Origin of the sequence: Piscibacillus salipiscarius JCM 13188 (assembly GCF_001311865.1) — a bacterium.
Taxonomy (GTDB): Bacteria; Bacillota; Bacilli; order Bacillales; family Alkalibacillaceae; genus Piscibacillus; species Piscibacillus salipiscarius.
In genome coordinates this window covers 55,040-96,657 of the sequence record NZ_BBCD01000011.1, presented here as the reverse complement: position 1 = coordinate 96,657, position 41,618 = coordinate 55,040, and the positions used below count along the sequence as shown (strand labels likewise).

The following is a 41,618-nucleotide window of genomic DNA, read 5'->3' as shown; positions in this document are numbered from 1 at the left end:
ATTTTCTATTTTATATTCAATTTATTCAGAATAGCGAAAAGGCGAAGACTCCTAGGGGAATAAGCACGAGACGAAAATCACGCGAAACGAGCTGAGCAAGTTTCGGGAAGTTGAGTCCGTGCCCCCAGGAAAGCGTCGCCTGTTAGCGTATCATACGATCTACTATTGAGAAACAGGTAATAATACAGTTAATAACACCAAACATGCCTTTTTCGTTTAAATCTGACAAAATTTCTTATATAATGGTATAGGTATGAATCGTGTGGTTATTCTTATTATAAAAGTTGAATATAAATTATAAATGTTATAAACTGATAATGAGAATAAATTGAGAATGACCATCAATTTTTAATATAGAAAATGGAGGTATTATTAATGGCAGCATCAACTTTAGAAATTAAAGATCTTCATGTCGAAATTGAAGGGCAAGAAATCTTAAAAGGAGTTAACTTAACCATTAAAGGTGGAGAATTCCACGCAGTGATGGGACCAAATGGTACTGGTAAATCAACATTAGCTAGTGCAATTATGGGTCATCCAAAATACGAGGTGACGAAAGGTCAAGTCCTTTTAGACGGAGAAGACGTATTAGAAATGGAAGTTGACGAGCGTGCACAAGCAGGTTTATTCCTAGCTATGCAGTACCCAAGTGAAATTAGCGGTGTAACAAACTCTGACTTCTTACGTTCTTCTATTAACGCACAGCGTGAAGAAGGCGATGAAATTCCATTAATGCAATTCATTAAGAAAATGGATGACACAATGGATTATTTAGAGATTGATAAAAACATGGCACAACGTTACTTAAATGAAGGTTTCTCAGGCGGTGAGAAAAAACGTAACGAAATCTTACAATTAATGATGCTAGAACCAGCGATTGCAATTTTAGATGAAATTGACTCTGGTCTAGATATCGATGCATTAAAAGTTGTATCAAAAGGTATTAATAAAATGCGTAACGAAGAGTTTGGTTGCTTAATCATTACTCACTATCAGCGTCTATTAGACTACATTACTCCAGATCAAGTACACGTAATGATGCAAGGTCGCGTTGTGAAATCTGGTGGTCCAGAACTAGCTCAACGCTTAGAAGCTGAAGGTTACGACTGGATTAAAGAAGAACTAGGAATTGAAGATGAAACTGTAGGTCAAAACGCGTAACTAGAGATAGGAGGTAAAAGGATGACAGTGGAAACACAGCTACCTTATGATAAAGAATATATCACGCAGTATTCCGAGCGTCGTAATGAACCTCAGTGGTTCCGCGATCTACGTCTTAAAGCAGCGGAATTAGCTGAAGACTTACCGATGCCAAAACTAGAAAAAACACGTATTCGTGATTGGAACTTCACAAGTTTCAAGCATGACGTTGAAGGAGCTAAAGTTGAGAATTATGAAGAGCTACCTGAAAAAGTTCGTGTTTTACTCGGCGAAAAGTCAACAAACGATAACTTAATTATCGTTCGTAATAATGATGTGGCATATGCCTCATTATCTAAAGAATTAGAAGATCAAGGTGTTATTTTCAAAGATATTTTCACTGCCATGAGTGAGAATGAAGATCTTGTTAAGAAATATTTCATGCAAGAAGGCGTATCTGTTGATGAAAATAAGTTAACAGCGCGTCATGCAGCTTTATTAAACAGTGGAGTTTTCCTATACGTTCCTAAAAACGTAAAAATAGAAAAACCAGTTCAAGTTGTATTCTGGCAAGAAGACCCAGAAGCAGCACTGTTTAACCATGTATTATTAGTTGCAGATCAAAATAGTGAAGTGACGTATGTTGAGAACTACGTATCTCAAAATAAAACTGAACAATCAGTTGCGAATATTGTAAGTGAAGTTTTTGCTTTAGATAACGCTAAAGTATCTTACGGTGCAGTTGATAACTTCGAAAAAGGTACGACAACTTATGTAAACCGTCGTGGTACTGTTGGTCGTGATGCAACATTAGAATGGGCATTAGGTCAAATGAATGATGGTAACACAATTTCAGAAAACCTAACTCACTTATTAGGTGATAACGGTGTATGTAATGCTAAGTCAGTATCAGTTGGTCGTGGCGATCAAAAACAAGACTTTACAGCTAAAATTGTTAACCATGGTAAGGAAACAGACGGTTATATCTTACAGCATGGTGTTATGAAAGATAATGCATCATCTATTTTAATGGAATTGGTAAAATTGAACACGGCGGTACTAAGGCTAACGCTGAGCAAGAATCACGCGTGTTAATGCTAAGCCCTGGAGCTCGCGGAGATGCGAACCCAATTCTATTAATTGATGAGGATGATGTAACAGCTGGTCACGCAGCATCAGTCGGACGCGTTGATCCAGTTCAGTTGTACTATCTAATGAGCCGTGGTATCTCTCAACAAGAAGCCGAGCGCTTAGTCATTCACGGTTTCTTAAGCCCTGTTGTAAATGAGATTCCAATTGAAACGGTTCAAAATCAGCTACGTGAGGTCATCGAAGGGAAAGTTTATTAATGTTAAATGAAACAGTTCGCAAACAGTTTCCGATTTTAGATCAGAAGGTTAACGAACATTCATTAGTTTATTTAGATAGTGCTGCGACGTCTCAAAAACCTCAAACTGTCATCGACACGGTGAAAAATTATTATGAGCTTTATAACTCAAATGTTCACCGTGGGGTACACACCCTTGGTTCGAGAGCAACTGAAGGTTATGAAGGCGCACGTGAAAAAGTAAGAGAATTTATTAATGCTAAAAGCATAAAGGAAGTCATCTTCGCTAGAGGTACGACAACGGCGATTAATACAGTCGCCCACAGTTATGGACGTGAGAACCTATCTGAAGGTGATGAAATTGTTTTAACCAAAATGGAGCACCATAGTAATATCATCCCTTGGCAGCAAGTGGCGAAAGTAACTGGTGCAACATTAAAATATTTACCACTTCAAAAAGATGGTACGATCTCGTTAGATGATGTACGTGAAATGGTGACAGATCGAACTAAAATAGTTGCGATGTCTCATGTTTCCAATGTACTAGGAACAATTAATCCGATTAAAGAAGTCGCGAAAATTGCTCACGACAATGGTGCTGTCATTGTTGTTGATGGCGCACAAAGCGTTCCGCACATGAGTGTCGATGTTCAAGACTTAGATGCTGATTTCTATGCATTTTCAGCTCATAAATGTGTGGTCCAACAGGTGTAGGTGTTCTATATGGTAAGCAGCACTTACTTGAAAACATGGAGCCAGTTGAATTTGGCGGGGAAATGATTGATTTCGTTAACCTATATGATTCAACTTGGAAAGAGCTTCCGTGGAAGTTTGAAGGTGGAACACCTATTATTGCTGGAGCCATTGGACTTGGAGCAGCTATAGACTTCTTAAATGAAGTGGGCATGGAAGCCATTGAAGAACACGAACAAGAATTAGCAAAATACGCACTAGAGCAAATGGAACAAATAGATGGCATCACAATCTACGGTCCTAGAGAACGAGCTGGCTTAGTAACATTTAATTTAGATGATGTTCACCCACATGATTCGGCAACGGCACTTGATTCATTAGGTATCGCGGTTCGCGCAGGTCATCACTGCGCACAGCCACTAATGAAAGAATTACAAGTTGCTGCGACTGCAAGAGCTAGCTTTTATCTGTATAATAGTAAGCAGGATGTAGATTTACTAGTTGAAGGATTACGCAAAACAAAGGAGTATTTCGGTGATGTCTTTTAATAACTTAGATACACTTTACAGACAGGTGATTATGGATCACTACAAGAATCCACGTAATCGCGGGAAACTTGAAGGTGATCACATCACAGTTGAACTGAATAACCCGACTTGCGGTGATCGAATTGATTTACAACTTAAAGTCAATGACGGTATCGTAGAAGATGCAAAATTCGAAGGTGAAGGTTGTTCAATTTCAATGTCGTCAGCTTCAATGATGACTCAAGTCATTATCGGGAAAAACGTTGAAGATGCAGTTAAAATTTCAAAAATGTTCTCTGATATGATGCTTGGTGAAGAAGTTGATACAGCAGATTATAAATTAGAGGATTTGGGAGACATTCAAGCTTTACAAGGGGTCTCTAAATTCCCAGCAAGAATAAAATGTGCAACATTAGCTTGGAAAGCTATGGAACAAGGTGTTGAAAAAGAAGACGAATAAGGTCGTTCTTCTCACCACCTAATTATTTAAAGGAGGGGTACTACATGGCTAAAAAGGCACCAGAAGTAGGCGATTACAAGTATGGTTTCCATGACCGTGACGTGTCTGTTTTCCGTACTGAGCGTGGTCTTACTGAAAAAGTGGTTCGTGAGATTTCAGCGAGAAAAGATGAACCTGAGTGGATGTTAGAGTATCGTTTAAAAGCTTTAGAAAAATTCTATAGCAAGCCAATGCCACAGTGGGGCGGAGACTTAAACGAATTAGACTTTGACGAAATTACGTACTATGTTAAACCTTCTGAACGTACTCAACGTTCATGGGATGAGGTACCTGATGAGATTAAGCAGACGTTTGATCGTTTAGGGATTCCAGAAGCAGAGCAAAAATACCTTGCAGGTGTATCTGCACAGTATGAATCAGAAGTTGTATACCACAACATGGAGAAAGAATTAGAAGAAATGGGTGTTGTATTCAAGGATACAGATACAGCACTTAAGGAAAACGAAGAACTTTTCAAAGAGTACTTCGGTAAACTAATTCCAGCTTCTGATAACAAATTCTCAGCACTAAATACAGCTGTTTGGTCAGGTGGTTCATTCATCTACGTACCGAAGAACACGAAGGTTGAAACGCCTCTACAAGCGTACTTCCGTATTAACTCAGAAAACATGGGTCAGTTCGAACGTACGTTAATCATTGTAGATGAAGGTTCTTCTGTACACTATGTTGAAGGTTGTACAGCACCTGTTTATTCAACTAACTCACTACACAGTGCGGTCGTTGAAATTTTCGTTAAGAAAGACGCATACTGCCGTTATACAACCATCCAAAACTGGGCAAACAACGTTTATAACTTAGTTACAAAACGTGCTTCAGCAGATGCGAACGCAACAATGGAATGGGTAGACGGTAACTTAGGTTCTAAATTAACAATGAAATACCCAGCTGTTCTTCTTAAAGGAGAAGGCGCTCGTGGTATGACATTATCAATCGCGTTAGCCGGTAAAGGTCAGCACCAAGATGCAGGTGCAAAAATGCACCACTTGGCACCAAATACCTCATCGACAATCGTTTCTAAATCCATCTCGAAGCAAGGTGGTAAAGTAACGTATCGTGGTATCGTACACTTTGGTAAAAACGCTGACGGCGCACGCTCTAACATTGAGTGTGACACGTTAATCTTAGATAATGAATCAACATCAGATACAATCCCTTACAACGAAGTTCTAAATGAAAACATCTCATTAGAACACGAAGCGAAAGTATCGAAAGTATCTGAAGAACAGTTATTCTATCTCATGAGCCGCGGTATTTCTGAAGAAGAAGCGACAGAAATGATCGTCATGGGCTTCATCGAGCCATTTACAAAAGAACTTCCAATGGAATATGCGGTAGAAATGAACCGTTTAATTAAGTTTGAAATGGAAGGGTCAATCGGTTAAGATTTAATAACTCTTGATATAACTCAGCTTATATCAAGGGTTATTTTTTATTTTTCGCTTAGTTTAAAGGAAACCACTAATTAATCATAGAAAATAGTTTATAGGTTATTTCTTTTACAAGTCATGCATTATAGTTTTGGGTTAGTAAGTTTTAAAATTAAGGAGGAAAGTACGTGAATTACTATGATACGTTCATTTTAATTTCTGATGATTGTTCCGTTTCTGAAAGCAAGGTTCCAGAATCCAAACGAAAGAAGCAAACAATAGCTGAAATCGAGTATCAACTTCTTAATGAGGGACCAGGTATCTATACTCAGGATGAATTGCAATTTGAAGTGCATATGAAACACAAAAGAATTCCTGAAGATCGGCGTAAAGAAGAAAAGGCACGTTTCTTAGCTAAAAGCCGTGCATGTATGAGGACTTCTGCATTGCCAAAACGTTGGCTGGGGGATTTATTTTGACTCTAATGGGAAAGCAGAATTAATCCCGGTAGAGTCTAAGAGGTATCAAACACTTAAAGATAGAGAAGATATCAAAAAATTAAAAGCTATGAAATCTAAAAGGTGAATAATAAAGAGGAGGATTCATAATGGATGTTAAATTTCCAATAGGGGAATTACAAGTTCCTAATAACGTTACATTAGAACATGTTCAAGAATGGCTAAAAGAAATCGAAACTTACACAGAACGATTAAGAGAAACGGTTGATTCATTAAGTGAAGAAGAATTAAGCAAAACTTATCGTGACGGTAGTTATACAGTTCGTGAGCTCGTTCATCACATTGCAGATTCTCAGTTAAACATGTTTCAGCGTTTGAAGCTGGCTTTAACAGATAATAATCCTACCGTACCAGCTTTTGATCAGGATAAATGGGCCATTCAACCAGATACAAAGCTTCCTGTTGAAAGCTCGATTAAGATGTTAGAAGGCATTAATGAACGCATTGTATCTTTAGGATCCAGTTTAACTGAAGAGCAATTAGATCGAGCATTTACTCATGAGGTAAATGGTGAAATAACAGTCGCAACTAAAGTAGCAAAGTTAGCCTGGCACGAAGAGCATCATTTAGCTCATATCAAATTGCGCTATCAAAGTGATATTATCTATTTATAGATTAAACAAAACAACAGGGAGAGAATTTTGCACATTAAGAAGGTTATATTAAGAACTAGGAACATTGAAAGTATGAAACAGTTTTACACAAAGACTCTTGGAATGACTTTGAACGAAGAATCCGAAAACAGGTTTCAAGTTTTAGCAGGTGCTAGTCTATTGGAATTTACATCCCATAATGTTAAAGGCAATCCCTATTACCATTTTGCATTAGATATCCCATCTAATAAGTTTAGTGAAGCTAAAGCATGGGCAAAATCTAAAGTAAAACTAAATTTAGAAGATGGAGAGGATGAAGCAGATTTCTCTCATTTATCTGCGCATTCCATTTACTTTTATGATCCTGCGGGAAACATTGTTGAGTTTATTTGCAGGCATTCTTATGCTGAAAAAAGTGAAGTTCCGTTTTCTGCAAATAGTATTTTAAATATTAGTGAGATGAGCTTAACGGTTGGGAATGCCGTTACAACTGGCCATCAACTAATGGAACTAGGACTTAACGAACGTGATGGTGACCCAATAAGTGGTTCGTCATTGAATTTTATGGGTGAGAATTCTAATGGTCCATTTTTATTATTAATACAACCAGGTAGAAGATGGATTTTCTCTGATAAACAATCCGAAATCCACCCTATTGAAATGACGTTAGATACGAATGAACGTTTGATTGTTAATGATCATCATGAATTTTTAATCGCAAAAAGTCGATAAAATTAGTTTAAGGGTCGATATATCATTTCTTTTCCCCGTTCGGAAAAATTCAGGGTCGATATTTTCCAAAATGGGGTCGATAAAAACGAAACACCTATCCATGTCATGTTACATTCTTGCGATGGGTGTTTTATTTTTATTCTCATTAATCTATGCTAATCTTATATTAGAAAGAGGGATTGCATATGATGTTTATAGTCATGCTTGTTATTGGGCTTGCAAGTGCGTTTATGGGGGAGTTTAGTTGGTTTAGGCGGCGGATTAATTTTTGTACCATCCTTACTGTTCCTATCTAAGTTCTCTGAGTCATTCAGTTGGGTAACACCGCAAAATGTGGTGGCGATGTCTTTATTAATTATGATCTTTACCGGGTTATCATCCACTCTTACATATTTAAAAAGTAAACGGGTAGACATTTATAGTGGACTTGTTTTTCTAACCGGAAGTATCCCCGGGGCTTTAGTTGGCGTTTGGTTAAATAGTTATGTTAATATTGATTCCTTCGAGCTTTATTTTGGAATTCTAATGCTAATTCTAGCAAGTTTATTTTTTGTAAAAGATTATTTACTTCAATTTGCAAAGGCCCGTGATGTTAAGGGGAAAAAGTTTTATGTTCACCGCGAGTTTAATTTGGCTGGTAAAAAGTTGAGTATTCTTATTCAATCATTTTTGGCATCATCATCTCATTTTTCGTCGGTATGATTTCTGGTTTGTTTGGCATAGGTGGCGGGTCGCTGATGGTGACGGCCATGATTTTATTCTTTAGTTTTCCAGCGCATATTGCGGCACCGACGTCTATGTTTATGATTTTGTTTCAAGCATTGTTTCCTCTAGTGCACACGTAGTCGCTGGTAATGTGATTTGGGAGTACGCAGTATTAGCTGTGCCTGGAGCATGGGTAGGCGGAGTACTAGGAGCAAAGGCAAATCAACGGTTAAACAGTCAGGTGCTTGAATGGATATTACGTTTGTTAATGATTATAATTGGTATACGGCTCATTATGTAATTGCCAATGAAGGAGATGGAGTATGAAGGAAACGCTACATTTATATTTTACTAGCGATCTACATAGCCATTTTGAAAACTGGCCTAAAATTATGCATGACATAAAAGAGAGAACTTATAAGCATCAGTTTGATCAAGAGTTTTATATGCTATTCGATAATGGCGATCATTTGGATCGATCGCACCCCATTACGGAAGCATCTTTAGGCAGTGATAATGTAACACTATTAAACGAAGCTAAGTTCAATGTTGCAACACTTGGAAACAATGAAGGTATTACTTTACCTAGTGACAAACTTTATCACCTTTATGACGAAGCACAGTTTGATGTCGTTTGCGCCAATGTAGAACCTAAATATGAGGCAAACCCTAAATGGCTTAAGCCATATAAAATCTATGAAACACCATCTGGTATTAAAATTGGTGTTTTGGGGCTAACTGCACCATTTCAAGCCTTTTACGAAAAGTTGGGATGGCAAACGCATGATCCATTTGATATGTTAAAAGAATATTATAACGAAATTCGTAAGCAAACAGATGTGTTCGTGCTTTTGTCTCATTTAGGGATTAATTCAGACGAATCTATCGCAGAACAGTTTGATATTGACGTGATTATGGGTGGACATACGCATCATTTATTAAGACAAGGTCAACATCATTTTGGAACGTTAATTACCGCCGTCGGAAAACATGGGTATTACTACGGAGCTATTTCGTTAACATTTGATCATCAAGCGCAGAAAGTCATCAATTCTGATGGCCATGCTGTAAAAATCGAAAATGAGGCGGATGACCAAGCATCACTTCATTTACTACAAGAACTTAATGATAGCGCAAAGTCTAAACTTAATCGAGAAATTGCGAATCTAAGCAGGCCTTATCCAATCAATTGGTTACAAGAAACACCACTTATGAAAGCATTTGTGAACACCTTAAGAAAATGGACAAAATCTGATTGTGCTATGCTAAATTCGGGTGTTTTATTAAATGGTTTTGAAAAGGGAACAGTCACCAGAGGCGATGTGCATCAAAGCTGTCCACATCCTATGAACCCTTGTACGATGGTCTTAACTGGCCGCGAATTAATTGAAACGGTTAGAATGTTTGAACAAGACCGCTTTATTGAGTTTGAACTAAAAGGGTTAGGTTTTAGAGGCAAACAAATTGGTAAAATGGTCTATTCAAATATTGAACTCGATTACCATCATGACACGAATTATGTGGAGACAGTCTATGTAAATGGTGAGAAAGTAGATCCCCACGAGACGTTCACTGTCGCAACTGCGGATACTTTTTCTTTTCCTTGGTTAGTTCCTCCAATCTCATCGGTAAAAGATAAACATTATTTTTTGCCAGAGTTTTTTACGCGATATTTTAGAAGAGTGCCTATCTACCTTAAATTAGAGGTCTGACAGGCACTTCTTTTTTTTTTGTCTTCATACGGTATATGAGAAGGAGGAGGAGGATAATAAATGGTACATGTAGAACCGATTTGGATAGATGACGTTCCTTTCACATTTGTTCATGTTGAATTACCGAAAACAGATTTATTAGTGATCTCAAATGATATTGGTTACATTATGTGCGGGGCTTTAGATGTTGACCTATTAAATGCAAAGTTAGCCGATCGAAAAATAGTAGCAGGTAGAGCAGTCGGTGTCAGATCGAGGGATGAACTACTGTACGCCCCTTTACAAAAAGTGACAAACTACGCAAAAGAAACTTTTGGCTGGGAAGAAGGTATGATTGGGAAGCAGGCACTCCTTCGGTTAAAATAAGTCATTGAAAAAATTGTCATAAAAGCTTATGATAGTTAAAAAGATGTCTATTTAAGGGGAAAACTATGAAAGCTGTAACAATTGATGCACTCAGGCCAGGAGATCAGCTTGCAAAACCAATTATTGACGCTTATGGTCGCATATTATTACAAAAAGAAGTTATTTTTACCCAAAAACTAATAAAGCGGTTAAAAGAGTTTAATTTCCGCTATGTTTATATAGAGGATGCCTTATCAGAGGATATTATGCCTCAAAATATTATAGATGAACAGCTTCGTGTGGAAGCGATTTCTAAAATAAGACAGACGTTTAAAATTTTTGATCAGTACAACGAGAAAGAACATAAACAATATGTATTAGAGCGCTCTGTTAAAGAAGTTCAAGAGACGGTTAATGAAATTATTAACGTTGTTAATGAACATGATGAAATACTTTCCATTATGTCAGATATTTTATGTTTGATGATTACTTATATAACCATTCTGTCAATGTAACCGTGTATACCCTTGTATTAGCGAGGGAACTTAACTTTTCAGAGCGACAGATTGAAGAAATTGGAATTGGTGCGATGCTGCATGATATCGGTAAAATGCACGTTCCAAAGTCAATTATTGATAAGCCAGGAAAATTAACGGACATGGAATTTGAAGTCGTAAAAGAACATACAACATACGGGTATGAGATTCTTAAACAGTTTAAACAGATTCCTCAGGCAGTGGCTAATTGCGCTTATCAGCATCATGAACGGTTGGATGGTAGTGGTTATCCACTAGGTCTTAAAGAATCTAATATACATGAGTATGCTAAAATCATGGCCGTATCAGATGTTTTCGATGCGGTCACATCCAATCGTGTTTACCGAAATGCGTTTTTTGCCTCATGAAGGTCTTGAGATTTTGTACTCTGGAAGCGGAACTCAGTATTCGCAGGAGTATATCGAATTATTTAAGCGGCATATTTCAATTTATCCTAATGGTTCCTACGTAGCCTTAAGTGATGGACGCAAAGGAATTATTGCACACCAAACGAAAGTACCTGATCGACCTGTTATAAGGATTTTGGAAGAACAAGAGCATGAAATACATACAAGTCAGGTGTATGATTTGAATTTAGCTTTTAATCCATCAGTCGTCATTACGGAGTGCAATACAACACCATCTTAATTTGTACATATCAGAACCCTCTCGGACATAAAATGTTTCGAGGGGGTTTTCTTCATGCGCATCACACACCGATCTAAACCTTTTAAAAAACGAAAACCTAAAACATTTGGACAGATTATCATGTTTACATTCGTCACTTTAGTCATCTCTCTCGTTTTTTCTATATATATAATTAATCGTGGGATTGAACCGACGTTAATTGATATAGCCGAGACTCGAACAGGCCAGTATGCTCGTGAAGCCATCAATGAAGCTGTTAGTCAGAGGATTGCTAAGGATTTAAGTGCTGAAGACTTAGTTCAATTTGAGACGAATAATGATGGAAACATTGTGTCCATGAGCTGGAATTCAGTTGTCGTCAACACCGTTTTAAGAAACGCGACTTTTAGAGTGCAAAATTATTTAAAACGATTAGAGCGTGGGGAAAATCCGATTGGGAACTCACTTGATTTTGACATTGAGGAAGAAGAGGATGAAGTGATTGAGCCAGATGAAACGAAAAAGGACCCAGCTTTAGTTGAGATCCCTATTGGTCAGGCGACTGGTAATACACTTTTGGCCAATCTAGGACCCAAAGTTCCAGTTAACTTTAGTGTCATTGGTGATGTGCAGCCAGATTTTATCACAACACTCGAAGAATATGGTATTAATAATGCTTTAGTTAGATTAGAAATTGAAATTAAAGTCAATGTTCAAATTGTTATTCCATTTTCTACTAAAACGACTGAAGTAGTGACGACGATTCCTGTTTATGTTGGCGTGATTCAGGGCTTAGTTCCTGATTTTTATAGTAAAGGTGGTAGTAATAGTAACCCACCGAGTATTTCAATTCCATATAGTGAATTTAAAGAAGGAGAACAATTTGGTGGTTTACAAAATTAATAATTCTGTGCTATATTAACAAAGTAAAATTTTAAAACAACTAGATAAACCTTATCAATCGATGAGGTAGAGGCGCAACTAACAAGAGTAATGTGCATGAGGATGACAACGATGACTGTACATGAAAGGGTTATTTGCCGAAGCATTTCATTTTCGTCAAGAAATGGGTGTTGGTGTATATCTGAAAAAGGTATATACTCTCGCACTTAGCGGGGAGCTACTGATCGAGAAATAACCAGTCTGTGTGAAGTAATGGTAGATTTCTCTATCATTACTTTTTTATTTGGAATAAACTTGTACTAATCATATTTTTAGGAGGAATGTAAAGATGGACTTTGTCGGCACTTGGTATTCACTGATTCCGCCGATTGTGATGATTTTACTTGTTCTGTTAACGAGAAAAGTATTATTATCACTTGGAGCTGGAATTGTTGTCGGTGCTTTAATGATTGAAAGCTTCAACATTAAAGACACAATCGTCACCATTTGGGCATCATTTAGAGATTTATTTTACTTAGGTGGCATGAATTTATCTCCAAATGGCTCTTTCTCATTAGGGGAATGGGATATGTGGAGTGTTCAGCTCGTCTTGTTCTTACTATTGTTAGGAATTTTAATCGCCTTCTTAACCGCAACTGGTGGTGCAAGAGCATTTGGTAATTGGGCTATCCAGAAAATTAAGACAAGAGAAGGTTCACAGTACACAGCTGGTTTATTAGGTCTCGGAATTTTTATAGATGACTATTTTAATAGTTTAACCATTGGACAGGTTTCCCGCCCAATAACGGACAGACAAAAGGTTTCGCGTGCAAAGTTAGCTTACTTAATTGATTCAACGTCTGCACCTGTTACAGTGCTATCGCCTATATCTAGTTGGGGTGCTTACATTATTGGGATTATCGGCACGATTATCGCTGATCAATCCCTAAATAACTACACCGCGTTCAATTCATTTATTGGAACGATTGGTTATAACTTTTACGCCATTGCAGCTATTATCCTAGTATTCTTAGTTATTAAAATGAAGCTAGATTTTGGTCTGATGAGAGAACACGAGGTGCGTGCGCAGCAGTCTGGTGAACTAATTGATCCATTGCGTTCGGATGTACCAGGTGACCTTCAGGATGATGTTAAAGAAAATGATCATGGAAAAATATATCATTTAGTACTACCAATTTTAGTGTTAGTAGCTGTGACTGTCTCGTTAATGATTTACACAGGGATTCAAGCAACTGAAGGTGAAGTATCGGTGGTTTCAACATTTGCCAATACAAACGTTAACTATTCACTTGTGATGGGTGGTTTATCAGCAGTTGTCGTTGGAATCTTATTCTTCTTAATTCAATCTGGAGAAAAGTCGAATTTCATCAGAGTCGTTTGGGAAGGTATTAAGGCGATGTTGCCTGCAATTTATATTCTAGTGCTAGCATGGATGATTGTTGGTGTAATTGATGGCATTGGAACAGGTGAGTTTATAGCTGAAAAAGTTAAAGAAGCGGAGTTTAATGTTGCTTTCTTACCGCTCATTATCTTTATAGTAGCAGGACTAATGGCATTCGCAACTGGTACATCATGGGGAACATTTGGTGTCATGCTTCCAATTGCTGGTCAAATCGCGGCAACGACTGACCCAAGCTTCTTTGTTCCTGCATTAGGTGCTGTCTTAGCAGGATCAGTATTCGGGGATCACTGCTCACCAATTTCAGATACGTCTGTACTATCATCGACAGGTGCAGGATCGAACCATATTGATCACGTGTTAACTCAAATTCCTTATGCGATTCTAGCAGCTTTAGCTTCAATCTTTGGCTATCTAATGTTTGCTTTTACAAGCTCTATGATTCTAGGTCTACTTGTAACGGTTGGTACTTTAGTCTTAATGGCGTACCTGGTTTACAGGAGAATATCAACTAACTAATATAATGAAGGAAGCGCAATGACAACCGTCATTGTGCTTTTTTATTGTATAAATATGTTAATTGAAATTTCTGAAAAAAACTTTGACATGCTCTAGGCCATTGGTTACAATACTTTATATACACTTATGGTCTTAATAGTCTGAATATATATAAAATTCATTAAAATTAAGGCCTGGGCATAAACTTTTATAAACAAACTGAAAGGGGAGTAAGAGATGGAAAATCGTGCTCAATGGGGTACAAGGCTAGGGTTTATCCTAGCAGCAGTTGGTTCAGCTGTTGGACTAGGTAACATCTGGCGTTTCCCAGCAACAGCGTATGACAGTGGTGGAGGTGCCTTCTTCATTCCCTACCTTATCGCTCTATTAACGGCGGGGATCCCACTATTAATTATGGAATTTTCATTAGGTCATAGATTTCGCGGATCTGCACCGTTAACATTTTCTCGTATGAATAAGAAAACAGAATGGCTAGGTTGGTGGGCCGTATTTGTGTCGTTTGTAATCTCAACTTATTACGGTGCAATTATTGCTTGGTCAATCATGTATGCTTATTTCTCATTTGGACAAAAGTGGGGAGATTCACCTGGGGCGTTCTTGTATGAATATTTAGGACTAACTGATAGTAGTGGTGAATTTCTAGTAAGTGCTGGTCAGACAGGTTCGTTTGTACCAGGTGTCTTAATACCTTTACTCTTTGTTTGGGCTATTGTACTATTCGTTTTATTTAAAGGTGTACGTAGAGGTATTGAAGTTGCAAACCGAATCTTTATTCCAACACTTGTCTTAGTATTCTTAGTTATCGTTATTCGTGCCATCACACTTGATGGGGCAGCGCAAGGTTTAAATGCATTCTTCACACCTGATTTTTCAAAAATTTGGAGTGCTGAAGTTTGGGTAGCTGCTTACGGCCAGATCTTCTTTAGTTTATCAATCGCCTTTGCGATTATGATTACTTATGCAAGTTACCTTAAGAAGGATTCTGATATTACGGGTAACGCATTTATCGTAGGTTTTGGTAACTCAAGTTTTGAGCTACTTGCAGGTATTGGTGTATTTGCAACATTAGGTTATTTAGCTAATGTATCAGGTGTAGCTGTTAGTGAAGTTGTAGATGGTGGTGTAGGTTTAGCATTCGCTGTCTTCCCGACGATTATTAATGAACTGCCAGGGATGAATGGATTCTTCGGTTTCCTATTCTTTGCGTCATTAGTACTCGCAGGATTGTCATCACTCATTTCGATTGTAGAAACTTATGTAGCAGGTTTCTCTGAGAAGTTTAATGTCTCTAGAAATAAAGCTGTTTTAATCGGTGGTGGTCTTGCGACATTAGTGTCACTACTATTTGCAACTCAAGGCGGCCTGTTCTTCTTAGACGCAGCTGACTATTTCATTAACCAGTTTGGTGTCGCGTTTTATCGGCTTAGTTGAAGTTGTAATGGTTGTGTGGGTTTTACGCAAACTTGGAAAAATCCAAGAACACGCAAACAGCGTATCTTCTATAAAACTAGGATTATGGTGGAAGGTCTCGCTAGGCTTCATTACACCAATCATCTTAGGTTACCAAATGTATAAACTGTTCGAGTTAAACTTATTAAAACAGTTTGATACGGAAATGGTAACTATGAAGGTTATGCGGATGCCTTTATTTTATACGGTGGCTGGTTCGTAGCAGCTGGCGCGCTAATATTAGGTTTACTATTAACACTTAAAAAGTGGAACCCGGAGCTCTTAGGTGAGTCTGCATATTCATCAAAGGAGGATAAAGCCGTATGACATTAGAAGCAATTGTAGTCATGGTTATTGGTATGGTGATTATTTGGGGAGGCTTAGCAGCAAGTATTATAACAGCTGTTAAACGATCAAAAGAAAATTAATAAATGAAGTGAGCAGATTCAGGTCTGCTCACTTTTTTGTTTGCAAAGAATTAACTTGAAGTGAGTGAATTAAATTGCTTCATAGATGAGGTTCATTTAATAGAAATGGGAGTTACGTTTATAAAATGTGAAGTTCTGTTCATAGAATTAGAAAAGCCGTTCATAGAAGAGGAATTTACGTTTATAAACGAGAAGTTCCGTTCATAGAATTAGAAAAGCCGTTCATAGAAGAGGAATTTACGTTTATAAACGAGAAGTTCCGTTCATAAAGCGCTGAAATCCGTTTATAGGAGCAAAATGATTAAGATGAATTGTAGCTATTTAGTCAAAAAGAACTATTTTAAATTGACGAAGGCTGATATCAACGGACTTAGTGAATTAGTTAAAATTAATTTTATCAAAAGTGTTGCATTTTTCTGAATATAAGAATAAACTGTTTTATAACAGAACAAATAATAATATATTGTAATGTAACAGAAAGGAGTTTTGCAGATGAAACACATTTGCCAAGAGTGTGGTAAGCCAGTAGATGAGGGTGTAGCACTTTTAGAATGTGATTACTGTCTTTCAAAAAAGGAAGATTAATTTTTTTGCTGTAGTTGTTATATAACAATAACTAAATGTAATTTATGTATTAAAACAGTAGGAGGGTAATGGATTGATTGAGAATGTTAAGCAAGTAAATATTAAGAGTCAAGTGGATCATTTAGATGACGTACTAACAAATGAAGCACTAGACTTCTTGTATGAGCTTCATAATCGTTTTAACAACCGTCGTATTGGATTGTTACAAAATCGTCAGTTACAAACGGAGAGATTGCAAAACGGAGAGCAACTTAATTTCTTAAAAGACACGGAAGATATTCGAGCGGGTGACTGGACGGTTGCACCATTACCGGATGATTTATTAGACAGAAGGGTTGAAATTACGGGTCCAGTTGATCGCAAGATGATTATTAACGCACTTAATTCAGGTGCTAAAACGTTTATGGCTGATTTTGAAGATGCCTCATCACCTACTTTTGAAAGCATGATGAATGGGCAGATCAACCTTAAGGATGCCATAAGACGTCAAATCGATTTTACTTCAGAGAACGGAAAAGAGTATAAATTAAATGAAGACCCAGCTGTCCTAATTGTCAGACCTAGAGGTTGGCACTTAGATGAACAGCATCTAGTAGTTGATGGTGAGCCAATGTCTGGGAGCCTAGTAGATTTCGGACTTTACTTTTCCATAATGCAAAAGAATTAATCAGCCGTGGTTCAGGCCCATATTTTTATTTACCGAAGTTAGAAAACTACCTAGAAGCTAGATTGTGGAATGATGTCTTTATATTTGCTCAAGATTACTTAGGAATTCCTCAAGGGACCATTAAGGCAACGGTTTTAATTGAAACGATTACAGCTGCATTTGAAATGGATGAAATTTTATACGAATTAAAAGATCATTCTGCTGGGCTAAACTGCGGACGGTGGGATTACATTTTCAGCTATATTAAAAAATTTCATCATGATCCTAACTATGTGCTACCTGACAGAGCTACTGTCACAATGGAATCGCCATTTATGAGAGCGTATTCTCTGCTGGCTATCCAGACTTGTCATAAGCGAAACGCACCTGCGATTGGCGGAATGGCTGCGCAAATTCCAGTTAAAAATGATCCTAAGGCTAACGAAGCAGCCTTTGAAAAGGTACGGATGGATAAAGAGCGTGAGGTTCGGGATGGTCATGATGGGACGTGGGTCGCGCACCCTGGCATGGTCAACTTAGCGCTCGATGTCTTCACTAAATTTATGGATGGTACGAATCAGATAAGCCGCCAAAGAGATGATGTTCATATAACAGCTGGAGATCTGCTTGAAGTGCCAAACGGAAAAGTAACGGAACAAGGGTTAAAAACCAATATTGTCGTTGGGATTCAGTATATTGCAGCATGGTTAAAAGGTCGTGGGGCTGTACCATTAAACAACTTAATGGAAGATGCAGCAACCGCAGAAATCTCCAGGGCTCAGGTCTGGCAGTGGATTCAGCACGAAGTTAAATTAGAAGATGGTAGACAGGTCACCATAGACTTAGTGGAATCTTTATTACCGGAAGATTTAAAAGAGCAGGAACCGAAAGCTTGCCGGTTATTTATGAGTCTAGTGACATCAGATGATTTTGAAGCATTTTTAACGATTCCAGCATATCAATTATTAGTTCAAGGGGGAGACGATAATGAACTTTAATCGAATCGAAAAGTTAAGAAATGATTGGGATCATCATGAAAGATGGAAAAATGTTGAGCGACCTTATGCTCCTGAGGATGTTGAACGTTTAAAAGGGTCCATCGATATTGACTATACGCTGGCGACAAAAGGGGCAGAAAAGCTTTGGAAGCTTCTGCATGAAGAGGATTACGTGCATTCATTAGGTGCGCTGACCGGTAATCAGGCAGTTCAACAGGTTAAAGCCGGGCTTAAAGCGATTTATTTAAGTGGTTGGCAGGTTGCAGCTGATGCTAATTTATCTGGTCACATGTATCCTGACCAAAGTTTGTATCCGGCTAATAGTGTTCCGCATGTTGTTAAGCGAATCAATCAGGCATTACAACGAGCTGATCAAGTTCATCACGCGGAAGGTGACGACTCGGTTGATTGGTTTGCCCCAATTGTTGCGGATGCTGAAGCTGGTTTTGGCGGACAGCTCAATGTGTTTGAACTCATGAAAGGGATGATCGAAGCTGGAGCATCAGCGGTCCATTTCGAGGACCAATTAGCATCTGAGAAAAAAATGCGGACATATGGGTGGGAAAGTTTTACTTCCAACTCAAACAGCGGTTCGTAACTTAGTATCAGCACGACTAGCAGCAGATGTAATGGGAACACCTACACTCATCATCGCACGTACGGATGCGAATGCAGCAGATCTAATAACAAGTGATCTGGACCCTTACGATGAGCCATTTATTACAGGGGAACGTACCGCAGAAGGTTTTTACCGAACAAAAGCAGGTCTAGGTCAAGCGATCTCTCGCGGGTTAGCTTATGCGCCTTATGCTGACTTAGTCTGGTGCGAAACAGCTGAACCGAATTTAGAAGAAGCGCAGCGCTTTGCTGATGCGATTCATGAGAAATACCCTGGTAAACTATTAGCCTATAACTGCTCACCATCATTTAACTGGAAGCGTAAGTTATCAGACGCTGAGATTAAAGAGTTCCAAAATAAATTAGGCCAAATGGGATATAAATTCCAGTTTGTCACGCTTGCAGGGTTCCATGCACTCAACCACAGTATGTTCGATTTAGCTAAAAACTATAAAGATCATGGTATGGCAGCCTATTCCGAGCTTCAGCAAGCTGAATTTGCTAGTGAAAAAGACGGCTATACAGCAACTAGGCACCAGCGTGAAGTTGGAACTGGCTATTTTGATGAAGTCGCACAAGTCATATCAGGCGGGACGTCCTCAACCGTAGCACTAGCGGGTTCAACGGAAGCAGAACAGTTTTAAACTTGCACTTTTCACAAGCTATTAAATGAAAAAAGCGCAGGGGCTATTCTTAGCCTCCTGCGCTTCACTTATTATATCGTCTGATCTAATGTTAACGTTGCGGTTTGTTTTTCGCCATTTCTATAATACGTTAACTCTACTTCGTCACCAATTTTGACTTTGTTATACAGATATACTTTTAAATCAAGTAAGTTCTTAATCTCTTGATCATTAATTTTGGTAATGACGTCATATTGTTTTAAACCTGCTTTATCAGCTGGTGATCCATCTTCAATTTGAGCAACGACAATACCATTTTCAACGCCTTCTGGTACTTCAATATTTTGTACATATGGCTGAGGTACTTGGTTCATTTTCACAACACTAACGCCGACTAATGGTCTTTTCACTTCGCCGTGCTTCTCAAGGTCAGACATAATTTTCTTCGCTTGATCGATAGGAATGGCAAAACCCATACCCTCGACGCGTTGTTTTGCGATTTTCATAGAGTTAATGCCTATCACTTCGCCTTTAGAGTTAACAAGCGCACCGCCACTGTTACCAGGATTGATCGCTGCATCAGTTTGAAGAACGTCTGTTACCCAATCAGGCTGTCTGTCACCGTTTGTATCAACGCTTAACGAACGGTTTTTACCACTAATAATACCTTTAGTAACCGAGTTTGAAAACTCTAATCCTAACGGGTTCCCAATTGCTACAACTGGGTCCCCGGTTTTAACATTGCTAGAGCTTCCTAGTTTAGCCACCGTATCTACATGCTTACCGTCAATTTTTAAAATAGCAAGGTCTGTTAAAGAATCTTCTCCTAATACTTCTGCATCAATTCGCTGATCTTTATTTAAGACAACTTCAACTTCTTTGGCTCCATTAATTACGTGCTGGTTCGTCACCACGTAAGCTGATTCTCCGTCTTTTTTATAAATAATACCTGAACCAGTACCGGCTTCTGATCCTTTGTCAAATACGTTTTGCTTTTGAATATTAACGACGCCAACGATTGCTTCAGATAATTCGTTTAAATCGGCTGAAATCGATGCATCTTTAAATATTTGATCTGAGATTTCAGTTTGCTTTTGTGATTCTTCATTTGGTTCATCTTGTGCGCTCGTTAATATATTACTAGATAGCAAGAAGGCGGTTAAAAAGGTTGCGATGAGTCCGCCTACAATTCCTGCCGTTAAAATCTTACCTATGCCATTCTTTCGTTTCGGTTTATGTTCATGATGTTGGTGGTCTTGTTGTTCTTGTATTTGATTTTCTTCAAAACCCATGTTTCATCACCTCATCCAAATAGTTTTCAATTAATATTATGGAATATTTTTGTGGCAATCATTTAAGAAAAATGTATAAAAAGTGTGTAATTCATAAAGGATTCTTCTCATTTTTATAAAATAGTTGTAACATAGGGTATATAAGTAGTGGAGGTGACACAGATGAAACAAATCGCCATTGTAGAAGATGACCCACATATCCAGCAAATCGTCTCAGCTTATTTGAAGAAGTCAAATTTTGAGACAATTATATTTGACCGTGCTGAAGAAGCGATGACACTACATACTACCACTCCACCTGATATGTGGATTTTAGATATTATGTTACCTGGTATGGATGGATTTGATTTTTGTAAAAAGATTAGAGAAACCAGTGATGTACCAATTATCATTATTTCCGCTAAAGATGAAGATATTGATAAAATATTAGGACTTGAGTTAGGCTCGGATGATTATTTAACTAAACCGTTTAGCCCTGGAGAGTTAGTAGCAAGAGTCAAACGATTGTTTAAGCGTATTGACCATACGCCTGAAACTAAGTCATATAAAGCAATCGAGGTCAACCAGCTTAAGGTCGATATTAATGAGCGACGTGTGTTTTGGGGCGATCAAGAAACTGAGCTAACATCAAAAGAATTTGATATGCTAACGCTGTTTGCCGAGCATCCTAACCGTGCATACTCAAGAGAAGAGCTACTTGACAGGGTATGGGGAGATGATTATTTTGGAAGTGATCGAGCTGTCGATGATCTAATTAAAAGACTCAGAAAAAATTACCGAACATTCCATTAGAAACGGTATGGGGATATGGGTACCGATTGAAAATTGATGAGGGATCTTAAATGAGATTAAGAACGCAGCTGAACTTAGCTTTTACGACATTACTAATCGTTATTTTAACCGTCACGGGCTTTGTGACCTATTCACTCATAATGGACATGCTTATTGAAAAAGAAGAGGTTCAGCTTAGACAAAAGGTGAAATCCTAATTGACATCTTAAATAGAGAATATGGTTCCGTCCAATCAGCTAATGAGTTTCAGGATTTTTTAAATTCTCAAGATGGTGAATTGATTTTATATAATTCAAAAGAAAACGCGGTCTTGTATTCAACGATGCCTGTAGAAGATACACGCCAGTTTTACAATCAAGGTTATTTTAACGATTACTCTAATCAATTATGGGAAGGAACGTCGCAAAAATACGTCACCTCCCGTATCGTGAAAACGAACCAAAGTGGCCTTGAGCTAGTATTGTTAACCCCGATTAAGGATCTTCAAAATGTTCAGGGGCAGTTTTTTAACCGATTATTAGTTGTGTTTTTAATTGGAGGAGCTTTAGCCGTCTTTCTAAGTTACCTTTTGACCAACCGTTTAGTAAAGCCACTAACGTTACTTAAACAAGAATTAAAAAAGGTTGAAAAACGACGCTTTGACGACCTGAAGCGGGTTCAAGCAAGTGGTGAGATAAAAGAGGTTGAACAGAGTTTATTTGATATGGCTCAAGAATTAAAAATTACATGCAGTCCCAGCAGGCTTTCTTCCAAAATGCGAGTCACGAACTTAAAACACCTCTAATGACGATACAAGGTTATGCAGAAGGGATTAAGGAAGGCGTATTTGAAGGGAAAGAGCGCGATCAAGGCCTTGAGACGATGGTTGTTGAAATCAATCGTCTTAAGAAATCATTAATGAGATGATTTGGCTTGCCAAGCTTGAAAGTGAGGAGCTTCCGTATGAAGCAGAGTGGGTGAGGTCTGATGAGTTGCTCAAAGATGTTGAAAGCCGCATGATACCGTTAGCAGAACAAGAACAAGTACAATTTGATGTTGTAGAAAGGTCTCATTTTGAAATGCGAGTTGATCGTGAAAAATTCTTGCAGGCTATTTCTAACATTGTGGTTAATGCTATTAGGCATGCTCGATCGAGAGTAAGTGTTTATGTGAAAGGGACTGAGATTGTCATTGAAGATGATGGAAACGGAATACCAGAAGATCTAATTCCGCATATCTTTAACCGTTTTGTAAAAGGCAAAGGAGGGGAGACAGGTTTAGGCCTTGCAATTGCAAGAACGATAATCGAGCAATCACAAGGCCAAATTAAAGTCGAACAATCCTCATTAGGTGGGGCGAGATTTGTGATTGAATTTCCATGGAAGGAAAGCTAAACTTGCCGACAAACCTTTAGGTATAAATCAAACGCCTTCTTCTGTATAGTAGTTCTCAACAACTGTAAAAATCGAAACTAGCTCATACAATACAATCAGTTCTGCTGGGAAGGCTGTTGGGTATTCTTGTTTGTTTTTTCGAACTTTATCACTATCTTCCCAGTAGAGTGCCATCAGTTCTTTTAATTTCTGATGATGTTGAACTAGATCGAACTTCGTGTTAGTTTTCATAGCATAGGCCAGTTCATGAACGGATTCTAGGATCTTTTCTCGTTCTTGATCGCTTAATTGAAGCTCCGATAATGGCGTGTTTAACACATTATCTAAGTGATAAATCATTAATTTAACGCGCACGAGTTGTCTTTGGGCATGTTGAAAAGCTTTTTGTTCTGAAGCGGTTAATGGATGATATTGAGTTTCATCTTTTTGAAATTGAATAAGAGATTCGATTTTATGTACGTCTTCGTCAAGTTCATCTAATTCATTTTGGCATTTTGGCTGATTCGTTCGATTTAATAAATATTGACAAAATACCATTTCGACAGCTTCACCAGTGCGCTGAGTGATCGTTCTTAATTTAGTGTAAATATCTTTTGTATAATCAGGTGGTAGAACAAATAAATTAATCAATGTTGATACAACTAGTCCAATCGTCGTTGTTCCTAACCTAATGAAAAACGATAAAAAGACATTCGTGTGAATAACCTCAATCATGGCAACGGCCGTAAGGGTTGCGACTAGTAAGCCTGCATATAATTTAAGCCGATAAGTTGTGATAATCGTAAAAACTGCTGCTAATGCATAGGTGATTGGTGCATGACCAAACAACGAAATGAATAAGACAGCATAAAAAGAACCGATCGCTGATGCTGGAAAGCGAACGATTCCCTTTTTAATCGACTGTGATACAGTTGGTTCAATGGTCACGATAGCTGTGATGACGGCAAAAACAGGAGGCCAATCTAACCATTCACAAATCAAAGCTGTAATAAAGATGGCGACTCCTGTTTTTAACACCCTGCTTCCTACAATTTTCTTCACGGTTTTCCACTCCAAAAATAATCTCTCCTTATATTTTTCAGTAATGAAGCGGAAAATCAAGTTACCGATTACGTTCCCAGCGTTTTAAATACGGATATGGGTCGTATGCCCATTCATTTTTCCCCGTTATCTTTATACATTCCATAATGAAGGTGGGGAGGGAATTTACCTGATGTACCTTCTGGCCCATACCCTGATGCACCAACATACCCAATGACATCACCTGGCTCTACAATGTCTCCTTCTTTAATGTCTTCAGCAAACGCATTTAAGTGCGCATAATAATGATAGATATTGTACGAGTCACGAATACCAATTCGCCAGCCACCAAAACGGTTCCATCCCTTAATTTCAACAACGCCATAAGAAGTACTACGAACAGGAGTCCCATATCCTGCAAATATATCGGTGCCTTCATGAATTCTGCGTCCACCATAACCTCGGGTATCTCCCCAAGTTGAACGATAACTGTAGTTATTCCATTTCGGAATCGGAAAAGCGCGCTCACTTAAATCAACCGTGTTAAAGTGTTTAAACATCCTTGCTATTTTTGTAATGATTTGAGAGGCTTTTTCTCGTTCGTAATAAGAAGTAAGCGCCGATTCCAATTTTTGATCCTCGGCGAGATTTTGCTGTATTTCCATAGCAAGCGTATAAAGAACATCTTCATCATTTGTCGGATCTGCAATGTCATCACCGTTTCCATCCTTTCCAATGCCTTCGAAAAGGTTTAATGTGGATTCTTTCTCATTATGGTTCGCATGTGGTGGTAGAATTCCGTACCATTCTTCATTTGGTATTTGTATACCCGTTATCCGGTCTTCATCATTCGTCTTTTTTAATATTTCGTTCATATTGATCCATCGCAGCGATAAGATACCAGGGCACTTGTGTTAATGCCTCGGTCTTTTGATAGAGACCTTTACGAAGGGTCGCTTCATCAAGCTCTTTATTTTCTTCATTCTCTTCGTTCTTTTCGGCTGCAGAGGCCAGAGTAATTGGAGTAAAAATGATTGTTAGTAATATAATTGCAACTATTCGCCTATGTAGACGTTCCATGTTAAAATCTCCTTTAGTTAGTTGTACTTGCTTGTTATACTGTTCATTTATTTGAAAAAAATGTACTCTTTGTAATAGGAAAATATGGTACACTATTTGTATCAGAGGTGATCGAAATGGAATTCTTAGGACAACAGTACGAAGTAATCGTTGATCATAAAGAAGGTTTTCAAGAAGAAGCGATTAGTGAACGTTTTAGTGATATACTGACAAAATATGATTTTATAGTAGGAGATTGGGGATTTGGACAACTCCGTTTAAAAGGTTTTTACGATGATCAGAATCAAAAAGCAACATTTGATACGAAAATTTCAACGTTAGAAGATTATCTATATGAGTACTGCAACTTCGGTTGTGCTTATTTTGTAATGAAACGTGTCGATACATAAAAAGAATGACCTCACAAACTTGAGGTCATTCTTTTTCGTCTCTTGTAATTCCTTCATCATTCGGGTAATCCTGCGGAACATGAGCTCCTGGGAATTGTCTAGGTAAGTCTGCGTGAAGCTCTTTATTTTCATAGGCAAAAGCTGAATGGTGTCGTTTAGATTCTTTTTCTGGATAAGGTTTAAGTGGTTCGTCTTTATTAATCGGATTACCATAATTACCCTCAGGAAACTCTTCCGGCACTTGATAATTATCTTGCACTTCAACAGGTGTAAAATCATCTTGTTGGTCTTTAATTCGTCGGTTTTTTTCATTCAAACGCTCCTGTATGTATAGTTTGTGCAGGAGGCGACATCTTATTCTAGAACCTGTTTTAGAAACTGATAGATCTCATCTGATTCGTACTCATTAACATTAAAAGCATGAGCTAAATATTCACTATCTTGAATTTTATTTTTCCGTACTTTTGTATATCGTGAGCCTTGATCATCGATAATGACAACTTCCCCTTTTTCTTCTAAGCTTTCGCTAGTTAGGATGATTAAATCATAACGTCGTGTGTTAGTTTTAGCACAAACGTAACGGATTCCAGCTGATTCTTTTTATCCGAGATAATTTCAAAATCCAACATTACAGCCCCCTCAACTTGTGTTGCCATTATTTTAGCAAAACTTTTTCCTTATGTCATAATATAACTGTATGTGAATACGATTCATGTTTATAATGTGATAATATAGCTTAAGAACAAATAATTAAGGAGTGTTAATTGTGTATTTTGTTGACCGAGATCAAATTGAACAAACCTTACTATATATGAGTGGATTATTAGAAACATATGAACAGAAGACAAGTGAATCCTTTTTAGAAAAATTGGGAACGGAGCGATTAGCTCAAATGGTCATTGAATCCATCATTGATGTAGGCAATATGATGATTGATGGCTTCATTATGCGTGACCCAGGTAGTTATGAAGATATTATTGATATTTTAGTGGACGAGCAAGTCATTCCAAAAGAAGATGAACAAGCTTATAAAGAAACGATTGAACTTAGAAAAATGCTAGTTCGCGAATACACAAATATTAACCATAAAGAAATCGATGATATTCTGTCAAAACACGTTAAAACGTTAGAAAATTTCAGACCCAATGTTTTGGACTATCTAGAAAAAGAGATGGGGCCTGTCACAACTTTTACAAACGTGAGGAGTAGTCATCATGAAAACAGATTACAAAGGGTACTTAATTGACCTAGACGGAACGATGTATAAAGGGAAATCGGAAATTCCAGAAGCAAAAGAATTTATTCGAGAATTACAGTTGCGAAATATCCCTTTCATGTTCGTGACGAATAATTCATCTCGCACACCAGGAGCAACAGCTGAGAAATTAAAACAGTTCGGCATTGAAGCAGAGTCTCATCAAGTGATGACAGCATCACTTGCAACAGCCATTCATATTCACGACGAAAAGCCGAATGCGACGGCTTATGTCATTGGTGAAGTCGGCTTAACTGAGGCGCTTAAAGAAAAAAGGCGTGCAGGTTGTTGATGGTGATGCTGACTATGTCGTCATGGGAATTGACCGTGAGAATACATACCGTAAGCTTAGAGATGCTTGTCTTTATGTGCAAGAAGGAGCTAAGTTTGTCGCGACTAACCCTGATATAAAAGTGCCAACTGAAAAAGGGTTGGTTCCTGGAAACGGTGCTTACGTTAATTTAGTTGAAAATGTAACAGGGGTCAAGCCTGAAATTGTTGGAAAACCATCTGGCCTGATGCTACAAATTGCTTTAGACTATTTAGGGATTAGTCAGGAAGAGGCTATAATGGTGGGGGATAATTACCATACTGATATACTAGCTGGCATTCATGCAGGGATGGATACTTTGCACGTACAAACGGGTGTTACAACCAAAGATGAATTAACTCAATTTGGAATAAAGCCAACTTACACAATCGAAAACGTTGAAGGATTGGTTTTAGAATAATAAAGCCGAATGTTAAGCTCTAACATTCGGCTTTTTGAAATCTTTGATGTTTAAATGAAAGTTTTAACTCATCTATGATAGGATTTTATTAATTAATCATCGATAGAGCTCATACCATCTGATTGACTGTGAGCTAATCGACTAGACGCAGCTGCGGCTATGGCACCAACGATATCATCTAAGAAGGTGTTACAGCCATAACGTTTATCATTTAGACGATTTAACACACCAGGTTTAACTTTGTCGATATAACCATAGTTGGTAAATCCAATCGAGCCGTACACGTTGACAATGGATAAGGCAATGATTTCATCAATGCCATATAATCCTTCATCTTGTTCGACGATTTGTTGTAAGGGCTCATCAAGCTTGTTTTGCTCTGCCAATTTATCTAATTGAATGCCTGTTAAAATCGCGTTTTGAACCTCGCGTTTTTGCAATACCTTTTTCACATTTGAAAGGCATTCTTCTCTTGATAAGTCATCATGATATTTTTCTTGTAAATAATAAACAAGATCAGCAATTTCATCTAAGTCGACATTTCGAACTTCGAGTGCTTTTAATGCCATTTTTTCTAAATCCATTTCAATACACCTACCCAATTTTGTTTTCTTTATTTTACTTCATTGATTAAATAATATAAAGGAGGTTGGCTATTCATGCCAAAAATATTTATCACTCGTCAATTACCCGAATCAGCAATTGCTAAACTAAGGGATTCATTTGAAGTGGATATGTGGCCATATGAAGATCAGCCTATCCCAAAGGGTGAGCTTTTGAATAGAGTAGAGTCTGCTGATGCGATCTTAAGTATGTTAACAGAAACCATTGATGAAGAAGTCTTTCTTAAAGGAAAGCAATTAAAGGTTGTTGCCAATATGGCGGTTGGCTTCGATAATATTGATGTTGAAGCGGCTAAAAACATAATGTCATCGTGACGAATACACCAGAAGTCTTAAATGAAACAACGGCAGATTTAACGTTTGCGCTGCTTTTGGCAACAGCAAGAAGGATTCCAGAAGCTGTGGATTTTGTTAAAGAAAACAAGTGGTCCACGTGGTCACCGTTTTTAATGGCTGGATCAGATGTTCACCATAAAACACTTGGAATCGTGGGGATGGGGGAATATCGGACAGGCGGTTGCTAAGCGAGCGACAGGATTTAATATGAATATTTTATATCACAATCGTTCAAGGAAAAGAGAAGCAGAGCAAGAACTAGGCGTCCAGTACGCAGAATTTGATGACCTGATTAAGCAATCAGATTTTGTTGTTTGCATGACCCCGCTGACCGATGAGACGAAGAATATGTTTAATGATGATGTTTTTAAAAAGATGAAAGATGCGGCGATATTTATCAATTCGTCTCGAGGCGGCGTAGTGGTGGAAGAAGATCTTTACCAAGCGTTAATAAATGGGGATATTAAAGCGGCAGGACTTGATGTATTTAAGGATGAGCCAATCAGTAGCGACCATCCATTACTGGAGCTTAGTCAGGTAGTGGCTCTTCCACATATCGGATCAGCCAGCGTCGATACACGCATGAAAATGATTGAGCTTGCGGTTGATAATATCTCGCGCGTGTTGAATGGAGAAGAGCCAGTCACGCCTGTATATTAAATCTAATATGACAAACAAAAAAATCGCATGTGATCAAGGTGAATCACATGCGATTTCTATAATTGAATAGCTGAGAACGTATAAAATTATCTTTTAAACGTTGATTGTTGTTTTTGTACAGAGTTATCTAGCGCAATGCGTCCAACCACTGGGTGACTTCTCGTCTAAATCTACGATAAGTCAACATCGATTCGCTGTACTCATCGTGTTTCCTTTATCTCGGTCTATCACTGCGTGGTTAAACGGACGCATGCGCTTTTATTAATAGTCTTAGAAAATTTGTTCTACTTCTCTAACGCCAGGTACTTCTGCACGTAGAGCACGTTCAATGCCGGCTTTTAATGTGATCGCTGAACTTGGGCAGTTGCCGCAAGCGCCTTTCAAACGTAGTAAGACAATGCCTTCATCATCCACATCGACTAACTCTACGTCGCCTCCGTCACGAAGTAAAAAAGGGCGTAGTTTTCCAATGACTTCTTGTACTTGTTCAAACATCGTTCATCTTCCCCTTTCTTAATCATATTATATCACGAATTGGATATTTTTCTAACCGTTAATACAAAATTATTGAGAATCATTATCATTGTACCTAGAAAATCTTATGGTGTAAAATAAAAATAACTGAACGATTCGACTAGGAGGGGAACTATGGGGAAAAATATACAACTTACAGTCTATGGAGCAGAAGTATTGTGCCCAAGCTGTGTAAATTTGCCGAGTTCAAAGGAACAATATGAATGGCTACAAGCTGCGATTGGCCGAAAATTTGGGGAAGATGCCATTCAATATAAATATATAGATATTTTTAAACCGCCTGAAGAAAGTCAATATAAGGAGTTCGCTGAGCGGGTGGTTGAAGAAGACATGTTTTATCCAGTTGTATTGATTGATGATGAAATTGTTGGGGAAGGCAACCCTAAATTAAAAACCGTTTATAAAGCGCTTGAAGAAAGAGGATTAGAACCTCAAGCTTAAACTAAAACGGGTTCAATCAACTGAGAATTAAGGGAGTGTATGTATGAACCCAATTGTTGAGTTCTGTATTAATAACTTGATGAGCGGGTCGCAAGAAGCTTTTGATAAGCTTTCTAGAGATCCTGATATCGATGTTGTGGAGCTTGGGTGTACAAGCCACTGCGCATTATGTTCCATGACGCTATTTGCTTTGGTTGAGGGCGTTTGTGTGACAGCATCATCACCTGAGCAGCTCGTTGATAATATATATAAACAACTAGAAGAAGACGAACCAAGTATATAGGAGTTAAGTATATGAACATTCCATTTACAAAAATGCATGGCTTAGGCAATAATTACATTTATATAGATGGTTTTAAAGTGGACTTAAAAGAGGAACATCTTCCTAATCTAGCAAAGGACGTCTCCAACGTGTTTACCGGAATTGGCTCTGATGGACTTATTTTAATGTTGCCGTCAGATTTTGCAGATGTTCGCATGAGAATTTTTAATAAAGATGGTTCGGAAGCAATGAACTGTGGAAACGGACTTCGCTGTGTGGCAAAGCTCGCTTACGATCTTGGTTATGTTAAAACTCAAACGTTTAAAGTGGAAGCCAAATCAGGTGTTGTGGATGCTGAGGTTGAACTTGAACAAGGACTTGTTAAAACGTGACCATTGATATGGGGCAACCTATTTTAGAACGCAGTCAAATTCCTATGAAAACTTTAACAGGTGCTGAAGAAGATCATGTCATACAGGAACCGTTTTTAGTTGGAGAAGAAGACTTGTATGCGACGGCGGTTTCGATGGGGAATCCTCATGTAGTCTTTTATGTTGATGATATTGCGGATGCGCCAATTCAAACAGTAGGCCCGGCCGTAACAGATGATCAGCGCTTTCCTGAAGGGGTAAACGTTGAGTTTGTTGAAGTGGTTAACGACAGCGAAATTAACTTCCGCGTTTGGGAGAGAGGTTCTGGTATTACTCAAGCTTGCGGGACTGGGGCTTGTGCAGCTGTTGTTTCATCCGTGTTAAATGACTATGTACCAAAAGGTGATGAAGTGACCGTACATCTTGATGGCGGTGATTTAATGATCACTTGGAAAGAAGATGGCCATGTGATGATGAAAGGGCCGGCTGTTACAGTCGCTTCAGGTGAATATTATTGGCAGAAAATTTGAATGACAATGTATTCATCAGTATAATGTGGTTAAGGAGGTAGTTCGGTATGACGATTAATATAACAGAACAAGCGCAGTATCAAATTAATGAAATGCGTAAAGGTGATTCGGCAGACACTGTGTACTTACGATTTGGTGTAAAAGGTGGAGGATGCAGCGGTCTTTCTTATAAATTAGGTTTTGATTACGAAGTGAAAGAAACCGATGAATTATATGAAGATTATGATGTTCCTGTGATCATCGCAAAGATGGACCGTCCAATTATCGAAGGAACGACGATTGATTTTAAACAGAACATGATGGGCGGCGGGTTTACGATTGATAACCCGAACGCGATTGTATCATGTGGCTGTGGGTCTTCGTTTAAAGCAAAAGACCGTGAAGGAACTCCAGAGAATTGTTAATAATTAATAAGTAGCTTTTGCGTAACACACGCAAAAGCTATTTTTTGCCCTTTTTAAAGATTTTTGTAATAAGATAAAACTATTAACGTCTATTAATTAGAAAACAACTTAGGGGGTAAAGCCATGGATGAAGAACTCATCACAGAATGGTTCGATCGCTATGCTGATGACATATACCGATTTTTAGCTTATTACACATCTTCACCAGATGTAGAAGATATGGTTCAGGATGTATTTATCAAAGCGATCAATAATTTTGATAAATTCAAAGGAAATTCTAGCCCGAAAACATGGTTGATTTCAATAGCTAGAAACTTAGCAATTGATGAAGCTAGAAAGAGAAAACGTCAAGACTGGCGCAAGCTAATCGATACTTATCAAACGGAAAACGAGGAGTCGCCAGAAGACGTCTATCAAGTGACGGAATCGAAGGCACAATTACATGAGGCTATTCATGAATTAAAACCAAACTACCGAGACGTCATTATTTTAAGAGGAATTGAAGAATTAACGAATGCAGAAGCGGCTGATATTTTAAATTGGACAGAAAACAAAGTAAGGGTGACATTTTACAGAGCATTAAAAGCGCTGAAGACACAGGTAGGGAGGGTCAACTATGAGTAAACATGACGATCAATTCTTGGATGAACTAAAGGAGTTAAAAATGAATAAGTCCATAAGTCCAGAGAAAAAAGATGAAATGAGATTAAATATAGCCAAATTCGCCAAAAAGAAAAAAGCACAGCGGAAACGTAAACAGCAATTTATTTGGGCTTCAACTGCAGCCGCCGTAGTATTGTTCGGTGTTATCGTAATGAGTATTATGAATCAACAAACAGAAACCGTCGACGATCCTAATCCGACTCCAGCAGACGAGCAGCCAGTTCAAGGTGAAGATCCAGAAAATGATCCAGTTGAGGATCCGGAAAATAACTCAGAAGAGCAGCCTGAATTTAATGTTGAGGTAGAAGGACCATTTGACGAGACGATTATGTTAGAAGGGATGGAAGAACCGACACAAGTCATGGAATTTCTAATCACACCCCATCAAATCAGTTATCAAATGGATCAATTTTTAGGAAATTATGATATTAATGAAAATAAGATTACACATACAACCGATACTGGCTTTGCCACGGTTATAGTAGAAGTGATTAATGATACTCAATTAGAGGAATTTGCTGAAGGATTAGAAGGGGATCAAACACCAGTAGATCCTAATAAAAATCCATTTGAAGGGATTCAGAGCCATCAAAGTGGTGAGCAAGTAACAGGTTATTATGCTTATCAGGTTAATGATGATGTTTTATATGTACAGTATGAATACGGAATTGAAGGCGGAGACGGAGTCGGACCGAGGTTAGAGCTTTTTATTGAATCAATTAGTAAGATGGAATAAACCGGCCGAAAACTTTTAAAAAGGGGCCGATAAAATTCAAAAACAGGCCGATAAATTTCTGAAAGAGGCCGTAAAACTTAGAAAACGGGCCGAAAGATTTTAAAAAGAGGCCGAAAGAATTCCAAAACCGGCCGTAAAAAATCAATTCCCCTCCTCACGAAAAGTGAGAAGGGGGGATTTCCTATGCTTGTCCAGTTGCTTCAGTGTGGGTAGCTCGTTTTTTCATAACACCAAGGCCGATGACAGCTGCAACGACTACAATTTCAAATCCGTATTTCAGCCACTCATTTGCAAAAAAGTCCGCAACAAATGGCTCTTTTACAATCATCTTAGAAGCCGTCCAAGCTAGAACACCACCACCGATATAGATGATGATTGGGAAGCGTTCCATTAATTTTAAAACGAGCTGACTTCCGAATACAATGATTGGAATCGAGATTAATAATCCAATGACAACAAGTAAGATACTACCATGAGCAGCACCAGCGACTGCAAGGACGTTATCTAGACCCATCATAGCATCTGCTATGATAATTGTTTTAATTGCAGCCCATAAGCTTCCGCCAGCTGCAACATTTACTTCTTCTTCCTCAGTTAATAACTTATAAGCAATCCAAACTAATACCACACCACCGATGAGTAAAAGACCAGGGACCTTCAGTAACCAAACAACGAAGATCGTCGCAATAATTCGAATGAAGATTGCCCCAGCTGTCCCCCATATAATCGCTCTTTTTTGAAGGTGTTTCGGTAAATTTCTAGAGGCGAGTGCTATTACTACGGCATTATCACCTGCAAGTACTAAATCAATTAGAATGATCGAAATAAGTGCTGTAAAAAATTCTACTGTGAAAAAATCCATTTTCTAATTCCCCCTTTTAAGATAAAAAAGAGACCAATGCCCACCTAAAATAGGTAAGCAAAGGTCTCGCTAACAATTTAATCATTGCCAATAAAGCCGAGAGGATACCCCTCTGAAATGACGACTTTTATTGTAAAAGCTACTCCCCTTTGAATCCATTACTTGTCTTCAAAGATTTTCATCGAAGTTGAGTGTTTTGGTTGTACTTTCGAATCTGGGTCGATGCGAACTTTCGCATTGTTTACAGCTGTTGGTCCCTCGCCGAAACCTGATGCGATGAGTTTAACTTTACCTGGGTAGGTGCAAATGTCACCAGCTGAGTAAATACCAGGAATGTTTGTTTCCATTCTGGAGTTCACGACAATATTGTTTTTCTCAAGCTCTAAACCCCAATCCTTAATCGGACCTAGTGAAGAGATGAAACCGTAGTTAATAATGACATCATCAACATCCACTTCAACTGTTTCTTCAGATTTTGTTTTTGTAGTATAACCTTGTTGATATCGTCTTCGCCTTCTAGGTCATAAGGAACATAAGGTGTTAATATATCAACTGAAGAATCTTTTAATTGCTCAACGCTATGTTCGTGAGCTCTGAACTGATCGCGGCGGTGAACAATCGTTACTTTTTCCGCAATTGGTTCTAACATTAATGACCAATCGACAGCAGAGTCACCACCACCGCAAACGAGTACTTTTTTATCTCTAAAAGCTTCTAAGTCTTTGATGTAATAATGAAGGTTGGTACTTTCATATTTATCGCAACCTTCGACTTTAAGCTTCCGTGGTTCGAATGCGCCATTACCCGCAGTGATAATGATCGTTTTAGTATAGAACGTATCTTTATCTGTTGTTAACTTAAATAAGTTTTCGTCTACTTTTTCAACCTCTTGAACCGCATGATCTAATGTGATTTCAGGATTGAAAGGTTTAACCTGCTCATATAAGTTATCAACTAATTCTTGTGCTCGGATTTTTGGAAAACCGGCAACATCGAATATATATTTTTCAGGATATAATGCAGATAATTGACCACCGATGTGAGGAAGGCTTTCAATGATTTGTACATCAGCCTGACGTAAGCCACCGTAAAATGCAGTGAATAGGCCAACCGGACCGGCGCCAATGATCGTTATGTCTCTAACATGATCACTCATAAATTTTCCCCACCTTTTATGAATTTCAATACGCACCATTGAACATTATAACATTATACAGGGTTTTATGAGAACTTTTTTCCTTATAAATTATCAGAAACATTAGAAAATATTATGAGGGTTGAAAATGGACATAAAAAAGTTCTATGATTGACTTTAGGTAATGTTTTACGAAATTATGACAATATTTTATTTTAATCTGTGAAAAAATCACAAAGTTGTTTGTGAGCATTTTCCTAGGTAAAAATTTTAAGGATGGAAGGGATTAATATGAACAGACCAAACATTGTCATTTTGGGTGCAGGTTACGGTGGAATCATGACAGCGGTAAACCTCCAAAAGAGCATGTCATCTGAAGAGGCCAAAATTACATTGGTTAATAAGCATGACTATCACTATCAAACAACTTGGCTACACGAAAATGCAGCAGGTACGTTACATCATGATCGCACAAGACTCGCGATTAATGATGTCGTCGATTTTAACAAAATAAATTTCGTACAAGATACAGTTAAATCGATTGATCCTAAATCGAAAACAGTGAAACTTGAGGACGGAGAACTTAATTACGATTATTTAGTGATCGGCTTAGGTTTTGAATCGGCAACATTTGGAATTGATGGTATTGAAGAGCATGCCTTAACGATCCAAAACATTAATAGTGCACGTAAGATTCGTGATCATATTGAGTATAATTTTGCTCAGTATAATCTTGAGCGTGGAGAGCGTGAGGACCTTATTACAATCGGTGTAGGTGGAGCTGGTTTTACAGGAATTGAATTCGTAGCAGAACTAGCTAACCGTATTCCTGAACTTTGCCAAGAATACGATGTCCCAAGAGAGAAAGTTCGCTTAATCAACGTTGAGGCAGGTCCTACTGCACTTGCTGGATTTGACCCTGAACTTGTTGAATACGCGATGAATCGTCTTGAGGAAAAGGCGTTGAATTCAAATTAGGTACGATGATTAAGAAAGTAACTGAAGATAGCATTATTGTTGAAAAAGATGAAGAACGTGAAGAAATTAAAACGAAAAACTTCATCTGGGCTGCAGGTGTGACAGGTAACTCAATCGTTCAAGAATCTGGTTTCGAGACGAACCGTGGCCGCGTTCCAGTTAGACCGGACCTACGTACACCAGATTATGATGATGTATTTGTAGTTGGGGATTGTGCTGTGATTATGAACCCTGATACAGAACGTCCTTATCCACCAACAGCTCAAATTGCGATTCAAATGGCAGACACGGTGGCTCACAACTTGAAACAAATGGTTAGCGGCGGGGAAAAGCTACAGTCATTTGAACCACACATTCAAGGGACAGTCGCTTCACTTGGTCACACAGATGCCATTGGTGTTGTATTTGATGATAAAAACTATTCGGACGTTCAGCATCCATTATGAAAAAAGCTATCGACAACCGTTACCTTATGAAGCTTGGCGGCGTTGGCCTTCTACTTAAAAAAGGTAAACTTGACATGTATCACTAAATTGTAAAGATTTGAAAAGCAAAGGCATAGGTCTTTGCTTTTCTTTTATGTTAAACTGATAGAGGTTTAACGAACGAGAAAAAGGTAGGGAACAATTGTGGGTATATTATTTGGCTTTGTTGCATCGCTATTATTTTTGTCTTGTTTTTGGAATAGCATTTATCTTAAACATGTTACTTAGATCGACCTGGTTAATGGCGCTGGTTTATCCGGTTGTCGTGATTTTAATTATTGACGATGTCTCTTTTTGGAGTTATTTCTCATCTCCGATTGATTCATTTTCTAGGTTACCAGATCGCATTACGAGCCTAGAGCCTTTTGACTTAATCGTTTTATTGGCCGGGCTAGCTGGAACGATTGTGGCAGGATATGTTATTAAAATCCTCAGAAATAAAGGCTATCAAATGTTTTAAGGTTTATTCAAAAAATTCAGTTAAATGTATAAAAGCTTCTTAATTTGGTTACGCTTCATGACAAAGAGGTGTTAAACATGCGTAATCAATTAAGGAGCTTTTTCTTTTTGCTATTTTATTAGTAAGCATGACTTCACTGCTGCTAACCGTTAACCTGACTATGAAGGCAGCGGATGATGGCGCACCATCTATTCAAACTGAAAACTATGAAGGGCATCAGATCTCTTTAACTCATAAATCTAATAAATGGGGAGAGGCAGAAGGGAATTTGGAAGATGGGGAACAAATTTTAGTAGCAGGCGTTAGAGATGAAGTGAAGGAAAAGGAAACTGAGAAAAATCAAATGACGAACAACAGTCTACGAAAGCTAAAAATGTTGAACAGGTATCTATGACTGCTGAAGTTGCGTTTAAACAGTATCCTGTTAGAACGGTTGTCGCAACTGGCTACACAGCTGGGTACGAATCGACTGGCAAAACGAAGGATCATCCGCTATACGGGATTACATTTTCAGGTTTAACGGTTCAAAGAGGTATTTTATCAACCATTGCCGCTGATCCAAGTGTCTTTCCGCTTGGTACCGTTTTGTACGTACCGGACTACGGTTATGGAATCGTAATGGATACAGGAGGCGCTATTAAAGGCCATAAAATAGATTTATATTATGAAACCGTTGATGAAGTTTATAACGATTGGGGTAAAAAAAGCACAGATGTGTACGTTATTGAAGAGGGAGACGGATCCGTTTCGAAAAAGGATTTAGCTTATTGGGAAGACCAAATTAGCTCCCAAGCACTTCCTGCTTTTAATCAAAAATAGTGGACAAGTAAAAGAGCCGCTTGCAGATTGCAGCGGCTCTTTCTTATATTGAATAATATATAACAGCAATAATAATTCCAGTTAAAGCACCGAAGAAAACTTCAATAGGCTGATGCCCAAGTAATTCTTTTAACTCTCGTTGTTTTTCACGTTCTTCTTTTTCCTGCCACTGTTTAGCCTCATCAACGAAACGATGAAAATCTTTTACTAACTGATTTAGAATCGTTGCATGCTGTCCGGCATGTCTTCTAATACCAGTAGCATCATACATGACAATAATACTGAGCACACAGGCAATGGCGAAGTAAGGGGAATCAAGACCGTGTTCAATGCCAACCGAAGTGGTTAAAGCTGTTACGGCTGCAGAGTGACTGCTCGGCATCCCGCCAGTACTAAATGCGAGTCCTAAAACTAACTTTCGATCCGCAATAAAGTGAATAGGAATTTTAACAACTTGAGCGAATACAACTGCAAATAGAGCTAAAATTAACGGTGTGTTGTGAAGAATATCCATTGAGACGCCACCTTTAGTTGTGTTCTTTATCTAATCTATATACATCATACCCTAAATATGAATGATAAAAAACTTACAATTAAATTTACGAATTAAGAGAATGTTTGATAAGATAATGATAATAAATGGAGGTGTCGAAATGGTAAACGTAATCAATCAAGAAGTAACACAAGTAGAAGCTGAAGCACTAGTAGTCGGTCTATACGAAGAGAACAAAGAAAACCAAGATGTTTATCAATCATTAAATGATGAACTGAATCATCATCTAGACGAATTAGTTAAACAGGATGATGTGAAAACAGTTTTGGAGCAATTTCGAAAGTACATACATTTGGACAAGTTAATGCTAAAAGAATTTATTTGTTGGTTTAGGTAAAAAAGATGAATTAACGGTTAATAAATTCCGAAATGTAATCGGCAAATCGTTTAAGCAATTAAATAAAGACAAAATAAGGGAAGTGACACTTGCACTAAAAAGTTTCACGGAAGATTTAACATTTGCTGAAGCACTGGGTGAAGCTTTTGTTATGGCAACTTATCAATTAGAGACGTATCATACATCGAGAGAGAATGAGACTTATTTAACAAATCTATCACTAATCGCAGATGAAGAGGGCATCCAGGGAGCTGTAGAAGTTGGAGTAGCACTTGGACAAGGAACGAATTCGGCTAGACATTTTGTCAACATGCCAGGTAACTTATTAACGGCCACTGAGCTCGCATCTTATGCTGAGAATATCGCCGAAAAACATGGAATGGAGATTGACATTTTCGATAAAGACCAAATTGAAGAACTTGGCATGGGTGCTTTATTAGCAGTGAACCAAGGGTCTAAGGAACCACCTCGTTTTATCGTTATGAAGTATCAAGGAAAAGCAGAATGGAGCAATCCCGTAGCCTTAGTTGGGAAAGGCATCACCTTTGATACAGGTGGTTATTCACTGAAAGGTAAAGAAGGTATCATCGGCATGAAAATGGATATGGGCGGTGCTGCAGCCGTATTAGGCGCAATGGACGCGATTGGACAAATAAAACCTGAAGAAAACGTATTATGCTTGGTGCCGTCAACTGATAACATGATCAGCGGAGATGCATTTAAACCTGACGATGTGATTGTATCGATGAGCGGGAAAACGATTGAAGTACGTAATACCGATGCAGAAGGTCGCTTAGCCCTTGCGGATGCCGTCACATATGCGAATCAACAAGGCGCATCAAAAATTATTGATGTTGCAACGTTAACAGGCGGTGTTGTGGTCGCTTTAGGTGATGAAATGACAGGCGCCATGACCAATAATGGGGAATGGTTTGATCAGGTATTTGAAGCATCAGAGGAAGAGGGAGAGCTCGTTTGGGAATTACCATATCATGACGTGTTCAAAAATAAAGTGCGCTCAAGTCATATTGCTGACTTAAATAACTCCCCTGGGCGAAAAGGACACGCTGTGCTTGCCGGATGCTTTATCGGCGAGTTTGTAGAAGACACACCATGGGTTCATTTAGATATCGCAGGAACCGCCATGGCAGAAAGTGAGCATGACCTCGGCCCTAAAGGTCCAACAGGCGTCATGTCCCGCACATTAGCTAAAACAATTATGAATTTGAAATAATGTAGCTTTTGCTTTTGGCAAGCCGATGGAGATCAAGATCCCATCGGCTTTTTACGTTTGAATGGTACTGAATGTCGTTAGATACTTGTTTAACATCGTTAGAAATCAAGAAAATGAAAATAGAACGAGTATGAACGTAAATAGTATACACCTGAATCTAACAGCAGGGCTCTAAATCTGATTACAAAGTAAAAGCCATTTCGAGAGATCGAAATGCTTAAGGTAACTGTAATTTGTGAAAAGGAAAATCTATACTATGTTCTAGATGCTAAAGTTGGGACAGCTTTAAACAATCTAATCATAAACTGTGGTAAAACAATGGCGACTCCCATTGTAATAATAAAATCCTTAATAAAGAAAGGAATCATCGTAATGACTGATGCCTTCATTGAGATGGCAATCTCAGCTATATAATTAAGTGATAAATACATAATAGGCGTGCCAATTACATAATTAGTCATAAGTCCCGCAAAAGTTGCGATTAAATAAACTCCGACCTTGGGTTCTTTTGCTTTTTCAATAATAAGACCAGAAATAAATGCAACGAAAATAAATGAAAGTAAAAATCCGCCAGTTGGTGAAATTAACGCTGTTGCTCCAGCACTCATCTCAGCAAACACCGGAACACCTGCAATCCCAACGAGTAAATAGACAATCATGGAAAAAGCGCCTAATTTTTTACCTAAAATCAATCCTGCTAAAATCGCGAAAAGAGTTTGTAATGTAATTGGAACCTCTCCGCTCGCATATGTAATTTTAAATGCTGGGAACCAAAAAGCGATGTTCGCTCCGATCATCATCAGTACAACGAATACTGCGCCTAATGTTAAATCAAGTGTTTTAAATTTTGAATTCATCAATTGTCGCCCCTTTCTGAAAATATGGTAAACAATTAAAATAGTATTGTCAACTATCATTTTAAAAAAGTGAACAATTATTTAGAGGGTAGATGATAAAAATGTAGAAGTATTTAAAAGGGTGATTTGAATGTCAGAAACATATAAAAATATCATGGCCTTATTGGCATTAATAGCCGTTGGCATCGGCTTTTATTATATTTTACTAATAGTCCAGAACAAAGGTAAAAACGTATTGCAGTAGATTATTATAAGGCGATGATGGATCAAGATTACGAGGAAGCTTTTGAACTTTTGTACAAATATGATGAAAAAACTCCAACAGAAGGTACAGTTTTGAAGGAAGAGGAAGCCAAATCATTTTATCTAGAAAAAATCAATAAGTTAAAAGAATATCATTATAAATTAAAAGATTACGACATCATTAACATTAGAAAAGAAGATGGACACACGTCATTTGCTGAGATGATCCTTACGTTTGAGGTGGACGGTCAAGAGCATGAAGTAAGCGAAACCATAGATGAGTGGAATGGCAAGGCGTGGATTATAGAAAGTGAGGATCCTTTTGTAAACTTTCGTAATGGAAAGATGGGTTTTGATTTAGAGAACGCAGAGCCTGAATTCTACTTTATGGATTGATTAGGCATATGACAGGATATAGTGTTTGAAAATGGTGAAGAAGTACCATTACGGACAATCATCGCTTCGGAATAAACTTGGTGGGGATTTATCAACCCCAGATTCCAATATATCTACCCCATTTCGGAAAATATCTACCCCGAAATTGGTCGACGGGGTAAAAAAGTTATTTTATCTACCCCTTAAATGGATTTATCTAACGCCATAGAATGACGGAGCTTTTTCGCCATTTATCGACCCATAAAAAAGAGCACCGA

General features: G+C 38.1%; 41 protein-coding genes, 14 pseudogenes and 1 riboswitch. Of the genes and pseudogenes, 44 read left to right on the top strand and 11 right to left on the bottom strand.

Annotated features, from left to right (window positions below; genetic code table 11):
• Nucleotides 1–375: 375 nt before the first annotated feature.
• From sufC to aceA, 22 genes and pseudogenes are all read left to right on the top strand, one after another.
• Nucleotides 376–1,161 (top strand): Fe-S cluster assembly ATPase SufC, encoded by a 786-nt coding sequence (gene sufC, locus JCM13188_RS09410; protein WP_054753686.1) that lies wholly within the window; start codon nucleotides 376–378, stop codon nucleotides 1,159–1,161.
• A 21-nt stretch (nucleotides 1,162–1,182) separates the two neighbouring features.
• A pseudogene (gene sufD, locus JCM13188_RS09405) lies at nucleotides 1,183–2,489 on the top strand (Fe-S cluster assembly protein SufD).
• Nucleotides 2,489–3,708, top strand: a pseudogene (locus JCM13188_RS09400) (cysteine desulfurase). Before sufD ends, JCM13188_RS09400 begins: the two co-directional pseudogenes overlap by 1 nt.
• Nucleotides 3,698–4,147, top strand: coding sequence for a Fe-S cluster assembly sulfur transfer protein SufU (gene sufU / locus JCM13188_RS09395; RefSeq protein ID WP_054753684.1), 450 nt, complete (start codon nucleotides 3,698–3,700; stop codon nucleotides 4,145–4,147). The pseudogene JCM13188_RS09400 and the gene sufU overlap by 11 nt, the downstream one beginning before the upstream one ends.
• A gap of 44 nt (nucleotides 4,148–4,191) precedes the next feature.
• Entirely contained in the window at nucleotides 4,192–5,589 is a 1,398-nt protein-coding gene (gene sufB, locus JCM13188_RS09390; protein WP_054753681.1) for a Fe-S cluster assembly protein SufB, read from the top strand.
• A 173-nt stretch (nucleotides 5,590–5,762) separates the two neighbouring features.
• Nucleotides 5,763–6,159, top strand: a pseudogene (locus JCM13188_RS09385) (DUF6157 family protein).
• A 22-nt stretch (nucleotides 6,160–6,181) separates the two neighbouring features.
• Nucleotides 6,182–6,706, top strand: coding sequence for a YfiT family bacillithiol transferase (locus JCM13188_RS09380; RefSeq protein ID WP_054753677.1), 525 nt, complete (start codon nucleotides 6,182–6,184; stop codon nucleotides 6,704–6,706).
• Nucleotides 6,707–6,733: 27 nt separating this feature from the next.
• Complete coding sequence (locus JCM13188_RS09375; protein WP_054753675.1) at nucleotides 6,734–7,417, top strand: toxoflavin lyase-like VOC family protein; 684 nt, start codon at nucleotides 6,734–6,736, stop codon at nucleotides 7,415–7,417.
• A 222-nt stretch (nucleotides 7,418–7,639) separates the two neighbouring features.
• Nucleotides 7,640–8,119, top strand: a complete 480-nt coding sequence (locus tag JCM13188_RS20815; RefSeq protein WP_369404923.1) for a sulfite exporter TauE/SafE family protein — start codon at nucleotides 7,640–7,642, stop codon at nucleotides 8,117–8,119.
• A pseudogene (locus JCM13188_RS20810) lies at nucleotides 8,116–8,423 on the top strand (sulfite exporter TauE/SafE family protein). The gene JCM13188_RS20815 and the pseudogene JCM13188_RS20810 overlap by 4 nt, the downstream one beginning before the upstream one ends.
• A gap of 22 nt (nucleotides 8,424–8,445) precedes the next feature.
• Entirely contained in the window at nucleotides 8,446–9,834 is a 1,389-nt protein-coding gene (locus JCM13188_RS09365) for a bifunctional metallophosphatase/5'-nucleotidase (RefSeq protein ID WP_054753673.1), read from the top strand.
• A gap of 60 nt (nucleotides 9,835–9,894) precedes the next feature.
• Nucleotides 9,895–10,200: a YunC family protein gene (locus JCM13188_RS09360; RefSeq protein ID WP_054753671.1), complete on the top strand. Its 306-nt coding sequence runs from the start codon at nucleotides 9,895–9,897 to the stop codon at nucleotides 10,198–10,200.
• A gap of 65 nt (nucleotides 10,201–10,265) precedes the next feature.
• Complete coding sequence (locus tag JCM13188_RS09355) at nucleotides 10,266–10,694, top strand: hypothetical protein (RefSeq protein WP_054753669.1); 429 nt, start codon at nucleotides 10,266–10,268, stop codon at nucleotides 10,692–10,694.
• Nucleotides 10,655–11,083 (top strand): HD-GYP domain-containing protein, encoded by a 429-nt coding sequence (locus JCM13188_RS09350; protein ID WP_054753667.1) that lies wholly within the window; start codon nucleotides 10,655–10,657, stop codon nucleotides 11,081–11,083. Before JCM13188_RS09355 ends, JCM13188_RS09350 begins: the two co-directional genes overlap by 40 nt.
• A complete protein-coding gene (locus JCM13188_RS09345) occupies nucleotides 11,064–11,363 on the top strand; it encodes a hypothetical protein (RefSeq protein ID WP_279401645.1) in 300 nt (99 codons plus the stop codon). The genes JCM13188_RS09350 and JCM13188_RS09345 overlap by 20 nt, the downstream gene beginning before the upstream one ends.
• Before the next feature lie 54 nt (nucleotides 11,364–11,417).
• Complete coding sequence (yunB, locus tag JCM13188_RS09340; protein ID WP_054753663.1) at nucleotides 11,418–12,245, top strand: sporulation protein YunB; 828 nt, start codon at nucleotides 11,418–11,420, stop codon at nucleotides 12,243–12,245.
• A gap of 59 nt (nucleotides 12,246–12,304) precedes the next feature.
• A riboswitch (Lysine riboswitch) is annotated at nucleotides 12,305–12,473 on the top strand.
• A gap of 100 nt (nucleotides 12,474–12,573) precedes the next feature.
• Nucleotides 12,574–14,163 (top strand): Na+/H+ antiporter NhaC family protein, encoded by a 1,590-nt coding sequence (locus JCM13188_RS09335; protein WP_054753661.1) that lies wholly within the window; start codon nucleotides 12,574–12,576, stop codon nucleotides 14,161–14,163.
• A gap of 216 nt (nucleotides 14,164–14,379) precedes the next feature.
• A pseudogene (locus JCM13188_RS09330) lies at nucleotides 14,380–15,939 on the top strand (sodium-dependent transporter).
• Nucleotides 15,936–16,040, top strand: coding sequence for a methionine/alanine import family NSS transporter small subunit (locus tag JCM13188_RS18790; RefSeq protein WP_279401644.1), 105 nt, complete (start codon nucleotides 15,936–15,938; stop codon nucleotides 16,038–16,040). Before JCM13188_RS09330 ends, JCM13188_RS18790 begins: the two are co-directional and overlap by 4 nt.
• A gap of 60 nt (nucleotides 16,041–16,100) precedes the next feature.
• Nucleotides 16,101–16,247 carry a hypothetical protein gene (locus tag JCM13188_RS18785; protein WP_279401643.1) on the top strand — a complete coding sequence of 49 codons (147 nt, stop codon included), beginning with the start codon at nucleotides 16,101–16,103 and terminating at the stop codon, nucleotides 16,245–16,247.
• 451 nt (nucleotides 16,248–16,698) lie between these two features.
• A pseudogene (gene aceB / locus JCM13188_RS09325) lies at nucleotides 16,699–18,269 on the top strand (malate synthase A).
• Nucleotides 18,259–19,531, top strand: a pseudogene (aceA, locus tag JCM13188_RS09320) (isocitrate lyase). Before aceB ends, aceA begins: the two co-directional pseudogenes overlap by 11 nt.
• Before the next feature lie 71 nt (nucleotides 19,532–19,602).
• Here the strand turns inward: aceA and JCM13188_RS09315 are convergent.
• Nucleotides 19,603–20,802, bottom strand: a complete 1,200-nt coding sequence (locus JCM13188_RS09315) for a S1C family serine protease (RefSeq protein WP_279401642.1) — start codon at nucleotides 20,800–20,802, stop codon at nucleotides 19,603–19,605.
• 162 nt (nucleotides 20,803–20,964) lie between these two features.
• On the opposite strand from JCM13188_RS09315, the pseudogene JCM13188_RS09310 reads away from it, so the two are divergent.
• The 5 genes and pseudogenes from JCM13188_RS09310 (at nucleotide 20,965) to JCM13188_RS20790 (ending at nucleotide 22,967) form a co-directional block, all read left to right on the top strand.
• A pseudogene (locus tag JCM13188_RS09310) lies at nucleotides 20,965–21,644 on the top strand (response regulator transcription factor).
• Nucleotides 21,645–21,791, top strand: a complete 147-nt coding sequence (locus JCM13188_RS20805; protein WP_369404922.1) for a hypothetical protein — start codon at nucleotides 21,645–21,647, stop codon at nucleotides 21,789–21,791.
• A gap of 80 nt (nucleotides 21,792–21,871) precedes the next feature.
• Nucleotides 21,872–22,378, top strand: coding sequence for a hypothetical protein (locus JCM13188_RS20800; protein WP_369404921.1), 507 nt, complete (start codon nucleotides 21,872–21,874; stop codon nucleotides 22,376–22,378).
• Complete coding sequence (locus tag JCM13188_RS20795; protein WP_369404920.1) at nucleotides 22,378–22,500, top strand: hypothetical protein; 123 nt, start codon at nucleotides 22,378–22,380, stop codon at nucleotides 22,498–22,500. Before JCM13188_RS20800 ends, JCM13188_RS20795 begins: the two co-directional genes overlap by 1 nt.
• Nucleotides 22,497–22,967 carry a sensor histidine kinase gene (locus JCM13188_RS20790; RefSeq protein WP_369404919.1) on the top strand — a complete coding sequence of 157 codons (471 nt, stop codon included), beginning with the start codon at nucleotides 22,497–22,499 and terminating at the stop codon, nucleotides 22,965–22,967. Before JCM13188_RS20795 ends, JCM13188_RS20790 begins: the two co-directional genes overlap by 4 nt.
• A gap of 27 nt (nucleotides 22,968–22,994) precedes the next feature.
• Here the strand turns inward: JCM13188_RS20790 and JCM13188_RS09300 are convergent, their stop codons facing one another.
• On the bottom strand, nucleotides 22,995–24,008 hold the full coding sequence (locus tag JCM13188_RS09300) for an aromatic acid exporter family protein (RefSeq protein WP_054753694.1): 1,014 nt from the start codon (nucleotides 24,006–24,008) through the stop codon (nucleotides 22,995–22,997).
• Between the two features lie 61 nt (nucleotides 24,009–24,069).
• Nucleotides 24,070–25,067 (bottom strand): annotated as a pseudogene (locus JCM13188_RS09295) (M23 family metallopeptidase).
• Nucleotides 25,068–25,183: 116 nt separating this feature from the next.
• Here JCM13188_RS09295 and JCM13188_RS09290 point away from each other — a divergent pair.
• On the top strand, nucleotides 25,184–25,456 hold the full coding sequence (locus JCM13188_RS09290) for a YutD family protein (RefSeq protein ID WP_054753659.1): 273 nt from the start codon (nucleotides 25,184–25,186) through the stop codon (nucleotides 25,454–25,456).
• A 25-nt stretch (nucleotides 25,457–25,481) separates the two neighbouring features.
• Here JCM13188_RS09290 and JCM13188_RS09285 read toward each other — a convergent pair whose 3' ends face one another.
• Nucleotides 25,482–25,772, bottom strand: a complete 291-nt coding sequence (locus tag JCM13188_RS09285) for a hypothetical protein (RefSeq protein ID WP_054753657.1) — start codon at nucleotides 25,770–25,772, stop codon at nucleotides 25,482–25,484.
• Nucleotides 25,773–25,810: 38 nt separating this feature from the next.
• Nucleotides 25,811–26,041: an SAV0927 family protein gene (locus JCM13188_RS20785; protein WP_369404927.1), complete on the bottom strand. Its 231-nt coding sequence runs from the start codon at nucleotides 26,039–26,041 to the stop codon at nucleotides 25,811–25,813.
• A gap of 181 nt (nucleotides 26,042–26,222) precedes the next feature.
• On the opposite strand from JCM13188_RS20785, the gene hepT reads away from it, so the two are divergent.
• Entirely contained in the window at nucleotides 26,223–26,702 is a 480-nt protein-coding gene (gene hepT / locus JCM13188_RS09280; RefSeq protein WP_054753655.1) for a type VII toxin-antitoxin system HepT family RNase toxin, read from the top strand.
• Nucleotides 26,671–27,442, top strand: a pseudogene (gene nucF, locus JCM13188_RS09275) (5' nucleotidase NucF). The gene hepT and the pseudogene nucF overlap by 32 nt, the downstream one beginning before the upstream one ends.
• Nucleotides 27,443–27,534: 92 nt before the next feature.
• Here the strand turns inward: nucF and JCM13188_RS09270 are convergent.
• A complete protein-coding gene (locus tag JCM13188_RS09270; protein WP_054753654.1) occupies nucleotides 27,535–28,026 on the bottom strand; it encodes a phosphatidylglycerophosphatase A family protein in 492 nt (163 codons plus the stop codon).
• Nucleotides 28,027–28,101: 75 nt separating this feature from the next.
• Here JCM13188_RS09270 and JCM13188_RS09265 point away from each other — a divergent pair.
• A pseudogene (locus JCM13188_RS09265) lies at nucleotides 28,102–29,061 on the top strand (2-hydroxyacid dehydrogenase).
• A gap of 270 nt (nucleotides 29,062–29,331) precedes the next feature.
• On the opposite strand, the gene JCM13188_RS09260 reads toward JCM13188_RS09265, so the two are convergent.
• Nucleotides 29,332–29,556, bottom strand: coding sequence for an iron-sulfur cluster biogenesis protein NfuA (locus tag JCM13188_RS09260; RefSeq protein ID WP_054753652.1), 225 nt, complete (start codon nucleotides 29,554–29,556; stop codon nucleotides 29,332–29,334).
• 153 nt (nucleotides 29,557–29,709) lie between these two features.
• Between JCM13188_RS09260 and JCM13188_RS09255 the strand changes: the two genes are divergently transcribed.
• The 6 genes and pseudogenes from JCM13188_RS09255 (at nucleotide 29,710) to JCM13188_RS09230 (ending at nucleotide 33,002) form a co-directional block, all read left to right on the top strand.
• Nucleotides 29,710–30,036, top strand: coding sequence for a YuzD family protein (locus JCM13188_RS09255; RefSeq protein ID WP_054753650.1), 327 nt, complete (start codon nucleotides 29,710–29,712; stop codon nucleotides 30,034–30,036).
• A 43-nt stretch (nucleotides 30,037–30,079) separates the two neighbouring features.
• Nucleotides 30,080–30,319 (top strand): DUF1450 domain-containing protein, encoded by a 240-nt coding sequence (locus JCM13188_RS09250; RefSeq protein ID WP_054753648.1) that lies wholly within the window; start codon nucleotides 30,080–30,082, stop codon nucleotides 30,317–30,319.
• Between the two features lie 11 nt (nucleotides 30,320–30,330).
• Nucleotides 30,331–31,199 (top strand): annotated as a pseudogene (gene dapF, locus JCM13188_RS09245) (diaminopimelate epimerase).
• A 47-nt stretch (nucleotides 31,200–31,246) separates the two neighbouring features.
• Nucleotides 31,247–31,603 carry a HesB/IscA family protein gene (locus tag JCM13188_RS09240; RefSeq protein ID WP_054753646.1) on the top strand — a complete coding sequence of 119 codons (357 nt, stop codon included), beginning with the start codon at nucleotides 31,247–31,249 and terminating at the stop codon, nucleotides 31,601–31,603.
• A 123-nt stretch (nucleotides 31,604–31,726) separates the two neighbouring features.
• Nucleotides 31,727–32,227, top strand: coding sequence for an RNA polymerase sigma factor (locus JCM13188_RS09235; protein ID WP_054753645.1), 501 nt, complete (start codon nucleotides 31,727–31,729; stop codon nucleotides 32,225–32,227).
• Entirely contained in the window at nucleotides 32,220–33,002 is a 783-nt protein-coding gene (locus tag JCM13188_RS09230; RefSeq protein WP_054753643.1) for a hypothetical protein, read from the top strand. The genes JCM13188_RS09235 and JCM13188_RS09230 overlap by 8 nt, the downstream gene beginning before the upstream one ends.
• 181 nt (nucleotides 33,003–33,183) lie before the next feature.
• Here the strand turns inward: JCM13188_RS09230 and JCM13188_RS09225 are convergent, their stop codons facing one another.
• Both JCM13188_RS09225 and JCM13188_RS09220 read right to left on the bottom strand, forming a co-directional pair.
• The gene (locus tag JCM13188_RS09225) at nucleotides 33,184–33,864 is read right to left on the bottom strand and encodes a TerC family protein (RefSeq protein WP_054753641.1); all 681 of its coding nucleotides are present in this window, start codon (nucleotides 33,862–33,864) and stop codon (nucleotides 33,184–33,186) included.
• Nucleotides 33,865–34,022: 158 nt separating this feature from the next.
• Nucleotides 34,023–35,020: pseudogene (locus JCM13188_RS09220) on the bottom strand (NAD(P)/FAD-dependent oxidoreductase).
• Between the two features lie 270 nt (nucleotides 35,021–35,290).
• On the opposite strand from JCM13188_RS09220, the pseudogene JCM13188_RS09215 reads away from it, so the two are divergent.
• The 4 genes and pseudogenes from JCM13188_RS09215 to JCM13188_RS09200 all read left to right on the top strand — a co-directional run bounded on the left by JCM13188_RS09215 (nucleotide 35,291) and on the right by JCM13188_RS09200 (nucleotide 37,741).
• A pseudogene (locus tag JCM13188_RS09215) lies at nucleotides 35,291–36,509 on the top strand (NAD(P)/FAD-dependent oxidoreductase).
• Between the two features lie 170 nt (nucleotides 36,510–36,679).
• On the top strand, nucleotides 36,680–36,922 hold the full coding sequence (locus tag JCM13188_RS09210; RefSeq protein ID WP_439646628.1) for a YuiB family protein: 243 nt from the start codon (nucleotides 36,680–36,682) through the stop codon (nucleotides 36,920–36,922).
• 127 nt (nucleotides 36,923–37,049) lie between these two features.
• Nucleotides 37,050–37,316, top strand: a complete 267-nt coding sequence (locus JCM13188_RS09205) for a hypothetical protein (RefSeq protein WP_054753637.1) — start codon at nucleotides 37,050–37,052, stop codon at nucleotides 37,314–37,316.
• Nucleotides 37,313–37,741: a 3D domain-containing protein gene (locus tag JCM13188_RS09200; protein ID WP_439646627.1), complete on the top strand. Its 429-nt coding sequence runs from the start codon at nucleotides 37,313–37,315 to the stop codon at nucleotides 37,739–37,741. The genes JCM13188_RS09205 and JCM13188_RS09200 overlap by 4 nt, the downstream gene beginning before the upstream one ends.
• Before the next feature lie 43 nt (nucleotides 37,742–37,784).
• Here JCM13188_RS09200 and JCM13188_RS09195 read toward each other — a convergent pair whose 3' ends face one another.
• On the bottom strand, nucleotides 37,785–38,255 hold the full coding sequence (locus tag JCM13188_RS09195) for a divergent PAP2 family protein (RefSeq protein ID WP_054753636.1): 471 nt from the start codon (nucleotides 38,253–38,255) through the stop codon (nucleotides 37,785–37,787).
• Nucleotides 38,256–38,394: 139 nt separating this feature from the next.
• On the opposite strand from JCM13188_RS09195, the gene JCM13188_RS18780 reads away from it, so the two are divergent.
• Together JCM13188_RS18780 and JCM13188_RS09190 are read left to right on the top strand one after the other, a co-directional pair.
• Entirely contained in the window at nucleotides 38,395–38,631 is a 237-nt protein-coding gene (locus JCM13188_RS18780) for a hypothetical protein (RefSeq protein ID WP_279401640.1), read from the top strand.
• A 37-nt stretch (nucleotides 38,632–38,668) separates the two neighbouring features.
• Nucleotides 38,669–39,865, top strand: coding sequence for a leucyl aminopeptidase (locus JCM13188_RS09190; RefSeq protein WP_279401648.1), 1,197 nt, complete (start codon nucleotides 38,669–38,671; stop codon nucleotides 39,863–39,865).
• Nucleotides 39,866–40,119: 254 nt separating this feature from the next.
• On the opposite strand, the gene JCM13188_RS09185 is transcribed toward JCM13188_RS09190, so the two are convergent.
• Nucleotides 40,120–40,722, bottom strand: a complete 603-nt coding sequence (locus JCM13188_RS09185; RefSeq protein ID WP_054753634.1) for a biotin transporter BioY — start codon at nucleotides 40,720–40,722, stop codon at nucleotides 40,120–40,122.
• Nucleotides 40,723–40,983: 261 nt separating this feature from the next.
• Between JCM13188_RS09185 and JCM13188_RS09180 the strand changes: the two genes are divergently transcribed.
• Nucleotides 40,984–41,361: a hypothetical protein gene (locus tag JCM13188_RS09180; protein ID WP_054753631.1), complete on the top strand. Its 378-nt coding sequence runs from the start codon at nucleotides 40,984–40,986 to the stop codon at nucleotides 41,359–41,361.
• Nucleotides 41,362–41,618: the final 257 nt, after the last annotated feature.

Bases quoted from the DNA above. Each gene is read 5' to 3' on its own strand.
- JCM13188_RS09260 (WP_054753652.1), bottom strand. From the start codon at position 29,556: ATGTTTGAACAAGTACAAGAAGTCATTGGAAAACTACGCCCTTTTTTA.
- JCM13188_RS20795 (WP_369404920.1), top strand. From the start codon at position 22,378: ATGACGATACAAGGTTATGCAGAAGGGATTAAGGAAGGCGTATTTGAA.
- JCM13188_RS09200 (WP_439646627.1), top strand. From the start codon at position 37,313: ATGACTGCTGAAGTTGCGTTTAAACAGTATCCTGTTAGAACGGTTGTC.
- JCM13188_RS09230 (WP_054753643.1), top strand. From the start codon at position 32,220: ATGAGTAAACATGACGATCAATTCTTGGATGAACTAAAGGAGTTAAAA.
- JCM13188_RS20790 (WP_369404919.1), top strand. From the start codon at position 22,497: ATGATTTGGCTTGCCAAGCTTGAAAGTGAGGAGCTTCCGTATGAAGCA.
- JCM13188_RS18780 (WP_279401640.1), top strand. From the start codon at position 38,395: ATGGTAAACGTAATCAATCAAGAAGTAACACAAGTAGAAGCTGAAGCA.
- JCM13188_RS20805 (WP_369404922.1), top strand. From the start codon at position 21,645: ATGAGATTAAGAACGCAGCTGAACTTAGCTTTTACGACATTACTAATC.
- JCM13188_RS09290 (WP_054753659.1), top strand. From the start codon at position 25,184: ATGGAATTCTTAGGACAACAGTACGAAGTAATCGTTGATCATAAAGAA.
- JCM13188_RS09180 (WP_054753631.1), top strand. From the start codon at position 40,984: ATGGATCAAGATTACGAGGAAGCTTTTGAACTTTTGTACAAATATGAT.
- JCM13188_RS09225 (WP_054753641.1), bottom strand. From the start codon at position 33,864: ATGGATTTTTTCACAGTAGAATTTTTTACAGCACTTATTTCGATCATT.
- JCM13188_RS09345 (WP_279401645.1), top strand. From the start codon at position 11,064: ATGCGTTTTTTGCCTCATGAAGGTCTTGAGATTTTGTACTCTGGAAGC.
- JCM13188_RS09205 (WP_054753637.1), top strand. From the start codon at position 37,050: ATGACTTCACTGCTGCTAACCGTTAACCTGACTATGAAGGCAGCGGAT.
- JCM13188_RS09270 (WP_054753654.1), bottom strand. From the start codon at position 28,026: ATGGATTTAGAAAAAATGGCATTAAAAGCACTCGAAGTTCGAAATGTC.
- JCM13188_RS09185 (WP_054753634.1), bottom strand. From the start codon at position 40,722: ATGAATTCAAAATTTAAAACACTTGATTTAACATTAGGCGCAGTATTC.
- JCM13188_RS09210 (WP_439646628.1), top strand. From the start codon at position 36,680: ATGTTACTTAGATCGACCTGGTTAATGGCGCTGGTTTATCCGGTTGTC.
- JCM13188_RS18790 (WP_279401644.1), top strand. From the start codon at position 15,936: ATGACATTAGAAGCAATTGTAGTCATGGTTATTGGTATGGTGATTATT.
- JCM13188_RS09250 (WP_054753648.1), top strand. From the start codon at position 30,080: ATGAACCCAATTGTTGAGTTCTGTATTAATAACTTGATGAGCGGGTCG.
- JCM13188_RS09360 (WP_054753671.1), top strand. From the start codon at position 9,895: ATGGTACATGTAGAACCGATTTGGATAGATGACGTTCCTTTCACATTT.
- JCM13188_RS09255 (WP_054753650.1), top strand. From the start codon at position 29,710: ATGGGGAAAAATATACAACTTACAGTCTATGGAGCAGAAGTATTGTGC.
- yunB (WP_054753663.1), top strand. From the start codon at position 11,418: ATGCGCATCACACACCGATCTAAACCTTTTAAAAAACGAAAACCTAAA.
- sufU (WP_054753684.1), top strand. From the start codon at position 3,698: ATGTCTTTTAATAACTTAGATACACTTTACAGACAGGTGATTATGGAT.
- sufB (WP_054753681.1), top strand. From the start codon at position 4,192: ATGGCTAAAAAGGCACCAGAAGTAGGCGATTACAAGTATGGTTTCCAT.
- JCM13188_RS09335 (WP_054753661.1), top strand. From the start codon at position 12,574: ATGGACTTTGTCGGCACTTGGTATTCACTGATTCCGCCGATTGTGATG.
- sufC (WP_054753686.1), top strand. From the start codon at position 376: ATGGCAGCATCAACTTTAGAAATTAAAGATCTTCATGTCGAAATTGAA.
- JCM13188_RS09235 (WP_054753645.1), top strand. From the start codon at position 31,727: ATGGATGAAGAACTCATCACAGAATGGTTCGATCGCTATGCTGATGAC.
- JCM13188_RS09195 (WP_054753636.1), bottom strand. From the start codon at position 38,255: ATGGATATTCTTCACAACACACCGTTAATTTTAGCTCTATTTGCAGTT.
- JCM13188_RS09365 (WP_054753673.1), top strand. From the start codon at position 8,446: ATGAAGGAAACGCTACATTTATATTTTACTAGCGATCTACATAGCCAT.
- JCM13188_RS09315 (WP_279401642.1), bottom strand. From the start codon at position 20,802: ATGGGTTTTGAAGAAAATCAAATACAAGAACAACAAGACCACCAACAT.
- JCM13188_RS09240 (WP_054753646.1), top strand. From the start codon at position 31,247: ATGACGATTAATATAACAGAACAAGCGCAGTATCAAATTAATGAAATG.
- JCM13188_RS09350 (WP_054753667.1), top strand. From the start codon at position 10,655: ATGTTTGATGATTACTTATATAACCATTCTGTCAATGTAACCGTGTAT.
- JCM13188_RS09380 (WP_054753677.1), top strand. From the start codon at position 6,182: ATGGATGTTAAATTTCCAATAGGGGAATTACAAGTTCCTAATAACGTT.
- JCM13188_RS09355 (WP_054753669.1), top strand. From the start codon at position 10,266: ATGAAAGCTGTAACAATTGATGCACTCAGGCCAGGAGATCAGCTTGCA.